54 protein-coding genes (2 of these 54 only partly in view) are annotated in these 55,693 nt (G+C 67.8%); 33 read left to right on the top strand and 21 right to left on the bottom strand.

Going from position 1 to position 55,693, the window contains the following annotated elements:
• The 16 genes from ACLF6J_RS10540 to ACLF6J_RS10465 all read left to right on the top strand — a co-directional run.
• On the top strand, positions 1-667 hold the end of the coding sequence (locus tag ACLF6J_RS10540) for a putative toxin (protein ID WP_134352633.1). 3,188 nt of this gene lie to the left of the window's left edge; only the last 667 of its 3,855 coding nucleotides appear in the window; its start codon lies beyond the left edge, outside the window; its stop codon occupies positions 665-667.
• A gap of 13 nt (positions 668-680) precedes the next feature.
• Complete coding sequence (locus ACLF6J_RS10535; RefSeq protein ID WP_134352634.1) at positions 681-1,853, top strand: hypothetical protein; 1,173 nt, start codon at positions 681-683, stop codon at positions 1,851-1,853.
• 144 nt (positions 1,854-1,997) lie between these two features.
• On the top strand, positions 1,998-4,433 hold the full coding sequence (locus ACLF6J_RS10530) for an FG-GAP-like repeat-containing protein (protein ID WP_166804677.1): 2,436 nt from the start codon (positions 1,998-2,000) through the stop codon (positions 4,431-4,433).
• 293 nt (positions 4,434-4,726) lie between these two features.
• Positions 4,727-6,013 (top strand): adenylosuccinate synthase, encoded by a 1,287-nt coding sequence (locus ACLF6J_RS10525; protein ID WP_047521732.1) that lies wholly within the window; start codon positions 4,727-4,729, stop codon positions 6,011-6,013.
• Between the two features lie 11 nt (positions 6,014-6,024).
• Positions 6,025-7,194, top strand: coding sequence for a lactonase family protein (locus ACLF6J_RS10520; protein WP_134352636.1), 1,170 nt, complete (start codon positions 6,025-6,027; stop codon positions 7,192-7,194).
• A gap of 180 nt (positions 7,195-7,374) precedes the next feature.
• Positions 7,375-8,775, top strand: a complete 1,401-nt coding sequence (locus tag ACLF6J_RS10515) for an MFS transporter (protein WP_134352637.1) — start codon at positions 7,375-7,377, stop codon at positions 8,773-8,775.
• 179 nt (positions 8,776-8,954) lie between these two features.
• Positions 8,955-9,536, top strand: coding sequence for a biotin transporter BioY (locus ACLF6J_RS10510; protein ID WP_134352638.1), 582 nt, complete (start codon positions 8,955-8,957; stop codon positions 9,534-9,536).
• Positions 9,537-10,003: 467 nt separating this feature from the next.
• A complete protein-coding gene (locus tag ACLF6J_RS10505; RefSeq protein WP_134352639.1) occupies positions 10,004-10,549 on the top strand; it encodes a hypothetical protein in 546 nt (181 codons plus the stop codon).
• Positions 10,550-11,285: 736 nt separating this feature from the next.
• Positions 11,286-11,732: a hypothetical protein gene (locus ACLF6J_RS10500; RefSeq protein WP_134352641.1), complete on the top strand. Its 447-nt coding sequence runs from the start codon at positions 11,286-11,288 to the stop codon at positions 11,730-11,732.
• A 28-nt stretch (positions 11,733-11,760) separates the two neighbouring features.
• Positions 11,761-12,456 carry a hypothetical protein gene (locus ACLF6J_RS10495; protein WP_134352642.1) on the top strand — a complete coding sequence of 232 codons (696 nt, stop codon included), beginning with the start codon at positions 11,761-11,763 and terminating at the stop codon, positions 12,454-12,456.
• Positions 12,457-12,591: 135 nt separating this feature from the next.
• The gene (locus ACLF6J_RS10490; RefSeq protein WP_134352643.1) at positions 12,592-14,028 is read left to right on the top strand and encodes a dihydrolipoyl dehydrogenase family protein; all 1,437 of its coding nucleotides are present in this window, start codon (positions 12,592-12,594) and stop codon (positions 14,026-14,028) included.
• Positions 14,029-14,176: 148 nt separating this feature from the next.
• Positions 14,177-14,479, top strand: coding sequence for a DUF427 domain-containing protein (locus tag ACLF6J_RS10485; protein WP_046748074.1), 303 nt, complete (start codon positions 14,177-14,179; stop codon positions 14,477-14,479).
• A 60-nt stretch (positions 14,480-14,539) separates the two neighbouring features.
• On the top strand, positions 14,540-15,412 hold the full coding sequence (locus tag ACLF6J_RS10480) for an ABC transporter ATP-binding protein (RefSeq protein ID WP_047521744.1): 873 nt from the start codon (positions 14,540-14,542) through the stop codon (positions 15,410-15,412).
• On the top strand, positions 15,409-16,092 hold the full coding sequence (locus ACLF6J_RS10475; RefSeq protein WP_134352644.1) for an ABC transporter permease: 684 nt from the start codon (positions 15,409-15,411) through the stop codon (positions 16,090-16,092). The genes ACLF6J_RS10480 and ACLF6J_RS10475 overlap by 4 nt, the downstream gene beginning before the upstream one ends.
• The gene (locus ACLF6J_RS10470) at positions 16,089-16,814 is read left to right on the top strand and encodes an ABC transporter permease (RefSeq protein ID WP_134352645.1); all 726 of its coding nucleotides are present in this window, start codon (positions 16,089-16,091) and stop codon (positions 16,812-16,814) included. The genes ACLF6J_RS10475 and ACLF6J_RS10470 overlap by 4 nt, the downstream gene beginning before the upstream one ends.
• A gap of 65 nt (positions 16,815-16,879) precedes the next feature.
• Positions 16,880-17,794, top strand: coding sequence for an ABC transporter substrate-binding protein (locus ACLF6J_RS10465; RefSeq protein WP_134352646.1), 915 nt, complete (start codon positions 16,880-16,882; stop codon positions 17,792-17,794).
• Between the two features lie 60 nt (positions 17,795-17,854).
• Here ACLF6J_RS10465 and ACLF6J_RS10460 read toward each other — a convergent pair whose 3' ends face one another.
• Positions 17,855-19,075: an AI-2E family transporter gene (locus ACLF6J_RS10460; protein ID WP_134352647.1), complete on the bottom strand. Its 1,221-nt coding sequence runs from the start codon at positions 19,073-19,075 to the stop codon at positions 17,855-17,857.
• A 62-nt stretch (positions 19,076-19,137) separates the two neighbouring features.
• On the opposite strand from ACLF6J_RS10460, the gene ACLF6J_RS10455 reads away from it, so the two are divergent.
• A complete protein-coding gene (locus tag ACLF6J_RS10455) occupies positions 19,138-19,437 on the top strand; it encodes a chorismate mutase (protein WP_047521753.1) in 300 nt (99 codons plus the stop codon).
• Positions 19,438-19,600: 163 nt separating this feature from the next.
• A complete protein-coding gene (locus ACLF6J_RS10450) occupies positions 19,601-20,767 on the top strand; it encodes an ROK family protein (RefSeq protein WP_134352648.1) in 1,167 nt (388 codons plus the stop codon).
• Positions 20,768-20,780: 13 nt separating this feature from the next.
• On the opposite strand, the gene ACLF6J_RS10445 is transcribed toward ACLF6J_RS10450, so the two are convergent.
• From ACLF6J_RS10445 to ACLF6J_RS10425, 5 genes are all read right to left on the bottom strand, one after another.
• A complete protein-coding gene (locus ACLF6J_RS10445; RefSeq protein WP_134352649.1) occupies positions 20,781-21,215 on the bottom strand; it encodes a DUF3995 domain-containing protein in 435 nt (144 codons plus the stop codon).
• 34 nt (positions 21,216-21,249) lie between these two features.
• Complete coding sequence (locus ACLF6J_RS10440; protein ID WP_134352650.1) at positions 21,250-22,008, bottom strand: hypothetical protein; 759 nt, start codon at positions 22,006-22,008, stop codon at positions 21,250-21,252.
• A 265-nt stretch (positions 22,009-22,273) separates the two neighbouring features.
• Positions 22,274-23,194: a carbohydrate ABC transporter permease gene (locus tag ACLF6J_RS10435; protein WP_194239318.1), complete on the bottom strand. Its 921-nt coding sequence runs from the start codon at positions 23,192-23,194 to the stop codon at positions 22,274-22,276.
• A gap of 2 nt (positions 23,195-23,196) precedes the next feature.
• Positions 23,197-24,168: a carbohydrate ABC transporter permease gene (locus ACLF6J_RS10430; RefSeq protein WP_134352651.1), complete on the bottom strand. Its 972-nt coding sequence runs from the start codon at positions 24,166-24,168 to the stop codon at positions 23,197-23,199.
• A 31-nt stretch (positions 24,169-24,199) separates the two neighbouring features.
• Positions 24,200-25,444, bottom strand: coding sequence for an extracellular solute-binding protein (locus ACLF6J_RS10425; protein ID WP_134352652.1), 1,245 nt, complete (start codon positions 25,442-25,444; stop codon positions 24,200-24,202).
• A gap of 322 nt (positions 25,445-25,766) precedes the next feature.
• Here ACLF6J_RS10425 and ACLF6J_RS10420 point away from each other — a divergent pair, with 322 nt between their 5' ends.
• From ACLF6J_RS10420 to ACLF6J_RS10400, 5 genes are read left to right on the top strand one after another with little or no spacing between them, the layout of a single operon-like run.
• On the top strand, positions 25,767-26,663 hold the full coding sequence (locus tag ACLF6J_RS10420) for an SIS domain-containing protein (RefSeq protein WP_134352653.1): 897 nt from the start codon (positions 25,767-25,769) through the stop codon (positions 26,661-26,663).
• A 21-nt stretch (positions 26,664-26,684) separates the two neighbouring features.
• Positions 26,685-27,677 carry an ROK family protein gene (locus tag ACLF6J_RS10415; RefSeq protein ID WP_134352654.1) on the top strand — a complete coding sequence of 331 codons (993 nt, stop codon included), beginning with the start codon at positions 26,685-26,687 and terminating at the stop codon, positions 27,675-27,677.
• Positions 27,674-28,618, top strand: coding sequence for a 1-phosphofructokinase family hexose kinase (locus ACLF6J_RS10410; RefSeq protein WP_134352655.1), 945 nt, complete (start codon positions 27,674-27,676; stop codon positions 28,616-28,618). The genes ACLF6J_RS10415 and ACLF6J_RS10410 overlap by 4 nt, the downstream gene beginning before the upstream one ends.
• Entirely contained in the window at positions 28,615-29,469 is an 855-nt protein-coding gene (locus ACLF6J_RS10405) for a class II fructose-bisphosphate aldolase (protein ID WP_134352656.1), read from the top strand. The genes ACLF6J_RS10410 and ACLF6J_RS10405 overlap by 4 nt, the downstream gene beginning before the upstream one ends.
• Positions 29,469-30,245, top strand: coding sequence for a DeoR/GlpR family DNA-binding transcription regulator (locus ACLF6J_RS10400; RefSeq protein ID WP_047521766.1), 777 nt, complete (start codon positions 29,469-29,471; stop codon positions 30,243-30,245). Before ACLF6J_RS10405 ends, ACLF6J_RS10400 begins: the two co-directional genes overlap by 1 nt.
• Before the next feature lie 247 nt (positions 30,246-30,492).
• Here the strand turns inward: ACLF6J_RS10400 and ACLF6J_RS10395 are convergent, their stop codons facing one another.
• The 4 genes from ACLF6J_RS10395 to ACLF6J_RS10380 form a co-directional block, all read right to left on the bottom strand.
• Positions 30,493-32,943 (bottom strand): CHAT domain-containing protein, encoded by a 2,451-nt coding sequence (locus ACLF6J_RS10395; RefSeq protein ID WP_134352657.1) that lies wholly within the window; start codon positions 32,941-32,943, stop codon positions 30,493-30,495.
• A 194-nt stretch (positions 32,944-33,137) separates the two neighbouring features.
• Positions 33,138-34,706, bottom strand: coding sequence for a S8 family peptidase (locus ACLF6J_RS10390; protein WP_134352658.1), 1,569 nt, complete (start codon positions 34,704-34,706; stop codon positions 33,138-33,140).
• Between the two features lie 56 nt (positions 34,707-34,762).
• Positions 34,763-35,218: a hypothetical protein gene (locus ACLF6J_RS10385; RefSeq protein ID WP_134352659.1), complete on the bottom strand. Its 456-nt coding sequence runs from the start codon at positions 35,216-35,218 to the stop codon at positions 34,763-34,765.
• Entirely contained in the window at positions 35,215-35,841 is a 627-nt protein-coding gene (locus ACLF6J_RS10380; RefSeq protein WP_231555072.1) for an RNA polymerase sigma factor, read from the bottom strand. The genes ACLF6J_RS10385 and ACLF6J_RS10380 overlap by 4 nt, the downstream gene beginning before the upstream one ends.
• A 112-nt stretch (positions 35,842-35,953) precedes the next feature.
• Between ACLF6J_RS10380 and ACLF6J_RS10375 the strand changes: the two genes are divergently transcribed.
• The gene (locus ACLF6J_RS10375; protein ID WP_134352660.1) at positions 35,954-36,172 is read left to right on the top strand and encodes an SCO4848 family membrane protein; all 219 of its coding nucleotides are present in this window, start codon (positions 35,954-35,956) and stop codon (positions 36,170-36,172) included.
• A 58-nt stretch (positions 36,173-36,230) separates the two neighbouring features.
• On the opposite strand, the gene ACLF6J_RS10370 is transcribed toward ACLF6J_RS10375, so the two are convergent.
• The 4 genes from ACLF6J_RS10370 to ACLF6J_RS10355 form a co-directional block, all read right to left on the bottom strand.
• Positions 36,231-37,340 (bottom strand): FUSC family protein, encoded by a 1,110-nt coding sequence (locus ACLF6J_RS10370; protein WP_134352661.1) that lies wholly within the window; start codon positions 37,338-37,340, stop codon positions 36,231-36,233.
• Positions 37,341-37,488: 148 nt separating this feature from the next.
• Positions 37,489-38,175 (bottom strand): hypothetical protein, encoded by a 687-nt coding sequence (locus ACLF6J_RS10365; RefSeq protein ID WP_134352662.1) that lies wholly within the window; start codon positions 38,173-38,175, stop codon positions 37,489-37,491.
• Positions 38,175-39,089 (bottom strand): ABC transporter ATP-binding protein, encoded by a 915-nt coding sequence (locus ACLF6J_RS10360; RefSeq protein WP_134352663.1) that lies wholly within the window; start codon positions 39,087-39,089, stop codon positions 38,175-38,177. The genes ACLF6J_RS10365 and ACLF6J_RS10360 overlap by 1 nt, the downstream gene beginning before the upstream one ends.
• Positions 39,086-39,475 carry a GntR family transcriptional regulator gene (locus ACLF6J_RS10355; RefSeq protein ID WP_134352664.1) on the bottom strand — a complete coding sequence of 130 codons (390 nt, stop codon included), beginning with the start codon at positions 39,473-39,475 and terminating at the stop codon, positions 39,086-39,088. Before ACLF6J_RS10355 ends, ACLF6J_RS10360 begins: the two co-directional genes overlap by 4 nt.
• 104 nt (positions 39,476-39,579) lie before the next feature.
• On the opposite strand from ACLF6J_RS10355, the gene ACLF6J_RS10350 reads away from it, so the two are divergent.
• The 4 genes from ACLF6J_RS10350 to ACLF6J_RS10335 all read left to right on the top strand — a co-directional run bounded on the left by ACLF6J_RS10350 (position 39,580) and on the right by ACLF6J_RS10335 (position 44,402).
• Complete coding sequence (locus ACLF6J_RS10350; RefSeq protein WP_208526496.1) at positions 39,580-40,779, top strand: class I SAM-dependent methyltransferase; 1,200 nt, start codon at positions 39,580-39,582, stop codon at positions 40,777-40,779.
• Positions 40,780-41,132: 353 nt separating this feature from the next.
• Positions 41,133-42,434 carry a quaternary amine ABC transporter ATP-binding protein gene (locus ACLF6J_RS10345; protein ID WP_047523880.1) on the top strand — a complete coding sequence of 434 codons (1,302 nt, stop codon included), beginning with the start codon at positions 41,133-41,135 and terminating at the stop codon, positions 42,432-42,434.
• On the top strand, positions 42,434-43,438 hold the full coding sequence (locus ACLF6J_RS10340) for an ABC transporter permease (protein WP_047523881.1): 1,005 nt from the start codon (positions 42,434-42,436) through the stop codon (positions 43,436-43,438). Before ACLF6J_RS10345 ends, ACLF6J_RS10340 begins: the two co-directional genes overlap by 1 nt.
• A gap of 58 nt (positions 43,439-43,496) precedes the next feature.
• Positions 43,497-44,402: a glycine betaine ABC transporter substrate-binding protein gene (locus ACLF6J_RS10335; RefSeq protein WP_134352665.1), complete on the top strand. Its 906-nt coding sequence runs from the start codon at positions 43,497-43,499 to the stop codon at positions 44,400-44,402.
• 276 nt (positions 44,403-44,678) lie between these two features.
• On the opposite strand, the gene ACLF6J_RS10330 is transcribed toward ACLF6J_RS10335, so the two are convergent.
• The gene (locus tag ACLF6J_RS10330; RefSeq protein ID WP_166804678.1) at positions 44,679-45,920 is read right to left on the bottom strand and encodes a sensor histidine kinase; all 1,242 of its coding nucleotides are present in this window, start codon (positions 45,918-45,920) and stop codon (positions 44,679-44,681) included.
• Positions 45,921-45,925: 5 nt separating this feature from the next.
• Positions 45,926-46,591: a response regulator transcription factor gene (locus tag ACLF6J_RS10325; RefSeq protein WP_134352667.1), complete on the bottom strand. Its 666-nt coding sequence runs from the start codon at positions 46,589-46,591 to the stop codon at positions 45,926-45,928.
• A gap of 136 nt (positions 46,592-46,727) precedes the next feature.
• On the opposite strand from ACLF6J_RS10325, the gene ACLF6J_RS10320 reads away from it, so the two are divergent.
• Genes ACLF6J_RS10320 through ACLF6J_RS10305 form a run of 4 tightly spaced genes read left to right on the top strand, consistent with a single transcriptional unit; the run spans position 46,728 to position 50,456 of the window.
• Entirely contained in the window at positions 46,728-47,492 is a 765-nt protein-coding gene (locus ACLF6J_RS10320; RefSeq protein WP_134352668.1) for a hypothetical protein, read from the top strand.
• Entirely contained in the window at positions 47,489-48,544 is a 1,056-nt protein-coding gene (locus ACLF6J_RS10315; RefSeq protein WP_134352669.1) for a peptidoglycan-binding protein, read from the top strand. Before ACLF6J_RS10320 ends, ACLF6J_RS10315 begins: the two co-directional genes overlap by 4 nt.
• Positions 48,541-49,251, top strand: coding sequence for an ABC transporter ATP-binding protein (locus ACLF6J_RS10310; RefSeq protein ID WP_134352670.1), 711 nt, complete (start codon positions 48,541-48,543; stop codon positions 49,249-49,251). The genes ACLF6J_RS10315 and ACLF6J_RS10310 overlap by 4 nt, the downstream gene beginning before the upstream one ends.
• Complete coding sequence (locus tag ACLF6J_RS10305) at positions 49,248-50,456, top strand: ABC transporter permease (protein WP_134352671.1); 1,209 nt, start codon at positions 49,248-49,250, stop codon at positions 50,454-50,456. The genes ACLF6J_RS10310 and ACLF6J_RS10305 overlap by 4 nt, the downstream gene beginning before the upstream one ends.
• A 136-nt stretch (positions 50,457-50,592) precedes the next feature.
• On the opposite strand, the gene ACLF6J_RS10300 is transcribed toward ACLF6J_RS10305, so the two are convergent.
• From ACLF6J_RS10300 to ACLF6J_RS10280, 5 genes are all read right to left on the bottom strand, one after another.
• Positions 50,593-51,360, bottom strand: coding sequence for an ABC transporter permease (locus ACLF6J_RS10300; protein WP_134352672.1), 768 nt, complete (start codon positions 51,358-51,360; stop codon positions 50,593-50,595).
• Complete coding sequence (locus ACLF6J_RS10295; RefSeq protein ID WP_134352673.1) at positions 51,357-52,133, bottom strand: ABC transporter ATP-binding protein; 777 nt, start codon at positions 52,131-52,133, stop codon at positions 51,357-51,359. The genes ACLF6J_RS10300 and ACLF6J_RS10295 overlap by 4 nt, the downstream gene beginning before the upstream one ends.
• Positions 52,130-52,501 (bottom strand): DUF1048 domain-containing protein, encoded by a 372-nt coding sequence (locus tag ACLF6J_RS10290; protein ID WP_134352674.1) that lies wholly within the window; start codon positions 52,499-52,501, stop codon positions 52,130-52,132. Before ACLF6J_RS10290 ends, ACLF6J_RS10295 begins: the two co-directional genes overlap by 4 nt.
• A gap of 2 nt (positions 52,502-52,503) precedes the next feature.
• Positions 52,504-52,839, bottom strand: coding sequence for a PadR family transcriptional regulator (locus ACLF6J_RS10285; RefSeq protein WP_131492835.1), 336 nt, complete (start codon positions 52,837-52,839; stop codon positions 52,504-52,506).
• 171 nt (positions 52,840-53,010) lie between these two features.
• Positions 53,011-53,772 (bottom strand): LysM peptidoglycan-binding domain-containing protein, encoded by a 762-nt coding sequence (locus ACLF6J_RS10280; protein WP_134352675.1) that lies wholly within the window; start codon positions 53,770-53,772, stop codon positions 53,011-53,013.
• Between the two features lie 247 nt (positions 53,773-54,019).
• On the opposite strand from ACLF6J_RS10280, the gene ACLF6J_RS10275 reads away from it, so the two are divergent.
• Positions 54,020-55,693: the start of a beta strand repeat-containing protein gene (locus tag ACLF6J_RS10275; protein WP_421076877.1), read on the top strand. It continues 3,525 nt past the right edge of the window; only the first 1,674 of its 5,199 coding nucleotides appear in the window; the start codon lies at positions 54,020-54,022; its stop codon lies beyond the right edge, outside the window.

The raw sequence follows: 55,693 nt of genomic DNA, 5'->3' as shown, positions 1-55,693 counted from the left end.
GCCCTGGGGCAAGCTCGCCAAGCTGGTGGAGTCGATTCCGCTGATCATGAAGCTCGCCGACAAGGTCGTCGGCTTCGTCAACAAGGTCGGCGACGCGGTCAGTCTTCTCAAGAAGAACAAGACCAAGGCTGACGAGCTTGCGGGACAGGCCTGCGGCGTCGGCGGCAACATTGTCCCGTCAGGAGCTTCTCCCTACTCTGGCGTGCGACCCATGGGTGCGGTTGGGCCATGCGGTTGGTATCCGCCCGACGCACCAGTCGTGCAACCGTCGGCTCCGCCGCACGTGAAGGGAAAGCTCGGGGAACAAGCTGCCGGAAATCGGCCAGGCGAGAGCAAAGTCTTGTTCAAGCAGGATCAATTCCCGGGGTACGAACTCACAGGCAATCGAATCCCGGACAGGACGGGTGCCGACTTCCTCAGGGAGACCAAGAACACCAATAGACTTGGATATACTGCCCAAATCAGAGATGATCTACTGATTGCCGAAGCGACAGGCAGATCAACGCTTTTTATTACCACTCGCTCAAGCACGAACTTGAGTCCGCGCCTGAAGACCGCGATATGCGACTCGACTGATGACGACGCCGCGGTTAAGATCATTGTGCAGCATTTTGGTGAAACGGTCAGCTCGCCCCTGGTAGATATTCCAAGCAAGAGTTTCTGCTGAGAAGGGCAAAAGATTGTCTTACGACCTCAACGTATACGCCTACGAGGCGTTGAGTGCCTCAGAACTAATCGATGCGGTGCGCAGCGTCGACGGACTTGAGGCGGCCATCGGCTCAGACGGTGAGATTGCCGCCGCGGTCAACCGAAAGACTGGCGCGCACGTGTTCTCGATCGACGGGCCATTCGCTGTCGAGCCGGACGACTTCGAGAGTGAAGAGCCGCGAGGGATGGGTGCGATGGTGCTGTACTCGCTGATCGTGGCGCGCGCCGATGAACAGGACATAGCCCTCGCAACGGTCTTGGCCATACGTCTGGCTGAGAGGCTCGGGGGCTGGGTCAGTGATCCGCAAGTCGATGAGGCGCGAGCTCCGCAGCTGCCGGTGGCGCGAGGGTTGACGCTCGAATTGGCGTGGTACCGACTGCGAGACGGGAGTGCGGATTTCGCGAACACGTACCTGAGCGCGGCTCGGGCGCATCTTCCGGTTGCGGTGCCGACGAGGTTCGGGATATTTGAGCCTCTGAAAGGGAAGTTTCCGCGTGACCCAGATATCGAGTTCGACCGGATCTATCGGGAAAAGTGTGCCGTGAGCAGCCTCATGTTTGATGGAAACGGGATCAGGCGCGGGCGAATCACTGGGTGGACCAATGATCTCCGCTCACGTTTTCAAGTGATACGAATCGCGTTGGACTTTGACGTGCTGCGGGATTCCGGGGAGACGGGAGGCGTCTTCGAGTTCTTTTCGGACGTCGCGCGGAAGTCAACAAGCTTCTTTGCGTCGTCGGAATTGAGTGCAGATGCCTCTTCCATCTCGAGGCCGTCATCTTTCGAGGGTGGGTGGGGAGGATTACCGCCGGAACCAAAATGGATGACGTGGTTTTCGACCGAGTACGCAGAACTTGTGCGACCATACCTCGATCCGGGGGTGGTGACGGCAACGCCGGAAGGTGTCGTCCATCGATTGACAGAATCTCCTGCTGAACGGAGGGTTCTTCAGTCGAAGGTCAGGCGGGCTCCTTGGGTGGACGTGAGCCTCCTCGCGACCCTTAACTCGAGCGGCGATAGCGAGGCTATCGCGCCGGCCAAGGTGATGCCGCCATCCTTGCGACGCCCTGATCCGGGATCATCCGAGGCGATGCGCATCGAAGCGAACATCGCCCGAAATCGTGGCAAGGAAGTCCGCGAGTAGCGCTTCGTCCGTTTGATTGCGGCTTCGCGCGAGAGCGAGAGGCAGACTCAGCGTTTCCGTTGCTGGGGAGGAGCATCGCTCGGCCGCGAGAACGCGTCAATTCATGAACCCATTGCCCATCTTGAAAGGTATTGCATGTTTTCGTTGAAATCTCCCCGTCGAGGCCGCGCTGCGGCTGGCGTGATGGCGGCGGCGTTGGTGTCGGCATTGCTCGTCTCGGCCCCGGTGGCCTCGGCAGTCGCTGATGATGCTCCGGGGTATCTCGTGGAGTCGGGCGCGTATCCGGACGGAGCGTCCGTTGGCACCGCAGCTGGCATCGTTCTGAAGGATGGCAACGGCGGGTTGCGGGTGGCGACCTGCGCGCGGGGCACCGGGCAGGTCGAGGTCGAGTTCGAGAAGTCGGGCAAGACGGCGAAGGTGTGCTTCGAGGTCGCCTTCCGACCGGCCGTTCTGAATCTCGAGATCGCGGCGTCGTTCGGTGTCAAGGCCGGCGCGCAACCGATGGACGTGACGTACTCGGTCGCAGGTGAACCGGAGGAGGTGGCCGAGGTTCCGGCGGGTGGGCGAGCGACTGTCGACGAGAACTTCACCGGTCAGTCGACGATCGTGGTGATCGAGGTGAAGGCTGACCCGGCGGTGGATGAGCCGGCGACGACGGCCACGCATCCGCGAACCGCGATCGCGAAGATCCGCACAGACCTGGGCTCCTGCACGGGGACGCTGGTGGATCGGTCGTGGGTGTTGACGGCGGCGAGCTGTTTCGCCACTGACCCGGCCACGGTCGCCGCAGATGCGCCGCCCGCTCCGGCGCGGGCGCTGTTCGGTCCGGACGTCGCGAACGACAAGGTCGCGAGCGGTAGCGGTGAGCTGGGTGTGAAGATCACCCGCTTCGAGCCGGCCGGCAACGGCCAGGACGCGGTGCTGGCGAAGCTGGAGAGCCCGGTCGACGACATCACCCCCATGCCGGTCGCCACAACCGCTCCGGCGGCCGGGCAGGACGTCGCTTTCACCGGCTTCGGTCGCACCGAGTCCGTCTGGGTCCCGCTTGCGTCCCGCACGAACACGTACCCGGTGACGACAATCGAAGCGACGACTCTGACCACCGCGGCAACCGGCGCTTCGCTCTGCCTCGGTGACGGTGGCGCTCCCGGGGTCCGCAACATCGACGGAACCGACACGCTTGTCGCGGTCGCGTCCCAGTCCACTCAGACCGGCTGCTACGGCTCGGGTGTTCCCGCGGGTACGGCCTCGACGGTCGCGACCCGTTCTGATGTCATCGCCGGCTGGGTGGCGCGCACGATCCAGAAGGGGCTCGACACGACTCCGGTCGCCGCTGCAGATCAGGCATTGGCGCAACAGATCGTGGACTCCGGACGCGTGAGCGGAACCGAAGCGCTCGCTCAGATCCAGGCCTATGCCGACGGATTCAAGCGCGGACACCTGATCAGCGGACAGGTTCGCGACTGCACGATCGATCCCGTGATCCTCGCTGCGCTGAAGAAGGTCGTGGTCGATCAGAACTTCTCGATCACGATCTCGTCGCTCAACGAGTACTGCACCATGGCGACGCCGTCGGCCACGAGCTATCACGCGAAGAACAGCGGCGGCCACGCCGTCGACATCAGTGTCGTCAACGGTGTCACGGCCACCGGCGACACGGACGAGGATCGGGCACTGATCGCGGCGATGTTCGACGCGCTCCCTGCTCCGGCAGGCATCGGTCAGGTTGCGTGCCGTCCGGCGCTCACGGTGCCGAACGGCTGGGCGCAGACCGAAGAGGACTGCACACACAACCACTTCGAGTACCACGGTGAGCCGCTGACTCCCGCCAAGCCCTCGTTCGATCTGAACAGCGATGGCAAGGCCGATGTGATCGGGATCATCAGGTCGTCGAATGCGCTGTACATCTACCACGGCAACGGTGGCGGTGGATGGACGACTCAGACGTCCGTCAGCACGGGATGGGCGTCTGCCGCGACCATCATCCACGGTGACTACAACGGCGACGGCAAGGGCGACATGATGGTCGTCAACACCGATGGCACGCTCTGGTACCACCAGGGTGACGGAGCGCTGGGCTTCCCGACCAAAGCGTTGGCAGCTCGCGGTTGGGACACGAAGAGTCTGATCACAGGCGGAATCGACTTCAACGGCGACAAGAGAGCCGACCTCGTCGCTCGTGAGTCCGACGGTCACCTGTACGCCTACCCGGGCAACGGGAACGGCACGTTCGGCACCAAGATGAAGATCGGACACGATTGGAGTGGGGTGTCTCGAGTCCTCGCCGGCGACTGGACCGGAGACGGCAAGGGTGACATCCTCGCCACCACCACGACCGGAGCGCTTCGCATCTACCCCGGCAACAACGTGAATCTGACAGGTGGCCCGGTGGTCGGCAGCGGATGGAACAGCATCACGGGGATCACCGGCGGTGTCGACTTTGGTGCGGACGGCAAGGCCGATCTGTTCGGTCGGAGCAGCGACGGCGGGCTGTACGTGTATCCCGGGCGCGGCCTCTCCGGGTTCGGTGCCTCCACCCGTGTAGGCAACGGATGGACGTCGGTCCGGCTGTTCAGCTGACCTCACGCTCGCGCGCTCTTCCGTTCAGACCCACAGTCTGACGGCCGGCGCCGCGGTGCAGGAGGGCCCCGCTCATGGCGGACCCTCCTGCTCCGGTCGCGATATGACAGCTCTAAACGCCAACGGCGCTGTCATATCGCGACCGGAACCCCGGGAAGCGAACCCCGGAGACCGGGAATGCGGAGGCGACTCGGGGCGAAGGGGCGGGGGAGAGGCTCCCGATAGGATGGGACCGCCCGAAGAGGGCCAGCTCATCGGCCGGTGCAAACCCGGCGAAAGCCAGGGGGTTACCCATGCCAGGAATCGTTATCGTCGGCGTGCAGTGGGGCGACGAAGGAAAGGGCAAGGCCACCGATCTGCTCGGTGAGCGCACCGACTGGGTGGTGAAGTTCAACGGCGGTAACAACGCCGGGCACACCGTCGTCGTGGGGGACGAGAAGTACGCGCTGCACCTGCTGCCCTCCGGCATCCTCTCTCCGGGCGTGACTCCCGTGATCGGCAACGGCGTCGTCGTCGACCTCGAGGTCCTGTTCTTCGAGCTGGAGGCGCTCGCTGCCCGTGGCATCGATGTCTCGCGTCTCAAGGTCAGCGCCAACGCGCACATCATCACGCAGTACCACCGCACGCTCGACAAGGTCACCGAGCGTTTCCTCGGCAAGCGGATGATCGGCACCACCGGTCGGGGCATCGGTCCGGCCTACGCCGACAAGATCAACCGCGTCGGCATCCGTGTGCAGGACATCTTCGACGAGAACATCCTGCGCCAGAAGGTCGAAGGCGCTCTGGATCAGAAGAACCACCTGCTGGTGAAGATCTTCAACCGTCGCGCGATCACCGCCGACGAGGTCGTCGACGATCTGCTGTCGTACGCCGACCGCCTGCGCCCCCTTGTCGCCGACACGGGCTACCTGATCGCGGAGGCCCTCGATCGTGGCGAAGTCGTCGTGTTCGAAGGCGGTCAGGCGACGATGCTCGACATCGACCACGGCACCTATCCGTTCGTGACCTCGTCGTCGGCGACCGCCGGCGGAGCCGCGACGGGTGCGGGCGTCGGCCCCGGTGCGCTCGACCGCATCGTCGGTATCGTCAAGGCGTACACGACCCGCGTCGGATCGGGCCCCTTCCCGACAGAACTCTTCGACGAGCAGGGCGACTGGCTGCGCAAGCAGGGCTTCGAGTTCGGCACCACCACCGGGCGTCCGCGTCGGGTCGGCTGGTACGACGCGCCCATCACCCGGTACGCGACGCGAATCAACGGCATCACCGACCTCGTGCTCACCAAGCTCGACATCCTGACCGGACTCGACGAGATCCCGGTGTGCGTCGCCTACGACGTCGATGGCGAGCGTTTCGATGAGGTGCCCGTCAACCAGACCGACTTCCACCACGCGAAGCCGATCCTGGAGTACTTCCCGGGTTGGAACGAGGACATCTCCGTCGCCCGCACCTTCGAGGACCTGCCGCAGAACGCACAGGACTACGTGCTGGCGCTCGAGAAGATGAGCAACACCCGCATCTCGGTGATCGGTGTCGGCCCCGAGCGCGACCAGGTCATCGTCCGCCACGACCTGCTCGACTGATCCGGTCCGTCGTGACGCGATTCTGGCTCGGCGGCTACGGCCCCGGCATGGACGGTTCTGCCGACGGCATCGGTCTGCTCGCGGGGGATGCAGGCCGGGAGGCCACCACGCTCGCGTACCGGGGTGTGGTCGCAGAGGTCCCTTCGCCGTCGTGGCTTGCGCAGCATCCGACGCTCGACGTCGTCTACGCGGCGCTCGAGGGCGACTCCGCCGTGCAGGCGTTCGTGCGTACGGGGGACGGCGCCCTCTCCCCGATGGGTGCACCGGCGACGGTGGGCCAGTACGTGTGTCACGTCGCGGTCGCTGCGGACGGCTCCGCCCTGGTCGCCAGTTGCTACGGCGACGGCCGCGTGGTGCGGCTCGGCCTCGATGCGGACGGTCGGATCGTCCCCGCACGGCCGGATGCGGCGGCGGAACTCCGCGCGGCACTGTTCGGCGACGACACGGACCCCGCCGACACGCCAGATGTCGGACGCCCTAGCGCCTTCCGTCCGACATCTGGCGTGTCGGCCCCCGGGGCGCCGCCGACGCCTCTCGGCGACGGCGTCGCCGCGGTCGACCCGTACGGGGTGGGCGGTGACCGTGTCTCGCACGCGCATGCCGCCGTGTTTCTTCCCGACGGGCGCATCGCCACGACCGACCTCGGGTTCGACCTCGTGCGGTTCTGGCGGCAGGTCGGCAGCGGGCTCGTACTCGACCACGAGGTCGTGCTGCCACTCGGCACCGGGCCGCGGCACATGGTGCTGCACCCCAGCGGGCACCTGCACGTGGTGACCGAGTACTCGTGCGAGGTGTTCACGCTCGCCGAGGCGTCCGACCGCACGTGGAGCATCGTGTCGTCGACGCTGTCGAGTCCGATCGCCCAGGTGGGCACAGACTTCCCCGCCGAACTCGCCCGCAGCCGCGACGGACACTTCCTCTACACGGCCCTGCGCGGAAGCAACACGATCGCGGTCCTGCGCGTGCGCGGCGGGGGTGAGGCCCTGGAGTCCGTGGCGCTCGCCGACGCGGGGGTCGACTGGCCGCGCCACCACCTGGTGCATGAGGGCAAGTTGCTGGTCGCGGGGCAGCGCTCCGATACCATCACCCTGCTCGACCTCGATGAGCGCACGGGCGCGCCCCTCGGTATCCGCCACGAGGCGCAGGTGCCGACGCCGACGCATTTCCTTCCGGTGCGCTGAGACGATGCCGAGCGCCGTCGACCTCCTCTTCCCGGATCTGACGTCACCGCGTTGACCGTCATGGAGCCGAACGATGAGGGCGTGGGGCATGCCCTCCACGAGGTCCTGCTCGGCGGCTGAACCCTCGTCGGCGAACCGGCGCTTGACCTCAACCTTACTTGAGGTTCTACGGTCATCATCATGACCTCGAAGACCGAGCAGGTGTCGACGCCGGGCGCGGCCGCACCTCGCATCTTGAGCCGTGACTACGTCTGGATCACGATCGGCGCCTGTGCGCTCGTGTTCCTCGGCGCGTTCGAATCCTTGGCGGTCACCACGGTGATGCCGACCGTGAGCGCCGATCTCGGCGGAGAACGGCTGTACGCGCTCGCTTTCGCCGGACCTCTCGCCACCGGGGTCATCGGCATGGTGCTCGCCGGGAATTGGGCGGATCGTCGCGGACCGGTCGCTCCGTTGTACACCGCGGTCGCCCTGTTCATCGTCGGACTGCTGATCGCCGGCCTCGCTCCGAGCATGGAGATCCTCGTCGCGGGGAGGTTCGCCCAGGGCCTCGGCAGCGGAGGGTTGATGGTGGCCCTGTACGTGGTGGTCGCCCGCGTCTACCCGAACGAGCTCCATCCGGCGATCTTCGCCGGCTTCGCCGCGGCCTGGGTCATCCCCTCACTGATCGGCCCGACGGTCGCGGGTGCCGTGACCGAACTCTGGAGCTGGCACTGGGTCTTCCTCGGCGTGGTCATCCTGGTGCTGGTGGCGCTGTTGATGGTCGTGCCCGCACTTCGTGGGCTCGTGAACCACGGCGATGCGACGACTCCCTGGGCGTTCGGGCGACTCGGATGGTCGGTGCTCGCGGCCGTTGCTGTGCTCGCGCTGAATCTGGTCGGCGACATCCCCGGGTTCGGCTCTGCTCTCGCTGTCCTTGCTATCGTGGTCGCCCTCATCGCCGTGCGGCCGCTGGTCCCGCGCGGGACGTTTCGGGCGCGCCGAGGGCTGCCGTCCGTCATCCTCGTCCGCGGGGTCGCGGCCGCCGCGTTCTTCGGTGCGCAGGTCTACCTGCCCTACCTGCTCACCGATCGATACGAACTGTCGCCGACTCTGGCAGGACTCGCGCTGACCGGCGGTGCGCTCGCGTGGTCCCTCGCCGCGACCGTCCAGGGGCGGCTGGGCGCGCGCCTCTCGAGCGTGACGGCCGTGCGGCTCGGGACGGGCCTCGTGTTCGCCGGCATCGTGCTGACCGTCGTGACTGCGGGCTTCCGAGGAGACGCTCTGCTGATTGCGCTCGCCTGGGTCATCGCGGGTATGGGAATGGGGTTGATGAGTCCGCGCACCAGTGCCCTCACGCTCGCGATGTCCACGCCGGAGAATCAGGGCTTCAACAGCGGGGCGATGACGGTCGCCGACTCGTTCGGCAGCGCCCTGGCCCTGGCCGTCACGGGCACACTGTTCACCGCGCTCACGGGCACCGACCCGTTCCTTGGCGTGTTCGTCCTGGCTGCGGTCGTGGCCTTCGCAGCGGCGGTCCTCTCCCCGAGGGTCCGTGTCGAATCCGCCAAAGACGAATCGCGGGAGCAGGGGGAGTCATGAGCCGGGACGTGACGAGTACCCGCTGGAGGATGCTGCGGGCCCACATGACGCCATCGCGTAACGGCGTCAGTGCGGGAAGGTCGTGTTGGTGACTCCGGGGTGGTGATTTGCGCGGGGGTAGCTACATCCGTACTCTGATGAACGGTGTTCAGGTGAACACTGTTCAGGAAGGATGAGCGATGACCGCATCGACCCGTGACTCCAGTGCGACCCTCGGTCGGGTGGCCGTGTTCGCCGCCCTCATCATCGTGCTGGGAACGGTTGTCGTGCCGCTCCCCGGCGGCGTGCCCATCACCGGGCAGACGCTCGGCGTCATGATCGCGGGCCTTGTGCTCGGTCCCCGCGTCGCGCCCTGGTCGATCGCCCTCGTGCTGGCGCTCGCCGCGGTCGGACTCCCCGTGCTCGCAGGCGGACGCGGGGGCCTGGGTGTCTTCGTCGGACCGACCGTGGGCTACCTGATCGGCTGGATCGCCGGCGTCGTGGTGATCGGGCTGCTCATGCGCACCGGACGGTTCACCTGGTGGCGGTGCGCGGTGGCTGCTCTGGTCGGCGGCGTGCTCGTCGTCTACGCGTTCGGCGTCCCGGTCCAGGCGCTCGTGACCGGAGTTCCGCTCGACCTCACCGCTCTGTCGAGCCTGGCCTTCCTCCCGGGCGACCTCATCAAGGTGACCGCGGCCACGCTGATCGTCGTCACCCTGCGCCGGGCGTATCCCCGCGCGTTCGCCGACTCCCGCCGGGGCCGGGAGCTCGTGACCGCCTGAGCTGCCCGTGGACGTCCCCAGCCGATAGCCTTCGGTGATGAAACGGTTTCGTCGTGAGTTCCACGGCGCGTGCATCCGTGAGCAAGAGGATCGGTGTCGGGTGGACTTTCGCTTGAGGCCTCCACAAGTGGTGTGCGCTGGGGCCAAGAGCGACAGAGGTGCGTGATGGTTCTGGATTTGATTCTGGGGTCCCTGGTCGCGGCTCTGGGAACTACCGCGATGGTTGCTCGTCGGTGGTTTGCGCGGACCATACACCTCGGGCTCAAAGTCTTCTTCGGAGAACCTGTTGCCGATGATGCAGTGAGACCGTCCACACCGATCCACATTGCGATAGCCGGAGCCGTCATTGCAGTCTTGGGAGGAAGTTTCATCGTTCAGGGGCTTCTGTCGAGTTGATATCTCTGATCGGTGACCCGTTTGGTGCGCCTCTGGGTTCGTCGGGTGTGTGGTGAAGCGGTACCGGATACATGAACAAGCCCGCCCGTGTCGACCGTCGACACGACGTTCACCGGGACCGAGGAGTTGACGTGGTGATCAAGTTCCGTCGAATCGGGGTCGCCGTTGCTGTGCTTCTCGCTGTTGGCGCGATCGCAGGCTGTTCGACTGTCCCGGGGCACTATGACGAGGGCTTCCGTGCGACCGATGCGGTGGGTCAGTGGACCTCTGAGGGCCGTGATCAGGTGGTGGTTCTAGACATTCAGAGCGACGGCACGTTCTCTGCCGAGGGGTGGCCGCGGGGGTTGTACTGTGACGGCGCGGTCCCCGAGCGGGATGATGATCCTGATGACCTCTGGGATAACACTGTCGATTTCTCAGGTACCTGGAGGGGAACGGCATCGGACGACCACTACACGGTCCGATTCGTGTCACTGGGGCCGGAGTGCAGAACCAACTTCCCGGTGGTCGCGTGGAGGCTGCAAGATGGCCCAGCGGTTCTTCGGGTTGATCTCAGTCCGCTGACGCCGGTGGAGGAGCTCACGGAGAACGAGATTCTGTACCTGAAGAAGAGCTAGACACTTGAGCCTGGGCGATCAACGAGACTCGTCCGGATTTCTTGGAGGACTTTGATGAGGGTTGTCGCTGGCATCGCGATGCTGTTGTTGCTGTTTGTCCGTGGGTTTGTCCTTTGGCTCCTCCTTCCCTTTTCGGTTGTCGCATGGTTGCTGGTCCATTCGTGGGCTCAGAAAGCCCGACTCAGGCAGGCGATCTGTTGGTACGATTTGAATCTTTTTGCCTTCCTCATGCTCGTGCCGTTGCGGCCCGCTCTGCGCTACGTCGAGGGTGGAAAGATGCGATTCGTGCCTGTCTCCGAGATGCGCGTGCTGGAGACATACGGAATCGGGTTGACGCAACTGAGTTAGAGCCGCCGCGCGGGCGATCACGACGCTCACCTGGACCCAGGAAGCGAGTTGGTGATGAGGTCAGTCAGATGCAGCGCTGTCGCTACGGGCACGTGGGAGGGAGATGCGCCGGGGGAAGAGTACGCAATCAGGCTCTTGTTACCGGGGCCAGAAGGCAGGAGCAGCTTTTCGGTGGTTGCGTGGACGGACCCTGGCGGTCCCACGCGTCTTCGTGTCGAACTCAGTCCACTGACACCGTTGGAAGAGCTGACCGACGACATGGTGCTCTACCTTGTCGACTTCGCCGTACCGTGGGGAGCGACCCCGTGCTGACTACTGGCACACGTGCAGCGGCTTTCACCGATGCCGCGCTCATCGGGAAGACGGCCCCCGTGACCCGGAGAAGCCTATGAAACTCAAAGAGATGATGACATGGGCCGTAGCGGGCACTGTGCTGGGGAGCGTGATCCTCGTCGTCGATCTACTCGTTTCCGGTGGCCTTGACTGGGCGAAGATCCCGGACGTGAGGCTCGCTCTCCTGGGGTTCTCCGTCGTCGTCGCGGCTGTCGGGTGCATCGTCACCTTCGTCTTGGTGTTCCTCCTCTCGAGGTGGAGTCCGAGGGTTTCCCCGCGGCCGATTCGGCTCACGCTGTTCTGCGGAGGGATGGCGAGCGTTGCCTTGGTTTCGGCATGGCTGAATGGGGCGTTTGGCACCTATGGTTACGCTCACGTTCAGGGAGATCGAGTGACCCTCCTCCTGGCTCTGCTTGTTCCTCTGGTGGCGGCCTTGTCCTTTGTCTACCTGATCCTGAACGCGCTCATCCTGAGACGCGGAAGCCGCGAACACAGCCGCTAGCCGACCCATGATTCTCCAAAGGATGAGGATGGCCGAACAGGATCACGACCTGAGTTGTACCTTGTTCGGCTACTCGCGTGCCGACACGGGGCCGTCGAGCGTCATGTCGCGGATGGATCTTGGCTGGAGCCGAGCACCGAGAGATGACTATTCGGGTTTCACAGTCGACATTCCCGTCGATGATCGTCGCGCGGATCTGGGGGAGGCCCTCGATCGCGCCACGCACGATGGTCAGACGATCCTTGAGGCCCTGGCTACGGAAGCGGACGTCGATGTTGACGTCGTGCTGTGGTTCGCCCCCAGAGTGGCCCCGACCTCGGCGATCTTCTCCGGACAGTGGTTGGAAGACTGCGGCCGGTCGTTCGAGATCTGGGCGGAAGTCAATCTCGCAGAGGAAGAGGCGGATGATCCCACGCCGCCCGCGGTGGATCGGGTCGCTGTCACCTGGGTCTCGGACGCGCAGAGTCGCACGGTCGAGATCATCGAATCGGAAGCATCTCGGCGCCAACCGCGCCTGAACCGAGCTCTGCGTGAGGCCGTCGACGAACGCGCGAGCAGCGTTCGAATCGACCTGGAAGCGAGCGCGGGCATCGCCGGGATCGTCATTCCTGCTCCTCTGGTCCAGCGCTTGCGTGAGGGCGGCGTTCAGCTCGAGATCCGTGGGTGGAGGCCCGCGACCGACGTGCGCCAAAGCCGCCGCGGTGATCTGAACCCTCAGCGATGACGGAAGCCCGAGAGGCGCAGATGAGCAAGGGTTCACCACTCCCACGCCACGCCGGAGGGAACAACTCACCCGTGACTCGGCGTTGGTCTTGAGCGAGACTGGGCGACGGAACCGGCCGACGGAGAGGTGCCAGGCATGAACGCAGCGCAGAAGACCGACGAATACGACCTGATCGTGCTGGGCGGAGGTCCGGTGGGCGAGAACGTCGCCGACCGCGCCGTGCAGGGCGGGCTCACCGCGATCATCGTCGAGAGCGAGCTCGTCGGAGGTGAGTGCTCCTACTGGGCGTGCATGCCGTCGAAGGCGCTGCTGCGGTCGGCGCAGGCGTTGCGGGCAGCGCAGCACGTGGCGGGCGCCTCTCAGGCGGTGACCGGGAAGCTCGATGTGCGGGCGGTCTTCGAACGGCGCGACTCCTTCACGAGCAACTGGTCCGATGACGGGCAGGTGAAGTGGCTCGACTCCGCCGGGATCGATCTGGCGCGCGGGCACGGCCGGCTGACGGGTGAGCGGGAGGTGACCGTGACGGATGCCGACGGCGCGACGCGCGTGCTCCACGCCCGGCATGCGGTGGCGATCAGCACCGGATCGGACGCCGTCATCCCGCCCATCGACGGGCTCCGTGAGTCCGCACCCTGGACGAGTCGAGAGGCGACCAGTGCCGAGGAGCTGCCGGAGAGCATGGCCGTGATCGGCGGAGGCGTGGTCGCGGTCGAGATGGCCACGGCATACGCGGCACTCGGCTCGAAGGTCACCGTCGTCGCCCGCAGCGGTCTGCTCGGGGGGATGGAGCCCTTCGCCGGGGAGCGGGTCGCGGCCGGCCTCAAGGAACTCGGCGTCGACGTGCGCACCGACACGGGCACGGCATCCGTGCACCGTGGCGCCGACGGCGTGACCGTGACGCTCGACGGCGGTGAGGAGATCATCGCGACCGAGGTTCTCGCCGCGACGGGTCGTTCGCCGCGCAGTGGAGACATCGGCCTCGACGTCGTGGGCCTGGAGCCCGGCCGCTGGATCGAGACGGACGACACCCTCCGGGTCCCCGGATCCGACTGGCTGTATGCGGTCGGTGACGTGAACGGGCGCGTGCTCCTCACCCACCAGGGCAAGTACCAGGCGAGGGCGGCAGGCGACGTCATCGTCGCGCGTGCCCAGGGCGACGATGTGGATGACAGCCCCTGGGGTCGTCACGTCGCGACCGCCGACCAGGCCGCCGTCCCGCAGGTCACGTTCTCGATCCCCGAGGTCGGCTCCGTCGGTCTGACCGAGGCGCAGGCGGTCGAGGCAGGAATCACCGTGAAGGCGATCGACTACGACCTCGGGTGGATCGCGGGGGCGAGCCTCTACGAAGACGGTTTCGAGGGGCAGGCGCGGCTCGTGATCGACACCGACCGCGATGTCGTGATCGGTGCGACCTTCGTCGGCCCCGAAGTGGCGGAGCTCGTGCACGCCGCCACCGTGGCGATCGTCGGCGAGGTGCCGATCGCCCGTCTCTGGCATGCGGTGCCGTCGTACCCGACCGTCAGCGAGATCTGGTTGCGACTCCTGGAGGGCTACGGGCGCGATTCCGCCTGAGTCCGACCATCGTGGCGGGCAATCCGTTTTCGCGGGCAGGCCGAACAGATTCGGGATTGTTTCTCACATTGACGGCCCGCGCGCAACCCTCGAGCCCGATGTCCCCACCGTCTTATACGCTCGAACACACATCCGAGGAGGCAGGACCATGAAGGCTGTACTCGCAGGAACCGTCATCGCCGAGGCCGACGAGAGCGATCTCGCCCGCATCGAAGGGAACTGGTACTTCCCGCCCGCATCCATCACACCCGGGGTGCTCGTCGAGAGCCCCACGCCCTACACCTGTCCCTGGAAGGGCGCGGCTCAGTACTACTCCGTGCAGACCGACGGCGAGCTGCACACCGACTACGCCTGGTCGTATCCGACTCCTTACCCGTCGGCCTTCGATCGCGTCGGCAAAGACTTCTCCGGATTCGTGGCGTTCGATCCGCGCGTCGAGGTCGGCCCGTAGCCACCAGAAGAGCCAAGACTCGTCCGCTCGCACATCGATCGACCGACTGGAGACCAGCCCATGATCGAGTTCCGCAACGTCACCAAACGGTTCCCCGGCGGTGCACTCGCCGTCGATGACTTCAGCCTCGTGCTGCCGTCACGCAAGACCACCGTGTTCGTCGGCTCGTCCGGCTGTGGCAAGACCACCCTGCTCCGCATGATCAACCGCATGGTCGAGCCCACCTCCGGCGACGTCGAGATCGACGGGGAGAGCGTGCTCGAAGGCGACCCGGTGGCTCTGCGCCGACGCATCGGCTACGTCATGCAGAACTCCGGGCTCATGCCGCACTTCACGGTCATCGACAACGTGGCCACGGTGCTCCGGCTGACCGGGGTGAAGCGGGCTGCGGCCCACCAGCGGGCGCGCGACCTGCTCGACACGGTCGGCCTCGACCAGGCGCTCGCCGAGCGCTACCCGAGTCAGCTCTCCGGCGGCCAGCAGCAGCGTGTGGGTGTCGCCCGCGGACTCGCCGCCGATCCGAACATCCTGCTCATGGACGAGCCCTTCGGCGCAGTCGACCCCATCGTGCGGGCCGACCTGCAACAGGAGACCCTGCGCCTGCAGAGCGAGCTCGACAAGACCGTCGTCTTCGTCACGCACGACATCGACGAGGCGTTCCTGCTCGGCGACCAGGTCGTCATCCTCGACAAGGGCGCGCGCATCGTGCAGGTCGGCAGTCCGAGCGAGATCATCGAGAACCCGGCGGACGACTTCGTCTCCGCGTTCATCGGAGCCGATCGCGGTCGCCGCGCCCTGCACCTCAAGCAGACGCCGCGGGGCACCGTGGTGGTCGACTCGGAGGGGCGCACCCAGGGCTCGATCGTCGACGTGCCCGATGCTGTCAGCGACGCGCTCCTGAGCGAGGAGAGCGTGACGAAGGGCGCTCCGTGAACTGGATCGTCGACAACGTCGGTCTCATCCTCGAGCTGACCGCCATCCACCTGCAGCAGAGCGCGATCGCGATCGTGCTCGGCTTCCTGCTGTCGGTGCCGCTCGGGTGGGTCGCCTGGCGCTATCAACTGGTCAAAGGGCCGGTCATCGTTCTCACCGGTCTGCTCTACACGATCCCGTCACTCGCGCTGCTGATCCTGCTGCCGTCCGTCGCCGGGTATCCGGCCCGCAGCCCGATCAACCTCATCATCGGTCTCACCATCTACGCGGTCGCGATCCTGGTCCGTGCGGTCTCCGACGGCCTCGACTCGGTCGATCCCGCCATCCGGCAGTCGGCCACCGCGATGGGCTACGGCGGGTTCCGCCGGTTCTGGACCGTCGACTTCCCGCTCGCCGGACCCGTCGTGCTCGCCGGGCTGCGTGTGGCGGCCGTCAGCACGATCTCCCTCGCCACCGTCGGCATCCTGGTGGGTGTGACGAACCTCGGCTACCTCTTCGAGAACGGTCTGCAGCGCCGCATCCTCGCGGAGGTGTTCGCGGGCGTCATCGCGGTCGTGGTGATCGCCCTGGTGATCGATCTGCTGCTCCTGCTCCTCGGCCGCGCGCTGATGCCGTGGACGCGCGCCGCCAAGACACCGTCAGCCGCACGACAGGCGGCCACGCTGAGGACCGCCGCATGAACGTGTTCACCGACGCCATCGCCTGGCTCTTCTCCCCCGACCGGTGGGAGGGGCCGTACTCGCTGCCGATCCTGTTCGGCCAGCACATGTACTACACGCTGATCTCGGTGCTGATCGCTGCCATCATCGCGGTGCCGATCGGATGGCTCATCGGCCACACCGGCCGCGGCCGCGAGATCGCCGTCGCTGTTTCCGGCGCGGCTCGCGCGATCCCGTCCTTCGGACTCCTCGTGCTGCTCGTGCTGCTGCTCGGTGTGCTCCGCATCCCCGAAGCCGCGATCATCACGTTCGTGCTGCTGGCCATTCCCTCGCTCCTCGCGGGCGCCTACACCGGCCTCGAGGCCATCGACCGCCGTGTGCTCGACTCGGCGCGCGCGATGGGGATGACCGAGTGGCAGGTGTTCTGGAAGGTCGAGGTGCGCCTCGGGCTCCCCCTCCTGGTCGGCGGCATCCGCGCGGCCCTCCTGCAGGTGATCGCCACGGTCACGATCGCCGCCTACGTGAACCTCGGTGGTCTCGGCTGGCCGATCATCCAGGGCATCCCCCTGCGCAAGTTCGACCAGGTGCTCGGCGGTGCGATCCTCGTGGCCATCCTCGCGCTGGCGGTCGACCTGATCTTCGCCCTCCTCCAGCACGCCGCCGTCCCCGCCGGGGTGCGAGCGCCGACCACGACCCGCCGGTCGCGTACCGCTGCAGCCTCACCCGCGCCGGCCACCGCCTGACACGTTCACAGCCCCTCACCGTCCCACAGCACCCATCCCGTTGTCCCAGAGAAGAGGAACTCCCCATGTTCACAGCACGTAAGTCACGACTCGCCCTCGCCGGTGGCGCCGCGCTCGCCGCGGTGCTCGTCCTCGGCGGGTGCGCCAGCAGCAACCCGCTCGACGCTCCGACCGATGACGCGGGCTCCGGCGGCGACACGATCGTCGTCGGCTCCCAGGCCTACTACTCGAACGAGATCATCGCCGAGATCTACGCGCAGGCCCTCGAAGGCGCGGGGTTCGACGTCAAGCGCGAGTTCAACATCGGACAGCGCGACGCTTACATGCCCGACGTCGAGTCCGGCGCGATCGACGTGTTCCCGGAGTACACGGGCAACCTGCTCGAGTACCTCGACGACAGCGCGACCGCCACCAGCCCGGAAGACGTCTATGCCGCGCTGCAGGACGCGCTGCCCGACAGCCTGACCGCTCTCGACTACGCCGAGGCCTCGGACCAGGACACCTACACGGTGCTCAAGAGCTTCGCCGAGGAGAACGGCCTCACCTCGATCGGTGACCTCTCGAAGGTGACCACCCCGGTCACGATCGGTGCGGCACCGGAGTTCGAGCAGCGCCCGTACGGGCCCGCGGCCGCCAAGGAGGTCTACGGCGTCGACCTGGCGTTCTCGGCGACCGGCCCGACCACGCTGGAGTCGCTGCTGGCCGGCGAGATCCAGGTCGCGGACATCTACTCGGCCGACCCCGCGTTCCAGACCGAAGACATCGTCGCGCTCGAAGACCCGGAGAACATCATCCTTGCCTCGAACGTCGTGCCGATCGTCTCGAGCGACGTCGCCGACGAGGTCGCCGACGTGATCAACGCCATCAGCGCCAAGCTCACCGCCGAAGAGCTCGTCGGTCTGAACGTGCAGAGCACGGTCGACCAGAAGTCGGCGAGCGACATCGCCGAGGCCTGGCTGACCGACAACGACCTCATCTGAGTCGGATCACAGGAGCGCCCGGACCTTCAGGGGTCCGGGCGCTTCGTCGTCGGGCGAGGGTCAGATGCGGGCATCCTGTTTCGGCACCAGCACCTGCTTGATGATGATGAGGATCGAAGCGGTGACGGGCACGGCCACGAGCGCCCCGAGGAGGCCGAGCAGCGTGCCACCGGCGAGGGCGCCGATCACGACCAGCGACCCCGGGACCGCGACCGCCCGGTTCATCACTCGCGGCGTCAGCACGTAGGCCTCGATCTGCATGTAGATGAGGTAGATCGCTGCGAAGATCAGCGCCGCGATCGGGTTGGTGAAGAGTGCGAGCCCGGTGCCGATGATCCAGAACAGCACCGATCCGACCAGCGGGATCAGAGTGACGCAGAACGCGATCGTCGCCATCAGTGGGGGGAAGGGCAGACCCAGGATGGAGTAGAGGGTCAGGGCGAGGATCGCGTTGCAGAAGGCCAGCACCACCATCCCCATCACGTAGCCGCCCACCGAGTCCGTGATCTGTTCGGTGATGTCGCTCGCACGAGCGCGGTCGCGGGCCGGTGCCAGACGCAGCAGACCCTGCTTCATGCCGGGCAGGGTCGCGAGGAAGTAGAGCGTGAGCACGAGCACGACGATGGCGCCCGAGATGCCGGTCGCGATCGACGCGCCGACCGCGAGAGCGCCGCCGCCGATCGTCGCGAGATTGCCGAAGTCGGTCAGGAACTTCTGGACCTCGGCGACCAGATCCTGGAACTGATCGCCGAACTGCGCGTCGAGCGTGGCGTAGATGTCGCTGCGGGTGAAGTCCTGGATCATCCCGGGGACGGAGCGGACGAAGCTCGCGATCTGCTCGACGACGATCGGGATGATCATCCACAGCACGACGGCGAACACGAGGATGAGCGCGAGGATCGTGATGACGACGGAGATCGAGCGGGAGAGGCCGCGACGCTCGAGGAACCGTACGGCCGGGTCGAGTCCGAGCGCGCCGAAGAGGGCGAGCGCGATGTAGATGAGCACGGTGGACAGGCTCGTCAGGGCGAGGCCGATCACCAGCGCGCCGAGTCCGCCGAGCGTCACGAGGAAGCCGAAGACGAACGGACGGTCGATGCGCGTCCAGAACGAGCGACTCGGCGTCATCGGCTCGATGACCACGGGGCGCGCTGCGCCGGTCGCGGCGGGCTCTGCGGTGGGAGAGTCGGCGCTCGCGACTGCGGCGTCGGTGCGCGGTGCTTTCCGGGCGGGCGCGGTGTCATCGAGGGGAGTGGGCGCCGGCGACTCTTCGTTGCTCATGTGCTCACGATAGCGGTGCCGCGGGTCGGAATCCGGGTGTTCGACGGCTCTAGAGTAGGGGCATGACCGCCGCCGAGGACCCGAAGGCCGAACTGCTCCGACTTCGCGCCACCATCGACAACATCGACGCCGCACTCATCTTCATGCTGGCCGAACGCTTCCGTGCGACCCAGCAGGTGGGGCAGCTGAAAGCGGAGCACGAGATGCCGGCGTCCGACCCGAATCGGGAGGAGCAGCAGGTCGCCCGTCTGCGCGCTCTCGCAGAGGAGGCGCATCTCGACCCCGAGTTCGCGGAGAAGTGGTTCAACTTCGTGGTGGCGGAGGTCATCCGCCACCACACGGAAGCGGCGGAGAGCCGCTGAGAGAGGTGCCGGACGGGCGACGGTGTGTGCAGCACTCGCCCGTCCGGAGCTTTTGTGGGATTCATCGACCAACTAAGTTCAATGAATAAACTTACGGAGAGACTACGGATCACGCCACGATCTGTCAACCGCTCGCCACGGGCGAGCTCCGGAACGGACGCACATGCTGAGCACGGATGAGGGCCTGGACACCCAAGCGTCGGTGCGGCGCGCGAACCTCCGGCGCGCGCTGCAACTCGTCTTCCGCAACCCGGGCACCCAGACGCGCGCGGGGATCGCGAGAGCGACGGGTCTGACCGCAGCCACGGCGTCATCCCTCGTCGCCGAGCTCATCGAGAACCGACTGATCGTCGAAGGGGAGCAGGCCGCGAGCACCGGTGGCAAGCGGGCGACCACGCTGAGCGTCGATGCGAGTCACCACCTGATCCTCGTCCTGGTGATCCAACCCCTGCACGCATACATCGCCCTCGTGGCGCTCGACGGTACCGAGGTCGACGTCCGTCGCGCGGACTACACCCCCGAGACCCGTGACCGCGCACTCGACGACGCCGTGGCCGCGGTGGCCGCCGAGTTCGGACCGCGGGTGCTCGCTGCGGGGATCCAGCTCCCCGGCACGACGGACGGGCGCTCGGTGCTCGAGAGCGTGCAGCTCAAGTGGGAGGACGTGCCTCTCGCCGAGAGGTTCGAACGTGTGCTGGGGGCGCCCGTGCTGCTCGTCAACGACGTCGACGCCGAGGCCGTCGCCGAAGCCGGGATGGAGGAATCCCCGTCCGGATACCGGCTCTTCATCCACCTCGGCGGCGGCGTGGGCGCCGCGGTGACCCTGAACGGCGAACTCGCGCCCGGTCCACGCGATCGCGCCGGCGAGATCGGGCACGTGCAAGTCGTCTTCGGTGAGGCGGCGCGTGTCTGCCGGTGCGGACAGCGCGGCTGTCTCGAGTCCGCGGCAGCCTTGGGCGCGATGATCGGGGACGAGTTCACCGATGCGATGGACGCATCCGAGATCCGTGCTCTCGCCGCCCGCGCGGACGAGCGCCATCTCGACGAGGGGGCCCGCGCGCTCGCGAGGGCCGTCAAGCTCATCAGCGCACTGCTCGACCCGACCGAGGTCGTGATCGGCGGACCGGCGACCGAGCTCGGGCCGCGCTTCCTCGACCGGGTTCGCCGCGAGACGGAGTACCCCTCCCGCGGCACGGCGCAGGTCCCGGTCCGCTACGCGGATCCTCGGGTGTCGCTCGCGGCCGGCGCCGCTCAGGCCGCGCTCACGTCGGCGCTCGGCGTGCGCTGGAACCCGGAGCAGCTGCGCGCCGCATCCGCATCGAGCCTCTGAACGCCCCTCGATGTCAGCGTCGTCGGTCTCCCCGCACCGCGAGGGCGATCGCGGCGCCGGTGATGAGGCACAGCGGACGGTAGATGCGCCGATCGAGCTCGACGAATCGGCGATCGGGACCCGGCCGCCCGAGAAGTGCGGTCACTCGAGCCCCGTCCATCGTGCCGCGGAGGAGGAACGCCAGGGCCGCCGCCACGCGGGCGGCTTTGGCGAGCGTGTGAGTTCCCCCTGCGCCGGCGATGATCGCGCTCCCGGTGAGCATTCCTCCACCGACCACGAGGCATGCGCCGGCTGAAGGCATCTCGTCGCTGCCGATGACCTGTCGCGCCAGCCGCTTCCGGCTCGACGCCGGCCAGGACGCGCCGGAGGCCCACAGCAGATGGATGGCTCCGATGGTGCCGAGTGATGTGGTCGCGACGACCTGACCGATCCGTCCGAGAGGAGTCATGTCCCCATTCTCCTCTTCCGCGGGTGAGCAGCCGTCAGCCGCCGAACTCCGCGCGCAGGATCATCTGACTGTGGTTCCTGTTGCAGGTGTCGGTGATCGGGTCGAGCAGGTTGGTCTCGGACAGCCAGGCGCCGGGAGCCGACTTCTCACCCTGCATCGCGGCCAGAACCTCGGCGAACGAGTCGGCCATCCCCGTATCGGATGCCTTCACGAGCGACTCGAGTTCCACCGCGGCCGCTTCGACGCGGGTCTTCCACTCCGTCTCGTCGAACGCCTGGTAGGTCGTGTATCCGGCGTCGGCGTTCCACAGCGCGCTGTAGACGTTCCCGAACGCCTCGCACTCGGCTGTGATCTTCTCATCACGGACGAACTCCGCCGTGGAGAAGTGCGGTGTCGCAGTCCACTCGACACCCTCGGGGACCCAGATCGTGAAGGTCGGTCCCGTGGCCTCGGTGATCGGCCAGACCAGGGAGGTGGTGCCGTCACACGTGCCGCGGAGGGGAGCCTGTCCGAGCGCCATCGAGTCACCGAGCTCGGCGTGGAAGAGTCCGCCGCCGGCGCACTCGATGTCGATCGTCACCGAGCGCATGCCTTCCTGCAGGGGGAAGTCGATGCCGGGGTACGGGGCGGTCGGCCCGGTGCCGGTGACCGCGGGGCCGTTCATGATCAGCTCGACGGTGGTCGAACCCGAGGGTGTCGGTGTCGCTGCGGGCGCGGGCTCGATCGCGGTGCATCCGACCAGCACGATCGCGAGGGCTGCGAAGACGGAAACTCCGCTTGTCGCTTTCTTCATCCCCGATGCCCCTCTCGCCGTGAAGGATGCCCCTCTCGCCGCGACCGATGTCCCCCTCGCCGCGACCGATGTCCCTCTCGTTGTGACCGATGTCCCTCACGCCGTGACCGATGTCCCTCACGCCGTGAAGGAGTTCTCACGGAATGAAGGAGCGGAATCCACATGCACTCCTTCATACCGTGAGAATTCCTTCATTCCGGGAGGCCCCGTCCGGGAGGCCCCGTCCGGGAGGACCGCTTCGGACGGGACCGCTTCGCGGGGGCTCCTACTTCACGCTGCCGGCGGTGAGGCCTCCGACGAGGCGCTTCTCGATGAGCATGAACAGGATGACCACGGGCAGGATCGCGACGATCGAGACTCCGAACACGTACTGCCAGCTGGTCTCGTACTGACCGACGAACTTGGTGAGCGCGACGGAGAGCGGCTGGTTCTTGTCGGTCGAGAGGATCACGAGCGAGGCCGCGAATTCGTTCCAGCAGGCGACGAACGTGAACACGATCGCCGTGACGATGCCCGGCCACACGAGCGGCAGGTTGATCTTGAAGAGCACGGTGAAGCGTCCGGCGCCGTCGATCTGGGCGGCTTCGTCGACCTCCTTGGGGATGCCGGCGAAGAAGGAGTGCATGATCCACACCGCGAACGACAGGTTGAACGCGGCGTTGATGAAGATCATGGCGGCCCAGGTGTCGCCGAGCCCGAGGGTCGTGAACTGCCGGAACAGGCCCGAGGTGAGCACCGCGGGCTGCAGCATCTGCGTGATGATGACCAGGAACAGGAACACCATGCGGCCGGGGAACTTGAACCGGGCGGTGTAGTACGCGGCAGGCAGGGCGACCAGCAGCACGAGCAGCGTCGCGAACACGGCGATGATGATCGTCGAGATCAGGTTGTACGGCAGCGGCGTCTCGGGGGTGGACCACATGGTGATGTAGTTCTCCCAGTGCCACTCCGTCGGCAGATACGTGGGGTCGACGGAGCGGATCTGCGGCTTCGTCTTCACCGAGCCGAAGAACATGATCAGGTACGGCAGCACGAAGATCGCGAGAACGAGGAACCCGGCCACGGTGCGGAGGATGACACGGGGCAGCGTGACCTGGTCTTCGGTGTAGCGGCGCTTGCGGCCGGGGATGCGCGGTGCGGGCGAGGAGCCGGCGGTGGTCACGAGGGCGGTCTCGGTCACGGTCATGATCAGACCTCCTTCATGGGCTTGACGATCTTCACGTACGCCGCGACGATCACGATGACGATGAGGAAGGCGACGACGGAGAGCGCGCTGGCGACATCCACCTTCTTCTGCAGTTCGATGTACTTGAAGATCAGCGTCATGATCGTGTCGGCGCCGTAACCGGGGATCGAGCCGGTCATCACCTTCAGGATCGGCAGCGAGTTGAACACGTTGATGATGTTGATCAGGACGGCGACCGCCAGCGCGCTGCGCAGCTGCGGCAGGACGATCGACCAGTAGGTGCGGGCGGGGCCGGCTCCGTCCATCTTCGCCGCCTCGATCGCGTCGGCCGGGACGGACTGCAGGCCCGCGAGGATGGTGTAGGTCGTGAAGGGCAGCGACACGAAGATCGCGATCACGATCGACCAGGCGAACGCCGTCGCGGGGTTCTTCGTCCACCCGTATCCGACGGCATCGTCCGAGAGCCCGATGTCGTAGAGGAACTTGTTGAAGATGCCGAAGTACGGCTCGAGGCTGTAGTAGAACACCATCGTCGTCATGACGACCGACGCCGCCCACGGGACGATGACGGCCATGCGCACGAGCTGGCGTCCGGGGAAGGCCTTGTTCAGGATCTGCGCGAGTCCGAGCGAGATGACGACCGTGAACAGCACGACCGAGACGACCCAGACGATCGTGCGGAAGAAGATCGGCCAGAACTCGGCGAACGTGAAGACGGTGACGAAGTTGTCGAAGCCGACGGATCCCTTGTCGAGGCCGGACAGGGAGATGTCGCGCGTCGAGTTGAAGAACATCACCCCGGCGGGGAAGAAGACCACGCCGATGATGAGCAGCAGTGCGGGGGCGATCCAGGGCAGCGCCTGGAGGAGATCCTTTCCACCCGGCCTGCCGCGAAGGGCATCCGGGGTCTTCCGGGTGCGGGGGCGGCCGGTGGCCGCCCCCGCGAGGTTCGAGGACTCTGTCTTCTGGCTCATTCGGGTACCCGAACCTCTCCTGTCAGCGGGCTCAGCCCGCGTCGACCTGCGCCTGGATCTCGGTCAGCACGTCCTGTGCCGGCTTCGTCTGAAGCTGGCCGAACAGCGACTTGAACGCACCGTCGGCGGCGGACCACTTCGGGTTGGTCGACGGGTAGAACTGGGCGTCGGGCAGCACGTCGAGGAACGGCTTGAGAGCCTCCTCGCCGGAGAGCTGCTCGGCACCGGACTTGGTGACGGGGAGGAAGCCCTCGGCCTGCACCCACGGCACGTAGACGTCTGCCGAGTAGTAGTAGTCGAAGAACTTGGTGATCGCTTCCTTCTTGTCATCGTCGTTCTGGAACGCCATCAGCTGGTCCATGACGCCGAGCGTGAACGGCGAGCCGTCCTTCGTCGGGATCGGGACGATGGAGTAGTCCAGGTCCGGGTTGCCCTCGGCGATCTGGCCGACCGTCGGCGGGAGGCCGACCTGCATGCCGATCTTGCCCTGGATGAAGATGTCCATCAGCGGAGAACGCTGCGTCGAGCCGGGGTCGGCCTGCGTCGCGCCGGCGTCGATCATCTTCTTGATCTGCTCGGCACCCACGAGGTTCTCCGGGGTGTCGATCGTGATCTCGGACGCATCGCCGAACGATCCGCCGCCACCCCACAGCCACACGGCCGCCTCGGCCTGTGCCTCTTCGGACCCGAGCGGCATCCCGTAACCGGCGACGCCGCCGCCGAGCGCGGACACCTTGGTCGCGGCATCCAGCAGCGAGTCCCAGTCGGTCGGAGCCTCGACACTGGCCTGGTCGAGCAGGGCGTTGTTGACGAACAGGGCGCGGGCGGATGCGATCAGCGGCAGAGCGTACGCGGTGCCGTCGACCTCGGCGTTCTTCAGGAACGAGTCCTGGAAGTCGGAGTAGGTCTCCTCCGAGACGACGTCCTTCACGGGGTAGAGCAGCTCGTCGCCGACGAACCCGGCGAACGGACCGCCGTTGTAGATGTCCGGTGCCTCGCCGGCCTGGATCTTGGTGGAGACGACCTTCTCGAGGTTGTCCCACGACTGCACCTCGAGCTTGACCTTGATGTCGGGGTTGGCCTTCTCGAACCCGTCGATCACCGTCTCCCAGTTCGCCTTGGTGCCGTCGGAGTAGCTCGGGACGAGGAGGTCGAGAGTGGTCGAACCGTCTCCGCCTCCGCTGTCTCCGGACGATCCGCCGAACCCGCACGAAGCGAGCGAGAGCGTGGCGACGGCCGCAATGGCGGCGGCGCCGAACCGCAGTGACTTCTTCATGTGTATTGCATTCCTCACTGTGAGAGTCCCTCCCTGGCGGCGGGCCGCTTCGGGAGGGGGTGTGGTGCACAGTCGCAAGCACATCACGCGACAGTGCGTGGTGACCGCTTCGCCGGATGGCATCGCGATCGTTCAAGCCGGGGCTCGGGGTTCTCGGCATCGATGGGATCGACGTCGAGGCGTTGGAACTTTTCCGATTATTTGTCAAGGGAACAAACAAATCAAGCAGAACCTGGAGTTGATGTTCCTTTGCGCCATACTATGATCGGATCAAGCCTCAAACAATCACAAGTACGCAACTTCTCGCCAGAAAGGCACCCCGATGACTGCATCACTGCCCGGCGCGCACATGCGCGAAGAGCTCCACTCCCAGCCGCAGACCTGGGCCACGGCCGCAGACCTGAAGGCCGAGCAGGGCCTGCTTCCCGCCGCCGGTGCGCGCGTCGCGGTCGTCGGCTGCGGCACGTCGTGGTTCATGGCGCAGTCGTACGCCGCTCTCCGCGAGACCGCCGGGCAGGGCGAGACCGATGCGTTCGCCGCCTCGGAGGCCTTCATCGACCGCGGCTACGACGCGGTCGTCGCCCTCACCCGCTCCGGCACGACCACCGAGGTGCTCGAGCTCGTCGAGCGCGTCAAGGGGCGCATCCCGACGATCGGCGTGATCGGCGACCCGACCTCCCCTCTCGTCTCCCTCGTCGACGAGGCGGTCCTGCTCCCGTTCGCGGACGAGCAGTCGGTGGTGCAGACGCGCTTCGCGACGACGGCGCTCGCGCTGTTCCGCGCCTCGCTCGGTGAAGACCTCACCGGAGCGATCGCCGACGCGACCGCCGTGCTGGCCGAGCCCGGCGACGACGAGCTGCGCGACGCGGAGCAGTACACGTTCCTCGGGCGGGGATGGACGATCGGTCTCGCGCATGAGGCCGCCCTCAAGCTGCGCGAGTCGTCGCAGTCGTGGACCGAGGCGTACCCGTCGATGGACTACCGGCACGGCCCGATCGCGATCGCGGCGCCCGGACGCGTGACGTGGCAGTTCGGCACGGCCCCGGAGGGACTCTCCGCTCAGGTGGAGGCCACCGGCGCCCGGTTCGAGCAGCGGGGGATCGACCCGCTCGCCGACCTCGTGCGCCTGCACCGCACGGCTCTCGACCGTGCCGTCGTGCGGGGGCTCGACCCCGATCAGCCCCGCAACCTCACGCGATCCGTCATCCTGGATGCATGACGCACGCCGCCGGAGCCGACCATGACCCGAGCTGACGGGGCCGACGCCGTTCCCGACGTCGTGCGCGACGCCACCGGCGAGGCGCTCGCGGCCGTGCGGACGCTCGGCGCGGGGGCGCCGGTGCTGGCGTTCGACGTCGGCGGCACCGACATCAAGTCGGCGCTGTTCGATGCGAATGGCTCCGCCCTCGGACTCCGTCGTACGCCCACGCCGATCGCGGACGGCGACCGCACCCAGGTGCTGCTCGAACGTCTCGAGGTGCTCGCGGAGGAGCTGCGTGCCGCGCATCCCGACGTGGTGCCCCAGGCGGTGGGGCTCGTCGTTCCGGGAATCGTCGATGCGGAAGCGGGGCTCGGGGTGTTCGCGAGCAACCTCGGCTGGCACGACTCCCCCTTGCGTGACCTCGCTGCCGAACGCCTCGGTCTGCCGGTGGGGTTCGACCATGACGTCCGCGCGGCGAGCTGGGCGGAGCGTCGCCTCGGCGGTGCCCGCGACTACGCCGACGCGGTCGTGCTCGTGATCGGCACGGGGATCGCCGGGGCGCTGCTGATCGGCGGGATCCCCCACACGGCCGGCGGGTACGCGGGGGAGATCGGTCACTCGCCGATCGCCGACGGCCCGATCTGCGCCTGCGGAGCGCGGGGATGTCTGGAAGCCGTCGCCTCCGCCGGGGCGATCGCCCGACGCTACCGTGAGGCGACCGGCGTCACCCCCGACGGCGCGAAGGATGTGATCGCCCGAGCTGCGGCCGGAGACGAGGTCGCCGCGGAGATCTGGGATTCCGCCCTCGATGCGCTGACGATGTCGCTCGCACAGCTCACCGCCGTGGTCGCTCCCGAGGCCGTGGTCATCGGCGGCGGGCTCTCGCGCGCCGGCGGTGCCCTCTTCGACGAGCTGCGCACACGCCTGGCTGCACGCCTCAGCTTCCACCGCCTTCCCGTCCTCGTGCCCGCCGAGCTCTCCGGGAACGCCGGTCTGCTCGGCGCCGGCCTGCGTGCCAGGGAGCTCACGTGATCCTGACCGTCACCCCGAACCCCGCTCTCGACCTCACCTGGCGGGTCGACCGCCTCATCGAAGGCGGCACGCACCGTGCAGACGCGGGTGCGGCCCGAGCGGGAGGCAAGGGGCTCAACGTGGCACGCGTGGCCCACGCCGAGGGGGCGGATGTCCTCGCCGTCACCACGACGGGCGGAAGGGTCGGTCAGGAGTTCGCGGCCGAACTCCGCGGCAGCGGCGTTCCGCACGCCCTGGTGCCCGTCGTCGCAGAGACCCGACGCAGCATCGCCGTGGTCGACGAGTCGCTCGGCGACACCACGATCATCAACGAGCGCGGCAGCAACCCGACCGACCCCGAGTGGGCCGCCCTGCTCGCCGAAGTCGTCGAGCGGCTCCCCGGAACACGGGTGCTGGTCGTCTCCGGGAGCGTGCCACCCGGCGCCCCGGATTCCCTGCTCCCCATGCTCATCGCGGTGGGGAGGGACGCCGGTGTGCCGGTCATCGTCGACACGTCCGGTCCCGCGCTCCTCCGGGCGGCGGACGCCGGTGCCACCGTGCTCAAGCCCAACGCGGCAGAACTCGTCGAGGCCACCGGCATCACGGATCCGGTGGCGGGTGCGCGGTCGCTGATCGCCCGCGGCACCGAGCTCGTGCTGCTCTCGCTCGGCGCGGAGGGGATGCTCGCCGTCACGGCATCCGCGCTCGTGCACGCGCGCCTCGACGAACCCCTCGCCGGCAACCCGACCGGGGCCGGTGACGCGGGTGTCGCCGCCTGCGCCGTGCTGTACGCCGAAGGCGTGCGCGATCCCGAGCAGATCCTGCGCCGGGCGACCGCGTGGTCCGCCGCCGCGGTGCTGACACCCCTCGCCGGGGACATCTCGCCCCGCTGGACTGAGCTCGAACGGCAGCTCCTCCTCTCGTATCCCGACTCCGCTTCGTTCCGGAAGGACCCTTCGTGACCCTCGTCTCCGCTCGCGACCTCGTCTCTGCGGCTGCTGCCGCCGGGACCGGCATCGGCGCCTTCAACGTGATCCACCTCGAGACGGCCGAGGGGTTGGTGCGCGCCGCCGCGCTCGCTCAGCTGCCCGTCATCCTTCAGATCTCGCAGAACTGCGCCGACTACCACGGCGGGCTCGAGCCCATCGCACTGGCCACGCTCGCCGTGGCCCGGCGCGCCGAGACCCCCGTGGCGGTGCACCTCGACCATGCCGAGCGGCCGGAACTGGTCGACGAAGCCATCGCGCTCGGCTTCGGGTCGGTCATGTTCGACGGCGGTGCGCTGCCCTACGACGACAACGTGGCACTCACCGCCGCCGTCGCCGCTCGTGCTCATGCGGCCGGTGTGTACGTCGAAGGCGAGCTCGGCGAGGTGGGCGGCAAGGACGGTGCCCATGCGCCGGGTGTGCGCACGGACCCCGACGAGGCGCGGGCCTTCGTCGCCGCGACCGGGGTGGATGCGCTCGCGGTGGCGGTCGGATCCTCGCACGCGATGACCGATCGCACGGCCTCGCTGGACCTCGAACTGATCGGTCGCCTGCATGAGGCGCTGTCCGTTCCCCTGGTCCTGCACGGATCGTCCGGAGTCGCGGATGCCGTGATCGCCGAAGCCGTGCGTACGGGGATGACCAAGATCAACGTCTCGACGCACCTGAACGGGTTCTTCACCCGCGCGGTGCGCGAGAAGCTCGGGGCGGATGAGCGGCTGGTCGACTCGCGCAAGTACCTCGCCCCCGCCCGCGACGCACTCGCGGAGGAGGCTGCGCGGATGCTCCGGCTGTTCGCGCTGCAACCCGTCGGCGCGGTGTCCTGATGAAACGCGCTGCCCGGCTGAACGCGATCCTCGATCTCCTCGCCGCGAGCGGAGAGGTCACGGTCGACGAGCTCGTGGAACGGTTCGGCGCGTCGTCGGCCACGACCCGGCGCGACCTCGACACGCTCGCCGAGCAGCGTCTGCTCACTCGTACGCACGGTGGTGCCGTGGCGCAGACCGTCGCCTACGAGCTGCCCATCCGGTACAAGAGCCATCTGCGCACGCACGAGAAGGCCAGCATCGCTCAGGTCGCGGCCGGTCTCGTCGCGCCCGGCATGGTGGTCGGCCTCTCGGGCGGCACGACCACGACGGCCATCGCCGCCGCGCTCGCCGCCCGCGACGACCTGTCGGGGAACGGCGGCATCACGGTCGTGACGAACGCCGTGAACATCGCCGCCCAGCTCGCCACGCGGCCCGACATCAAGGTGGTCGTGACCGGCGGGGTCATCCATTCGCGCAGCTACGAACTCGTCGGGCCGTTCGTCGAGCAGCTCCTCCGGGGGGTGCGCCTCGACATCGCGTTCATCGGCGTGAACGGGATGGACGCGGTCGCCGGTGCGACCACGCAGGACGAGCGCGAGGCCGCGGTGAACCGGATGATGGCCGAGCGTGCCCGCCGCGCGGTCGTGGTGACCGACGCCAGCAAGCTCGGCGTGGAGGCCTTCTCGAGCGTCGGCGGCGTCGACCTCTTCCCGACCGTCATCACAGACGCGGGGGCCGATGCCGAAGCGCTCGCCGGCCTGCGTGCCGCCGGGTACGCGGTGCTGGTCGCCTGAACCCCGGACACCCTGAGGGCCCCGACGTCCCCAGATCGTCGAGGCCCCTTGAGGGTGTCGCGGCGGTGTGCCGCGTCATCCTCGAGCAGATGGTGTCCGTGTCGTGTTTCACGCTCCCCAGCGCGCATGATTCCCCAGATCCGACTGCGCCTCCCTCGCGCCTCTCCCTTCGAGGCCCTTCGCATGGCACCTTCCGAAGAACAGGAGCACGCGGCGTCCGTTCTGATACACCGATTGGAGAAAAAGGTCAGAATCCATCGCCGTGGCACTGGAACGGCGCGGTGTGGCCGGTGTCGAGGGCGGCCCGCGTGAGCGCATCGGCGGGAGCCGCGCCGGCGGAGAGACCGGTGTGCACGGCGCTCAGCAGTTCTCCGGCGACGTCATCCGGGACCGCCACGGGCGCGGCGATGACGCAGTCGGCACCCGCGTGGAGCCAGACGCGGGTCATGCCCAACGCCTCCTCGCCCCAGCGCACCGAGGAGCGGCCGAGTTCGCACGCCGACAGGATCACCGTCGCGGGGACGCGTGGGATCAGGTCGACGTCGTAGCCGAAGAGGGTGCCGTCGACGAGCTCGAACCCCGAGAACAGGGGGTTGTCCACCGCGTGCCGACCGTGCGCGGCGATGTGCAGCACGTCGGTGCGCGCCGCGAGTTCGGTCACGGCCGCGACGGTCGCCTCCGCTCCTTCCAGGATGTCCGGCGTCCGGTCTGCGCTGCGCCAGGCTGCCGCTGCCCGCGACACCTCATCTCCTGCCCGAGCGACCCGGGGCCCGGCGGCGAAACCGATCGACCGCGGAGGAGAATCGCCACGTGCGGGTCCGGCCAGCAGGCGCGACACCGACGTCGCGAGCGTGAACGGTACGCCGATCATGCCGGGCAGCATCGCCCACGGCACCCCGGCGAGGGCACCCGGCACGGTGATCGCCAGCCGATCCGCGGGAGGCGCCGCCCGAAGCAGGGGAGCGAGCACCTCCGCATCGAGGAGTGCCAGGCGGGAGGCGAGCGCCCGCTCCGTCACCGCCCCCATCAGCCCGCCCCGAGTGAGCGCGGCCATGTCGAGGTCGGCGCGGAGACCGTCGAGCGCCGCCTCCACGCGTGTCCAGGCCAGGTCGACGACCGTGGCTCCCGAAGACGCCACGACGATGCCGTGCAGGGTGGAACCCGTGAACACATAGGAGAGCACCGTGGTGCCGGGGGCGAGTCGCGCTGTCGCCTCCGCGAGGTCGAGTCGTTCGCGGGTGCCGCCGGACCCGGTCATGGTCCACTGGCGTTCTCGCACCCGGTCGCGCAGGGCCCGCACCCTGGCATCCCTGGTCCAGTCGACGCCGGCGAGCTCGGCGCGCAGCATCCGCAGTTCCGCCAGATCGACGGCGAGGGATTCGTCATGCGGAGGCCGGACCGGTGCGACCTGCTGGCTGAGGTGTCGTGCGCGTTCCGACCACTCGAACAGAGTCTCCGGTTCTTTCAGTCTCGCCGCGGCGGAGAGCCCCGCGAACATCAGGTCGCTGCCGTGCATGCCCACCGACGCCTGCAGGTCGAGCGCACCGAAAGACTGCTGCCAGGTGGTGAGGAGGTCGAGTCCGGCCGCGGCAGCACGCAGAGCCTCCCGGTCGCGTCCGGCCGAGGTGGCTCGCGCTGCGCGCACTTCCTGGGCGCGCAGGCGGAGCGGGGTCGGAGCGTTCTCGTCGAGCCGGGGCAGGCGCCCGCGGCCGTCTCGGCGGGCACTCAGCCGCAGACCGGTCGCCTCGGTGCGGAATCCTGCACGGTCGAGAGCCTTCGCGACGCGGTCGAACTCGTCCGCATCGATCGCGCGATGCGGGTGGGCGCGCTGCCCTGCTTCCAGCCGTACGGCGTCGGCGCGGGCCGCCCATCCGTGGTTCGCGAGCGCGGTGAAGCGCCGCGCCGCGGTCCGGGCCGCCCGTTCCGCGGCGGCGGGGTCGTGGCGCAGCAGCGAGCGGGCGAGATGGAACTCGGCCTCGCCTCTGGCCTGCCTCATCCGCTGCGCCCCGAACTCGGCGGCGACCTGGGCGAGCAGCGCCTCCGCCTCGGTGGTGAGCCCCGCATCGCGGAGCACCTCGGCACGATCCAGGTCACTGATCGCCGCGGCGAGGTCGCTGATCGCCGCGAGTTTCGGACGTGAACGGGTCATCTGCGTGAGGGCGGTGACGAGGTCGCCTCCGAGGAGTGCCGCGTAGCCGAGGTTGTGCCGGGCCTCGGCGAGCGGCCCCTCGTCGTCGTTCGCCTCGTACACCGCGACGGCGCGACGCAGGTCCTCGACGCACGTCTCCAGCTCGCGCTGCTGCATCCGCACGACGGAGCGGTTCAGCAGGCAGTTCGCGAGCTCGGTCGTCTCGTCGCCGATCGCCGTCAACGTGTCGATCGCGCGGGTGAGCATGGCCTCCGCCTCCGCGAGTCGGCCGCCGTGCATGAGGAGCGTGCCGAGTTGACCGCTGAGCACCGCGATCGTCTCGGGGCGGAGCCCGGAGCGCCCCAGGGCGTTCCGGCACAGCTGCTCGGCCGCCGCGGGCTGTCCCTTCTGGGCGAGGACGTACGCCACCGTGCCGTCGATCCGTGCGCGCAGGTCGGGGTCGTCGGTGCGCGCCGAGGCGGTTTCGAGCGCGCGCCGCGCCTGTGTGAACCTCCTCGCGTTCGCCGCCTCGACGCCACGTCGGTGCAGCTCGATCGCGGACAGGGGCATCGCTCCAGAATGCCCTGCCCGGGGGCCGTCTCGCTACGGATGTCGGGAGAGCCGGCCGCACATCAGTGACGGATGTCGGGAGAACGGACGGATGTCGGACGTGCGACGGCGTGTCGTCCTGCCATCCGTGAATCGCCCCGACATCCGTACCGCGAGGCGGTGCGGGCGGCGCGGGCGGTGCGGCCCGGGGCGCGTCAGTGCGGGTCGACGGGAGTCGGGAGGGACTTCAGGACGGCGGCGACGGCCTTCGCGGCGACGCCCGGCGTGACGCCCCCGATCGGTACGCTGCCCAGCTGTGCGGCGATGCGCCCCGCGACGTACGGCGCCGAGAACGACGTTCCGCTCCACACCGCGAACCCGCCCCGGTAGTCGTCGGGGTCGATCGTCTCCCGGCGAAGGCCGTCGACATCCGCGCGGGAGGCCGCCTGGGTGCCGCCGACGAACGCGGGTGAGGTGCTGACCACGGCGGCACCGGGCGCATAGGCCTGCACCCACGGCCCGATGTTCGAGAACAACGCCACCGATTGTGCGGAAGGATTCAGCGCCCCGACCGACACGAGCGGTGCATTCTGGTCCGAGGGGATGCCGTTGTCCGCGCCCGGCCAGGGCCAGAGCGATGCGGGGAAGGAGGGGCGGTCGATCGCGTCGTTGCCCGCGGAGCAGACGACCACGCAGCCGAGTTCCCGGGCTTTGGCGAGCAGCTGGAACAGGGTGAGGCTGAACAGGCCGTCGGTCGGTGTCTCGTGGTAGTAGCTGAGCGAGAGGTTGAGGACGTCGATCGGGAAGCCGGTCTTCGGGTCGGCGCGATGGCGGCTGAGGAGCGTGACGACCTGCGCGATCGTCTCCAGCAGGGTGCTCTCGTCGATCACGCCGAGAGCACCGGCCACGCGGATCGACAGGATGTCGGCGTCCGGCGCGGTCTGTCGCACGAGTCCCGCGATGAAGGTGCCGTGCCCTGCGACCGCGTCGATCTCGCCGTCGAGCTGCCCGTAGAGGTCGGGGTAGCGTTCCGGGTCGGCATCGTCCGTGAGTCCCACCGGCACACCGTCGAGGTCGATCGTGCGGGTGACGATGTCGGCGGGAAGCCAGGCATGCTCTCCGCATCCGGTGTCGAGCACCGCGACCACGGGTCGGCGCCCGCGTTTCGGGGAGGCACCGCGCACGGGCGCCGGGCCCAGCCAGGTCACCGGCTGTCGTGCCCCTCGCCCCGGCTCGAGGTAGTCATCGCTGCCTCCGGCCGCGCCCGCGCCCCGGATCGGGTTGGTGCGGGTGAACGGGTTCGTCCGCGTGAAGGGGTTGGTGCGGGTGAACGGATTGAGCCCGACCGGGTCGATCGACAGCACATGATCGAGGCTGGTGCGCGGCATCGTCGAGCGGGACATGCGGCGGGCGCGCTGGAGCACCCGCCAGGCGTCGGGTGCCACGGGTGATTCGCCGCGGACCGGTTCGTCGGGAGTCCGCAGTCGTGCGCGCAGGAAGCCGGGAACGCCCGGAACCAGTTCGCCGTCGATCGCCGAGCGGCTGCCGTCCTCGATCTCGAGTTGCCAGCCGAAGGTGTCCGCCGCGTCACGCAGCGTGCGCACCTCGCGGTCGTAGGCCTCATCGTCTCCGAGCGCGCGGGTGATCAGCAGTCGCTCGGGCAGGTAGGCCGTCGGATAGGCGCGGATCCCGTCCACCGGCTCCGTGCTCGGATCGAGTGCCGTGCCCCGGCGGATCGATCCCTCTGCGCGGTCCTGCCAGGTCCATCCCTTGGGCTGCTCCATCGTCATCCTCTCGGTGCGGGTCTCCCCGCGGCATCATCGACGGGCGGTGCCCGCGGTCACAGTTCGAACTGCGGGGTCGCGAGCGTACGCGTCTCGTCCCCGATCTGGGTCGTCAGCCGCACGCGCGTGAGCCCGGGCGGCACCTCGTCGAACACGAAGCGCCCCGTCTCCTCGGGCGCGGTCGATCGGGTCCGTTCACCCTGGGTCAGCACGATCTCCGCTGCCGCGGTGTCGACCCACCCGTCGACGCGGCGCCGACCGGAAGCCGTCCGTGTGACGTGCAGCAGGATGCTCGTCGAGCCGTCGCTGAACTGCAGGGTCAGCGCATCGGCCCCGCCGCGCACCGCGCTGAGCTCCCCTTCGACCAGGGTGAGCAGCGCGTATTCGCGGTTCAGGCCGTCGGCGGCGACCGCGGCGACCATGCGGTCGATCAGTCCCGCCGGCATCGGATCGACCTCGCTCCACAGTGTGCGGAGTCGGGCGAACATCTGGGCGTCCTCGTGCTCGGTCATGCGAGTCCCCCTGTCTGCGCCGCCGGTGGCGCGTCCAGCAGGGCGCGCAGCTTGGCCAGGCACCGGTTCCGTGTGGGGCCGATGCTGCCGATGGGCATGGCGAGGTCGCCGGCGATCCGGGCGTAGTCGGGTCGGTCTTCGAAGGCGATCACGCGCAGCAGCTTCTGACAGCGCTCGTTGAGTCGGCGCACGGCCGACCAGAGCCGACGGTTCTCATCGCCGCGCGCCGCGTGCTCTTCGGCAGACGCCTGCTCGGGAAGAAGGGTGTCGAGGTCGTCGGTGTCGGTGGTGTCGACGCGTCCGTGCGCTTTCGCGACCTTCCAGGCTTCGCGCCGGGCGGTGGTGGTCAGCCAGGCGGAGACGGCGCGGGGGTCGCTGATCGATTCATGCCCGCGCACCAGCTGCAGCCAGGTCGTCTGCACGACATCTTCCGCGAGCGTGCGTTCGAGCCCGTACGCCCGCACCACGTGCCACAGCACGGGTGTCATGAGATGTACGAGCTCGTCCATGGCGCGACTGCTGCCCTCGCGCCATGCATCGAACAGGTTCGCGGCGCGCTCCCATCGGGAGAGCCCGTCGTCCGAGGCAGGATCGAGCGCAGCGCCGGGTGCACCGTCGATCATGAAGCCCATTGTGATCACACCTACCAGGAGCACGGCAAGGGCTTTCTGATACATGTCCGAGTCCAAAAACCCTCGCTTCGCCCCGGTCGGCGGAGGCGGATAGCGTTGAGAGGTGACCCTCCTCGCCGTTCTGCTCTTCCTCAACGCCGCCTTCAACGCCGTCGTCTGGCCGCAGTTCTACAAGCGGGTCGCCAAGGATCCGCGGGCGCGGGACGAGAACGGCAAGGCCACGCCGTTCCTCACGGTGCACGTCGTCCTCATCGCGATCGCCCTCGCGCTCGCTCTCGCGTCGGTGATCGCCGGCATCGCGGCTCTCGGCGGCGCGCTCTAGACGCTCCGGGCCCCGGCACTCCGATCCGCGTCGCCGCCGACGACTCCATCTGACGCGGCTACGCCGGCTCCGTGCGGGGAGTGCCGCTCAGGATCAGGATGCGACGCAGGTGCATCGTGGTGAGCACCCCCGGCCCCATCGTGCGACGCACATCGACCGTGCGTTCGTCGATGACCTCCAGGAGGATACGGATCGCCCGTGCCGCGTCCTCACGTGCGCGGTGATCCTCACTCGATGACGCATCGCCCCGCGCGATCACGTCCGCCACCGCATGGCAGGCGGCGGAGAGAGGCTCGGGCAGTGCGGAGTCGAGGCTGATGCCCGCGGGTCGGTCCCAGATGGTGTCGGCGATCCCGTCGGCGATGTCGCGGATCAGGTGGGCGATGCGATCGAGCGCGGCGAGCTCCGCATAGCTCGCCTGAACGCGGGTGCGATGCCCGCGCGCGCGGGGGTTGCCCCGCCTGCTCTCCTCGGCCTCCGCCAGCGCTGCCCGGAGCTCGGCCGAGGTGTCGGCGAGCGACTCCGCGTCCTCCGCCCACTGCTCGTTCTCGGGCGGCCACGACGTGGAGACCGCCGAGCCGATGTCGTGCAGGTGCGTCGCCAACTGCTCCCGGAACGCGGCCAGCTGCCCCGCCGCGGCCACGGTGAGAGGCGCCGGGGCGATCGCCACGTTCACGACCAGCCCGATCACCACTCCGACCGCGGTCTGCGTCAGGTACCCGAGCGAGTAGTCGTCGGCGTTCTGCCCGCCGATGATCAGCACGAAGAGCGCTGCCATCGGCACGTACTCGCGTCCGGCCCCGAACCAGCCCGTTCCCGAGAGCAGCACCCCAATGGCGACGACGAGGGGGATCGTCCACCAGTTGGGTCCGACGGTCAGCACGACCACGGTGGCGAGTCCGATCCCGGTGGCGAGTCCCAGGAGCGTCTGCAGGCTCGACCTCGCGGATCCCATCAGGGTGGGGTACATGCTCACGAGCGCGCCGAGGGGGGCGTAGTACGGATACTCCTGCGTGACTCCGGGCATGTGTGGAGCGATCAGCCACGCGAGTGCCACCGCGAGGGCGGTCTTGGCCACCAGCAGCAGCCGCGCCGGACGGACCGCATCGTGCAGGGCGCGGGCGATTCCGACGCGTCGCGCGGGGAGTCGGGGTCGGCTCAAGGTCACGGCATCTTCTCCTCGGACGGCGGACACCGCGACAGTATGCGGTCGACGTCGTGCCCGCGACAGGCTTGCGTCGACGGGCACGTGCCGGTAGCGCGCGAAGACGCCGACCGCCCGAGGAGGGCGATCGGCGTCGACGGCGGGTGGTTCGCTAGGGGATCGCCCTCCGGAAGGCGAGGAACGAGACGCCCATCAGAACCACGGTGGCCACGAGGCCCCAGAGTGCGAGGCCGACGGCTCCGAGGTCGCCGAACCCTGCCCAGACCTGACCCCACAGCTCGAGCCGGGTCACGAGGTAGACCAGGCCGACGAGTACGAGCGCCAGCGTGATCCACACGATCGTCAGCACCATCAGGCCCCAGCTCTTGTAGATCGTGGCTCCCGTGAACCCGACCACGAAGAAGAACAGTGCGAGGGCGAAGTAGACGACGAACGCGCCGAGCGGGCCGGCCTCCCACAGCCACGGGAGGTAGAACAGCCAACCGTTCACGCCGTAGCCGTTCGTGGCGACCTCGATGCCCCCGCCGATCAGGAACAGGACGCCCATGAACGTGCTGGCGAGGACCGCCGTCAGCATCGTGCCGAAGAAGAACTCACGACGCGTGATGCTCATCGCCTGGGAGAACGGGAAGGTGAGCGTCATGGCCGAGAGGCCGATGGCGAAGAAGTACCAGAGGGGTGCCTGACCGCCGCCGCCGTACTTGGGGGAGTCGCCCGGGATCATCGCATAGATCAGCACCGAGATCAGGGTCGCTCCGGCGAGGATGATCAGCGGGACCCAGATGAAGGTCTGTCGATTGATCATCTGCAGGCGGATGACGTTGAGCGTGCGTCGCATCAGCGCACCTCCTCGTTCGTGGTGGCCGATCTCGGGGAGCCGGCCTCGGCCTTCTGGGTGAGACGCACGATCAGCTGCTGCAGCGAGACCGGGGCGAGGTCGAGTCCGGAGGCCGTGATCTCCGCGCGCTCCTCCGCCGACACGGTGCCGAGGACGGTGACGGAGGCCACGCGGCCCAGCGCCTCGCGGTGCAGCACTTCGCGGTCGCCGACCCAGGCGTCGACCTTCGCGGCATCGCCCACGACGGTCACGGCGCGGTCGCGCACGGCATCCGTGTCTTCGTGGAGGAGAATCTGTCCGTTGTCGATCACGATCACCTTCTCGATCAGGTTGGACACCTCATCGATCAAGTGGGACGAGAGGATGACGGTGCGCGGGTGCTCGGCGTAGTCCTCGACCAGACGGTCGTAGAAGATCTGCCGGGCGACGGCGTCGAGGCCGAGGTAGGGCTCGTCGAAGAAGGTGATCTCGGCGCGCGAGGCGAGTCCGATGATGACCCCGACGGCCGAGAGCTGACCGCGGGAGAGCTTCTTGATCGTCTGCTTCATCGGGAGTTGGAACTCTTGGATGAGCTCATCGGCGAGCGCCTGGTCCCAGTTCGGGAAGAACAGGCTCGCGGCCTTGAAAGCGTGCTTCGGATAGGCGTCGTCCGGGTACTTCTGGCTCTCGCGCACGAAGCAGATGCGGCTGAGCACGTGCGCGTTCTCGTAGGGGTGCTCGCCGAACACCGTGACGGTGCCGGAGGACTCGAAGTTCTGCGCCGTGAGGATCGACATGAGGGTCGTCTTGCCGGCGCCGTTGCGGCCGAGCAGACCGTAGATCGCGCCTCCCTCGATCGCGAGCGACACATTGTCGAGTGCTCGCTTCTCCTTGTAGCGCTTGCTGAGGTTCTGCACCTCGATGACGGTGGTCATGCGGGGGTCTTCCCTTCTGCGTCGGTGGTGTGTGCGGCGCGCTGCCGGAGCAGGTCCGCGAGGTCTTCCGCGCCGAGCCCGAGTGTGCGGGCTTCGGCGAGGAGCGGGTCGATGTAGCGGTCGGCGAAGGCGGCGCGGCGCTCGCCGAGGAGCAGCTCCCTGGCTCCTTCGGCGACGAACATGCCGATGCCTCGGCGCTTGTAGAGCACTCCCTTGTCGGTGAGCATGGCGACTCCCTTGGCTGCGGTGGCGGGGTTGATCCGGTAGAACGCGGCCAGTTCGTTCGTGGAAGGGGCCTGCGCCTCTTCGGCGAGCGAGCCGTCGACGATCGAGTCCTCGATCTGCTCGGCGATCTGGAGGAAGAGCGGCTTGCCTTCTTCGATCACGAGTCCTCCGCGTGGTTAGTGGGTTACTTACTCGACTAAGTAACCATAGAACCTCGATCGGTGTCAACCCCTTCGCCGACCGTGTCCGCGCGTACAGTGGGCTGGTGCCGGAGTTCCCTTACAGCCGCCTGCGCCGCTGGCCCGATGTCGAGGCGGACAACCTCCAGGCGCACGATGCCACGGATGAGCTGCTCGTCGACCGGGCGCGCGCCTTCGGTGCTCCGGGGTCCGAGACCGTGGTCATCGGTGACGGCTTCGGTGCGATCACCCTGGCACTGACGGACGCCGGGCTCGACGGTGTCCGGGTCCACCAGGACCTCGCGACGGGGCGCCGCGCACTGCAGCGGAACGCCGACGAGCTCGGGATCACGGGGTTCGTCTCGCACGAACTCGAACCCGCGCTGCTCGAAGGCGCGCGTCTCGTGGTGCTGCAGCTCCCGAAATCACTGGCGGAGCTCGAGGAGATCGCGGATGCCGTCGCACGCTGGGCCGCGCCCGACGTGGTCCTCGTGGCCGGCGGCCGGGTGAAGCACATGACACTCACCCAGAACGAGGTGCTGGGGCGGAGTTTCGCGCACGTGCAGGCGCAGCGCGCCGAGCGGAAGTCCCGGTTGATCGACGCGTCAGGACCCCTTCCCGTCCCCGCGGATCCGCCGTTCCCCGTGACGGCCCAGCACGACGGGCTGACCCTGGTCGCCCACGGTGGCGCGTTCGCGGGTGCTCGTCTCGACATCGGCACGCGGGTGCTGTGCGAAGTGCTCGGTCTGGGTGGTTCACAACTCAGGAAGAATGACGGGAATCAGACCCGAAACGGCCCGATAGGGGTGGGCGGCGAGGATTCTTCCGGAGTTGTGAACGCGACGGAGGGGCCACGCGTGCTCGATCTTGGTTGCGGTACCGGCGCGCTCGGCGTCGCGTTCGCCCTCGCACATCCGGAGGCACGGGTGACCGCGACCGACCGCTCGGCCGCAGCCGTGGCATCTGCGCGGGCGACGGCGTCCGCGAACGGGGTGGCCGACCGCGTCACGGTCATGCACGACGACGCAGGGTCCGAGCTGCCGGACGGCTCGTTCGACATCGTCCTGCTGAACCCGCCCTTCCACCTCGGCACGAGCATCCACACGGGCGCCGCCACCCGCCTCTTCGACGCCGCGGCCCGCGTGCTCCGGCCGGGTGGCGAGCTCTTCACGGTCTACAACTCTTCCCTCGGGTACCGCGCCGAACTGACGCGTCTGATCGGCGCCACCGAACAGCTCCGACGCACCCCGAAGTTCACCGTGACCCGCAGCGTCCGGGGCCGCTGAGCGCGCGTTTCGACCCTCGGCGAATGCCCGTTATGCGATCGTTGGATACCTGTGCAATCCCCCGGTCAGCGGAAGAAAAAGAACGTGGTCGCGCCGCCGGGATTTGCCCCTGATCGGCCATTTCGTTACGTTGGAACGTGGGCCTGACGGCCCGAAGACCAGTCCGCGATCACGTCCTTCTTTCGATGAGCTGTGCTGCGAAGAGGCGTGGGCGTACGGTCGATGCTCTATCGCGGTGGATCCGAAATCCACCGTCTGTGCCGCCACAGCAGACATGTCGAACGGCCTCGAGAGCATCACCCGGACGTAACCGAAGCAGGCTCAGCCACCCGAAGGCGAGCCGCAGGGGAAACGTGTCCGAAATCGCTCTCGAAGCGCGCAATCTATACAAGGTTTTCGGTAAGAATCCGAACACCGCCGTCCGTCGCCTGAAGGCTGGTGAGAGCCGAGCCGCCGTGACCGACGCCGGCACTGCAGCGGTCATCGACGCCAGCTTCACCGTCAACCGCGGGGAGATCTTCGTCATCATGGGCCTGTCCGGATCGGGCAAGTCCACCATCATCCGCATGCTCAACGGCCTGCATGATGTGACCGACGGCTCCGTCACGGTGAACGGTGACCCGATCACCGGAATCCCGGCCTCGAAGCTTCGCGAGATCCGTCGCGACCGCATCTCGATGGTCTTCCAGCACTTCGCCCTGCTGCCGCACCGCACGGTCGCGGCGAACGTCGCCTACCCTCTCGAGCTCAAGGGCACGCCCAAGGCCGAGCGCTTGGCCAAGGCGGAGGAGATCCTCGCCCTGGTCGGTCTCGAGGGCCAGGGCGACAAGCTTCCCTCCGAGCTGTCCGGGGGCATGCAGCAGCGCGTCGGCATCGCCCGCGCGCTCTCCGCCGACAGCGACATCCTGTTGATGGATGAGGCGTTCAGCGCGCTCGACCCGCTGATCCGCCGCGAGATGCAGGAGCAGCTGCTCGAACTGCAGCAGAAGCTCCAGAAGACGATCGTGTTCATCACGCACGACCTGAACGAGGCCATGTTCCTCGGGGACCGGATCGCCGTGATGCGCGACGGTCGCATCGTGCAGATCGGTACGCCCGAGGACATCCTGATGGACCCGGCGAACGACTACGTCGAGCAGTTCGTGCAGGACGTGGACCGTGCCCGCGTTCTCACCGCGGCCAACGTGATGGAGCGTCCGCGCCCCGTCGTGCCGCACACCGCAGGCCCCCGCACGGCCCTGCGCCAGATGCGTGATGCCTACATGTCGGCGACCTACGTGGTGGGTCGCGACCGGCAGCTGGTCGGCGTCGTGACCGACCGTGACGCGGTCAAGCTCGTCCGCCAGGGCGCGACCACCCTCGACTCCGTCGTCAAGCCGGTGCCGCAGAGCGTGCGCGAAGACGACGTGCTGATGAACCTGTTCGTGCCCGCCGTCGAGTCGCCGTTGCCGCTCGCGGTGACGGATACCGAAGGTCGACTGGTCGGCGTGATCCCCCGCGTGACCCTGCTCGCGGCGCTGGGCCCCGGTCCGGGCGCGACCGAGGAGATCACCCTCCCGATGATGCCCATGCCGCAGGCCGAGATCGATGCGGTGCTCGATGACGGGTGGACCGCTGAACCGGCGGATGCCCCGACGACGGAGGAGGTGCGCTGATGGACGGATTCCGCATTCCCATCGGGACCTGGATCGAATCGGTCGTCGACTGGATCAAGGACAACCTCGACGGACTGCTCGACGCGATCTCGTTCGTGATGAGGTTCCTCGTCGACGGGTTGACGACCATCCTCCTCACGCCGAGCTTCCCGGTCATCATCGTGATCGCCGCGCTCATCGCGTGGATCGTGCGGTCCTGGCAGCTCGCGCTCGGCACGATCGTGTCGTTCGGACTGATCGTCGGGATGGACCTCTGGGTTCCCGCGATGCAGACGCTCGCGCTCGTGCTCGTCGCGGCCGTGATCGCCGTGCTGATCGCCGTGCCGCTGGGCATCTGGTCGGCGCGCAACGCCACCGTGCGTGCGGTGCTCAAGCCCGTGCTCGACTTCATGCAGACCATGCCGGCGTTCGTTTACCTGATCCCCGCGATCGTGTTCTTCGGCATCGGCGTGGTGCCCGGCCTCGTGGCCACCGTGATCTTCGCACTGCCCCCGGGCGTGCGTCTGACCGAGCTCGGCATCCGCGGAGTCGACTCCGAGACCGTCGAGGCCGGACAGGCGTTCGGTGCGAAGCCGGGGCAGATCCTGCGCGGTATCCAGCTCCCGCTCGCGATGCCGACCATCATGGCCGGCGTCAACCAGGTCATCATGCTCGCCCTGTCGATGGCGGTCATCGCCGGAATGGCGGGCGCGGACGGACTCGGGAAGATGGTGGTCGAGGCGATCTCGACGATCAACATCCCGAAGGGCGTCGAGGCCGGTCTCGGCGTCGTGCTGATCGCGGTCTTCCTCGATCGCGTCACGGCGGCGCTGGGGGCACCCGGCGAGAACCGCTCCTCGCTGCTCAGCATGATCGAGCGACTCCGCACGCCGAACGGCGGAGGGAGCGGAACAGCATCCGCTCCCGCCTCCGAGAAGGACGCCGACCGGAAGGATGCAGCGGATCAGGCGGAGCGTGAGACGGTCGCTCCTCGACGCAGCGCTGTCGGCGGCGGCCCCCTCTGAGCACTATCCATAACTCCTACGGAACAACACCCATACGGAACTGAGAGAGAGAAATCACATGAAGAAGAAGATCCTTGCACTCACCGCAGTCGGCATCGCCGCATCGCTCACCCTCGCGGGGTGCAGCGGTGACGGTGCAGGCGGCACGGGCGGCGACAGCAACGCCGACGACAAGGGCACCATCACGCTGGGCTTCCTGCCCTCGTGGACCGATGGCCTCAGCACCGCGTACCTGCTGCAGGACCAGCTCGAGAAGATCGGCTACACGGTCGAGATGAAGACGCTGACCGAGGCGGGGCCGCTCTACACCGGCCTTGCGCAGGGTGACGTCGACATGTACCCCTCGGCCTGGCCCGAGCTGACGCACGCCTCTTACATGGAGGAGTACGGCGACGACATCGAGGACATCGGCACGTACTACGACAACGCCAAGCTCACGATCGCGGTGCCGGAGTACTCCGAGCTGAACTCGATCGAGGACCTCAAGGGCAAGGGTGCGGAGTTCGACGGCAAGATCATCGGCATCGAGCCGGGTGCGGGTCTCACCGCCCAGACCGAGAAGATGATCCCCGAGTACGGCCTCGACGGCGAGTACCAGCTCGTCACCTCGTCGACCGCGGCGATGCTCACCGAGCTGAAGACCGCGACCGACAAGCAGGAGGACCTCGTCGTCACGCTGTGGCGTCCGTTCTGGGCCAACGACGCCTTCGCCATGAAGGACCTCGAAGACCCGATGGGTGCCATGGGCGAGGCCGAGGGCCTGCACTTCCTGGGAACCAAGGGCTTCGCCGAGGAGTTCCCCGAGGCTGCGGAGCTGATCGGGAAGATCAAGCTCGACGACGCCCAGTACGGCGCGCTCGAAGACCTCGTGGTCAACGAGTACGGCGAGGGCAAGGAAGCCGACGCGGTCGACGCGTGGCTGAAGGAGTACGGCGACGAGTTCGATTGGACCGTCACCAGCTGACCTGATCCAGGTCGCACTTCCCCGTCAAGGGTTCGCTCCCGTCGCACTCTCTGTCGTCCCGGTCCGCCGGGCGGCAGGAGTGCGACGGGAGCTTTTGCGTTCGGGTGGGCCAGCAACGCTCACCCGCAGATGGATGCCACCCGCAGATGAACACTCACCCGCAGATGAACACTCACCCGCAGATGAAGGAGATCTCTTGATCTGAAGGACTCAGGGGTTCTGAGGGGCCTTCAAATCAAGAGATCTCCTTCATCTGGTGCGGGACCAGAGGGTCCGTCAGAGCGGGAGTACGATCGACGCGATCAAGCCACCGCCGGTACGCGCACGCAGACGTACGTCGCCCGAGTGGGTCTTCGCGATGCTCTGCACGATCGCGAGGCCCAAGCCGGTACCGTCGGGGCCGGCGGATGTGCGACTCGCGTCACCCCGGTAGAAGGGTTCGGTGAGCACGGCCAGCGTGGCCGGCGCGATCGGAGCGCCGGTGCTCTCGACGTCGATGACCGCACGCCCGCGCTCACGTCGGCAGCGCACCCACAGCTCGCCTCCGGGGACGTTGTGGCGGATGCCGTTCTCGAGGAGGTTGCGCACGGCGCGGGCGAGCAGCGTCGGATCACCCTCGACCGTGAGCGCGCGGAGGTTCGTGTGCATGACGATCCCCTCGGCGTCCAACTCCTCGACTTGATCCTCGATGAGTTCGCTGAGTTCGACCGGCTCGACCTCATCCAGGCCGGTGCGCGACCGGGCGAGTGCCAGCAGCGCGGTGATGAGTCGTTCGCTCTGCTCGGTGGCTCGCAGGGCGCGCTGCACGTTGGCTTGCAGTTCCGCCGGCACGGCACCCTGCTCGAGGGGGATCTCCAGGGCAGTCCTGGTCGTGGTCAGCGGAGTGCGCAGTTCGTGGGAGGCGTTCGCCACGAACCGGTCCTGCGCGGTGAACGCCGATTGCAGCCGATCGAGCATCCCGTCGATCGTGTCGCCCAGCTCCTTGATCTCATCGTCGGGTCCAGGGAGGTCGAGCCGTCGTCCGAGGTCGCGCTCGGAGATGTCGCGGGCCGCGGCCGTGACCTCGCCGATACGGTCCAGCGAGCGACGAGCGAGCCAGAACGCGATCGCGGCCGCGACCCCGGTGAAGCCGACGAGTACCACGACGGACCACAGCAGCAGCCCGCCGCCGACCTCGTCCGCGAGGAACGTCGACTGCTGCAGCACAGCACCCTCGACCGAATCGAGTGACGCCGGCTCCATCGGGGTGGTCATCGGGAACGCCGTGACGTCGACGGTCGCCGCGAAATACGTGCACCCGGTGCTGGTGGCCCCATAGATGGGTGTGCTTCCGTCGGTCGCGCTCGTCCCTTGCGAGAGTTGCGTGATCGACAGCGCCGGCACGCAGCTCGCCGCGGTGGTGTCGATGGCGGAGGCGAAAAGCTGTTGCACCACCAGATACTGCACGGCGAGCAGGGCGGCGCCCGCCGCGACGAAGACACCGGCGATGATGATCACCAGCCGGGTCCGGAAGCTCATGCGTCTCATATGGTCCCCACTCGGTAGCCGTGTCCTGCTGCGGACTGGATGAGCGCCGGCGATCCGAGTTTGCGGCGCAGCGTGTGCACCACGATCTTGACCACGCCGCGCGTGCGTTCGAGCGGCTCGTCCCATACCTCGTTGAGCAGATCGTCGGCGCTGACGTATCCCCCTTCCGCGGCGAGCAGCGTCTCGAGCACTCCGAATTCCTTGAGCGTGAGGCGGATCGGTGTCCCGTCGCGTTCCACGACGCGCCGCACGACGTCGAGGCGGACGCCGGCGAACTCCCACACCGCGTTCGACCGGGTGGGCTGCGCACGGCGGCCGAGCGCGCGGAGTCTGGCCAGCAGCTCGACATAGGCGAAGGGCTTGGCGAGGTAGTCGTCGGCGCCGAGGTCGAGACCCTCGACGCGGTCGTTGAGGGTTCCCGCAGCGGTGAGCATGAGGATGCGGGCGGGATACTCCTGCGCCACGAGTGTGCGGCACACGGCATCGCCGCTCAGCACGGGAAGGTCGCGGTCGAGGACGATCACGTCGACGTCGCTCCCCGCAGCGGCGGTCAGGGCGCTCGCACCGTCGCGTGCGACATCGACCAGGTATCCCTCACGGCGCAGACCGTCGGCGAGCGTGTCGGCCAGATCGACCTCGTCTTCCACCAGCAGCAATCGCATGGCGCCTCCCTCCTCCGAGGGTGCGCTCTCCGCGGTTAGTTTCCGGTTAGGTGCCGTCATACCCACAGCAAACCATCGCCTCCGTAGAACGGACTGCACGTCGTGGATGAGCTGCGACCGCGAGAAAGGAAATGTCATGTTCGATTCGAAAGCACACCGCTCCCTGGTGGTGATGCCCGCTGTCATCGCGCTCTTCGTGCTCTCCGCATGCAGTGCCCCCTCGGGAGACGACAAGGCGAAGGACGGCGCGAACGATGCGGCGGCTGCACGGTTCGTGACCTGCCTCACCGATGAGGGGCAGACGGCGAAGATCGTCGACGGCGGCCAGGTCGGCCTGCTGATGCCGGACGCGTCAGGAGAGGGCGGGCTGGGCGCGTTGAGCGACAGCACGACTTCGGTCGCTCCGGGGGAGGGCGAGGAGATGTCCATGACCATGATCGTCTCGGATGACGACGGCACGTGGCTCGCTGCGACGGCCGCGTCCGGCTACCCGGAGCAGGGCGGGCAACGCGCCGCATGGGAGAAGTGCACGGAGGAGGTGCCCGAGTTCGAGCAGCCGGAACCTGACCTGTCGGGAGAGGACGGCGCGCAGACGTACAGGATCTCTCCGGAACAGATCATCGAGGCGGGCCTCGCGTTCGCGGCCTGCGCCAGGGACAACGGCTTCACCGCCTTCGCGGACCCCGACGCCGACGGCATGCTCGAGCTTCCCGTCGGGATCACCGAGGACGAGGCGCGCACTCTCTTCGAGGCGTGCGCCGACTCTGTCGGAGATATGCCGCCGATGTTCACGCCGGAGAGCATCGAGTCCGTCGATTTCGACTTCTACGCCCTGGTCGGCGAGTTCTTCGACGGCGGTTTCTCGGCAGCGACCGTCCTGCCCTCCGGAGGGGACGAATGAGCCGCATGCTGACCAAGGTGTTCGTGCCGGTCGGGGTGCTGCTGGTCGCAGCCGCCGTGACAGTGGCGGTGATGCAACCCTGGAGCTCGGTGGCCGAGACCCCGGAGGGCGGCAAGAAGCCGATCACGGCCGAGGCCGAACTCACCACTCTCACCTCTGACCTCAGGCTCAACGGCAGCCTGAGCTACGGTGCATCCATCGCGCTACCCGGTCGAGGGGGCACCATCACCCGCCTCCCGGCCGCAGGCGACGTCGTCGGCGTCGGTCAGGCCGTTTACGAGGTCGACGGCAAGCCGGTGATCGCGATGCGCGGTGACCGTCCCTTCTGGCGTGATCTCGGCCCTGGTGTGGAGAACGGGCCCGACGTGCGTCAGCTCGAGCAGGCGCTCGCCGACCTCGGCTTCGGCAAGGACATGACAGTGGACGACGAGTTCACCAGGATCACCGCGGCAAACGTGAAGGCGTGGCAGAAGTCGCTCGGCGTGGCCCAGGACGGTGTCGTGAAGCTGGGCGATGTCGTCGCGATCACCGCCGCGTCGGTGCGTGTCGAGTCGATCACAGGGAAGCTCGGTGATCCTGCGGCGGCCAGCCCGCTCACGTATACGAGCACGAGCCTGCGCGTGGTGGCCACACTCACCGAGGCCCAGGCGCGCGAGATCCTGCCGGCGACGCCGGTGACCGTGATCCTTCCCGACGGCACCGAGGTCCCCGCGACGGTGGCCGCCGTCGATCCCGGCGGCCAACCGACCGGCAAAGAGGGCGAGACCACCCCGGCCATCGCGAACATCGAGCTCGAGGACCCCGCCGTCGCCGAGGGCATCGGCCTGCGTGCCGTCAAGGTCGTGTTCGCGACCTCCGAGGTGAAGGACGCACTCGTCGTTCCTGTCACCGCGCTCGTGGCGACGACCGACGGCGGCTACGCGGTCGACGTGCTGCGTAAGGGCGGCAAGGTCGAACGTGTCTCGGTGGAGGTCGGACTGATCGCCGACACCCGAGTGCAGGTGGTCGGTGGAGACCTTGTCGCCGGTGACGCCGTGGTGGTGGCGCAATGACGCCCGATACCGTCGTCGAACTTGTCGAGGTGATCAAGGAATACCCCGGCAACCCGCCGCTGCGCGTTCTGCACGGCATGAGTCTCGCGATCGAGAGCGGCGAGCTGGTGGCCGTCGTCGGCGCATCAGGATCGGGGAAGAGCACGATGCTCTCGATCATGGGGACGCTCGACGACCCCACCAGCGGTACCGTGCTGATCGACGGGACGGATGCTGCCCGGCTCGCCGAACACGAGCGTGCAGCTCTGCGCGCTCGCCGCATCGGCTTCGTGTTCCAGCAGTTCTTCCTTCTGCCGGCGCTCAGTGCGGTCGACAACGTGGCGCTCGGACTCTTGTACTCAGGGGTTCCCTCGGCGGAGCGCATGGTGCGGGCCGCGGCTGCGTTGGAGCGGGTCGGCCTCGGTTCGCGCATGAGGCACCGACCCGGTCAGCTGTCCGGAGGAGAGCAGCAGCGCGTCGCCATCGCGAGGGCGATCGTCGGGAACCCGTCAGTGCTGTTCGCCGACGAGCCGACCGGCGCGCTCGACTCGAACACGGGCGAGCACATCCTCGAGCTGCTCACATCGATCGCCGACTCCGGCACGGCGGTCGTGATCATCACGCACGACCCGAACATCGCCGAGCGCACGCAACGACAGGTCAGAATCAACGACGGACGCATCGTGGGCGACACGGGCTCGCCGGAGAGGGAAGAGGTCGCAGCATGAGGCGCACCCGCGAGAGGATGCCGCGGCTCAGCGCTGCGGACAGCATCCGCACGGCACTCATCGGACCCCGCAGCCGCAAGATGCGCACGGCCCTGTCGGCGCTCGGCGTTGCCGTGGGCATCGCGGCACTCACCGCCATCACCGGCATCGCCGCTTCCAACCAGGCCGAGCTGCTGGCCAAGCTCGACGCGCTGGGGGCCAACATGATCGTGGTGCAGCCGGGGTACGGACCGGACAACAAGCCGGTCGCTCTGCCCGAGACGGCCGCCGGGATGATCGAGCGGGTGACGGGCGTCGAACAGGTGGGCGTGCTCGAGAAGGTGCCGGACGGTACCGGCGTGTACCGCAACGACCTCGTGCCGAAGAGCCAGGGCAATGGGCTGACCGCGTATGCGGCGAGTCCCGACTTCCTGTCGTCAGTGGAAGGCTCGGTCGCGAAGGGATCGTGGTTCGACGAGACCGACCGCTCGCTGCCGGTGACAGTGCTCGGGTCTGCGGCAGCCGCACGCATGGGCATCACGGAACCGGGTGTGCGGGTGTGGATCGGGGAGCAGTGGTACACGGTGATCGGGATACTCGATTCGGCCGGCCTCGCCGAGTCGATCGATGCGAGCGCGTTCCTCGGCGACCATTGGGCGGCCGAGCATGTGTCGGCGGACGGGGACGACACCATTGCGTCGATCTATGTGCGCATGGCCGACGGCGGCACGGGCGAGAAGGTTCGCGAGGCGATCGGTCGCGCCGCGAATCCGTCCTCCCCGTATGTGCAGGTGACCGGACTCGGCGAGCTGGCCGGGGCGCGGGACACCGCGGATGACTCTCTGTCCGGCCTCGCGGTCGGTCTCGCGGCGATCGCTCTGTTGGTCGGAGGGATCGGCATCGCGAACACCATGGTGGTGGCGGTGCTGGAGCGGCGCGGCGAGATCGGACTCCGACGGGCGCTCGGCGCTCGTTCGGGGCAGATCGCGGGTCAGTTCGTGGCGGAGGCGATCGTGCTGGGCGGCCTGGGAGGCATCGCCGGGGCGCTGTGCGGGGCCCTCGGCGTCTTCGCCTACGCCACGATCCAAGGCCAGGCGGTGACGATCCCCGTGGTCGTGCTGGTCGGTGGGCCGGTGGTGGCGCTCGTGGTCGGCGTGATCGCGGGGCTGTACCCCGCGATCAGTGCCGCGCGGCTCTCGCCCACCTCGGCGTTGCGCACGGTCTGAGCGCACCGAGGCCGCTCCGGCCGACGCCCACACGCAGATGAAGGAGATCTCTTGATCTGAAGGACTCAGGGGTTCTGAGGGTCCTTCGAATCAAGAGATCTCCTTCATCTGGTGTGGGGCCAGATCGGGGAGAAGATCAGCTGACCTTCTTCCGGTAGGAGATGATCGCGAACACGTAGGCGACCACGAGGATGCCGACGCACCAGGCGAGGGCGATCCAGATGTCGTTGCCGACGGGCTGCTCGGCGAAGAGCGCCTGGATGGTGTTGACGATCGAGGTGACCGGCTGGTTCTCGGCGAACCACTGCACCGGCGCCGGCATGGTGTCGGTCGGCACGAAGGCCGAGCTGATGAACGGGAGGAAGATCAGCGGGTACGAGAAGGCACTCGCGCCGTCGACCGTCTTGGCGTTCAGACCCGCGATGATCGCCAGCCACGTGAGCGCCAGGGTGAACAGCATCAGGATGCCGATGACGGCGAGCCAGGCCCAGAAGCTCGCCCCGGTGCGGAAGCCCATCACGAATCCGACACCGAAGATGATCGCCAGGGTGATCGCGTTCGCGGTCAGCGACGTGAGCACGTGCGCCCACAGCACACTCGATCGGGCGATCGGCATGGAGTGGAAGCGCTCGAAGATCCCGCTCTGCATGTCGGTGAAGAGCCGGAACGCCGTGTAGGCGATCCCCGAGGCGATCGCGATGAGCAGGATGCCGGGGAGCAGGTAGTTCACATAGTTCTCGGCGCCGGTGCTGGCCTGGAGCGCGCCGCCGAAGACGTACACGAACAGCAGCATCAGGGCGATCGGGGTCACGGCCGTGGTGATGATGGTGTCGGGACTGCGGAAGATGTGCCGCATGGAGCGGCCGGTGAGCGTCGCCGTGTCGGCGGTGAAGTGCATGGTCATGCTGCGTCCTCCTTCTGCGTGGACGAGGGGCCGATGAGGGTGAGGAAGATCTCCTCGAGGGTGGGCTGCTTCTCGACGTACTCGACCTTCGCGGCCGGCAGCAGGCGCTTCAGCCCAGCGAGGGTGTCGTTCGCGATGATGCGGCCCTCGTGCAGGATCGCGATGCGGTCGGCCAGTTGCTCCGCCTCATCGAGGTACTGCGTGGTCAGGAGTACGGTGGTGCCGGTGTTCGCGAGCTCCTTGACCACGTCCCACACCTCGATGCGGGCTTCGGGGTCGAGTCCGGTGGTCGGTTCGTCGAGGTAGATGACCTCGGGGTGCCCGACCAGGCTCATCGCGATGTCGAGCCGACGACGCATGCCGCCCGAGTAGGTGGCGACCTTGCGGTTGCCGGCATCCGTCAGGCGGAAGGTCGCCAGCAGATCGTCGGCGACCTTCCCGGGGTCGGGCAGATGCCGCAGCTTCGCGACCAGCACCAGGTTCTCGCGTCCGGTGAGGATCTCGTCGACGGCGGCGAACTGTCCGGTGAGGCTGATGCGCTCCCGGACGCCGACCGGGTTCGCGGCCACGTCGATACCCTGCACGGTCGCCATTCCGGTATCCGCCTTCAGCAGGGTGGAGAGGACACGCACCATCGTGGTCTTGCCGGCGCCGTTCGAGCCGAGGAGGGCGAAGATGCTGCCCTTCTCGACCTCGAAGTCGACCCCGCGCAGGACATGCAGATCTTTGTAGGACTTCTCGATACCGCGTACCGAGATGGCGGCGTTCGTCATGACTCGTTCTCCTTCTTCCTCGCGTCGTCGAACGCCTTGATGAGGCGCGCGCGCTCCTTGTCGATCCACTGGGTGCCGCCGTAGGCGCGGGCATACTCCTCGGCGTACTCGACGGGGTCGTCGCCCACGATCGCGCTGACGGGGGTGCTGTCGATGGCAGCGCGCTCCCACAGGTCCGCGAGGTCGAGGAACATGGTGACGATGGTGTCGCCGTCGGTGATGCCGCCGTAGTAGAGGTAGTACCGGTACTGGGCGTTCGCCACCTCGCGGTACGGCGAGGGGAGGGCGTCGATGCGGGCCTTGGCCTGCTTGTACTGCTTCTTCTGCTCGAGCGATCCGGTGAGCGCTTCGATCCACTTCGCGGCCATGATCAGTTCTCCTCGTTCGTGTTGTTCAGTCGTTCGATGTGCGTACGGAGGAAGTCCCAGGTCTTCCAGAACTCCCCGAGCTCCTGGCGGCCCTGCGCGTTCAGGGTGTACACCTTGCGGGGCGGCCCCTTCTCGCTCGGGACCTTCTCGACGTCGACGAGCTTCTTCTGCTCGATGCGCACCAGGAGTGCGTAGATCGTGCCCTCGGCGATGTCGGTGAACCCGTGGTCCCGGATGCGGGTCGTGATCTCGTATCCGTAGGCCGGCTGCTCGGCGAGGAGCGCCAGAACGATGCCCTCCAGAGTGCCCTTGAGCATCTCGGTCATCTGCTTGCCCATCAGGTCCTCCCTTCCTCTGTCGGTACTCAGTGTTGCTGGGTACCGGTACAAAGTAACACTGAGTACCGGTACTTAGCAACACCGAATACCAGGATCTTCCGAGAAGTTTCCTGAGGGTTTCCGGGCGCGCGGAAACGAGGGCTCGCCGAACGGCGGCGCGGAATCCCGCTGCTACGGGAACAGGCGGCGGAGCAGCGGAAGATCGTCGTCGCTCAACGCCTGGGCGATCACGGCTGCGGTCTCCGGGTGCATGTCCTTCTCGAGGCGCTTCCAGAGCCACCGGGCGGCACCCAGATCTGCCGTGGCGACAGCGGTCGAGAACGCCGCCACGCCGTCGTAGTAGGGGATGGTGGAGGAGCCGGGCTCGGCGTTGTACGGCCCGTAGATGTCGACGAACGGAAGCGTCGGATCCGGGCGCAGGTAGAGGGTGTCGCCCGGGCTGATCGGCTCGTTGCCGCGCACGTGGTTGAAGCTGGAGACCGTGACGTAGTCGACGCAGAATCGCTCGCCGATCGCGATGAGGCTGTCGCCGGCCTGCACCTCGTAGGAGAAGATCTCGCCGGCCGCATCCAGCGTGACGGGTCCGCTCGCCAGCTCCGACGCGCCCATCTCGACGAGCTCGCCCAGGAGCTTGGCGTGCATCGGAGAGCCGTCGTCCCGGTAGATGTTGATGAGCGCGTTGGTGGTGCAGTCACCGGGACCACCGGCGGGAACGCTGATGCCGTCGCCCAGGTCGACGAGTCCGCCCTGCTCGGTCGTCTCCGCGCGACTCGTCGGGGCCGTGGAAGGCTCGGCGGCGAAGCGCTCCGACACCCACGAGCCCGCGTCGACGACAGCCGGCGCGGCGCCGATCACGGCGGGAGCCGCTACGGCGACCAACCCCGCGATGGCGACGACGACGACCGCGGTCGTGATCTTGGTGGTGCGCTGCATCCCGACAGCATGGCATCCCTCCCCGCCGGGACGCGAGAGCCCGTGCGGGGGGAGCATGCCGTGCGCGGGGTGAAAAGGCGGGGTGAATTCTCCGGGATCGGCCGGAGCGGTCGTCGGGGGGCGGGCAGTCTGGCGGATGGCCCGAGCCGAGTTCGCCATGTCTGGATGGTGCTCGGCGGTCGCCTGAGGGGGCGGGGGTTTCCGTGTGCGAACGCGCACCGGGGAAGCGATGAATGGGGAGTCTGTCATGGGGTTTCGTGTTGCCCGCAAGGACCACACAGCCGATGGCCTTCCGTCCGAGCGGCACAGCCGCTGGCGGGGCCGCGCGAAGAAGCTGATCGGAGGCGCCCTGAGCACGGCGCTGGTCGCCTCGTCGATGGTGTTCATCGGAGGCACGCTCACGGCGGCTCCCGCGATCGCGGCTGACCCGTTCCTCTGCACGCCGGGCGCCGTGTACGTGCAGAGCGCGACCGAGGTGCGCGAGTTCATCGTGGACGAGCAGGGCGGCACCCCGGGAAACGGCGGCACGCTCGGCTCCACCACCCTCGGCGTCGACCACTCCAACAATGCCCTCGGCATCTCCTCCAGCGGCCGCTACGCCTACACGGTCACCAATGCGGCCGGATCCAAGGTGCTGGCCAAGCATGACCGCGTGACCGACTCCACGAGCCGCACCACGTTCACGCTCAACTCCTCCGTGCTCCGAGGTGCCGTCCACCCGGTGACCGGCGTCTACTACTTCGCCAGCGGTACCGTCAGCGGTGCCATCAACCTCTACGCCTGGAACGAGAGCGTCACTCCGCAGGCCTACGTGCAGGTCGGCACGCTCCGCCCCACCGCCGGCAGCAGCGCGTTCGGCGCCAACGGCGACATGGCCTTCAGCGCCTCGGGCCAGCTCGTGCTCGTGGCCGACAATGTCATCTACTCGTCCGACCTTCCCACCTCGCTCGCGCCGAGCACCGCGACCATCGAGGCCAAGCAGGTCCACAACATGGGCGACGGGGTGCAGGGCAACGGCATCGCGTTCGGAAACCTCGGCCACATCTTCGTGTCGGTCTCCGGAGGCGGAAGCCGCATCATCGAGGTCGACCTCCCCCGCGGCGTGACCGTCAACACCACCTCGATCGGAACCTTCGGGCCGACCGACATGGCCAGCTGCACCTTCCCGAACACCCTCACGCTGAAGAAGGACCTCCCCGAGGGGCGTCACGCCGCCACCGACCAGTTCGCCCTGCGTGTGCAGTCGCCGGCCGGCTATCAGGTCGCGCAGACGGACTCGACCACCCGCGGTGAGGCCACGGGGCTGCAGCCGGACTACGCCGGACCGGTGTTCACCAACCAGGGCGACACCTTCCGCCTCTCCGAGTCCGCATCCGGAACCACGGACAGCACCCGGTACGCCGAATCGCTCGACTGCGTGCAGGTCGAATCCGACGGCTCCACGTCTCCGGTCGCCGTGACCGCAGACGGCCGCGTCGTCCAGCCCGCCGGTGCGCTCGGCACCGACGTCACGTGCACGTTCACGAACGTACGTCTCGCACCCGACCTGGCGCTGCGCAAGACCTCCGACCCGGCCGACGGTGTCGCCGTGCAGGCGGGTCAGCGCATCACGTACACCGTCGAGGCGGAGAACACGGGCAACACGCTCCTCGACCCCGTCCGCGTGAGCGACGACCTGTCCGGCGTGCTCGCGTTCGCCGAGTACCAGGGAGACGTCGCCACGGAGCTCGACGGCTCCCCCGTCGCATCCGGCGCCGCAACCATCACCGGTGACGACCTCGCCTGGACCGGCGCGCTCGAGCCCGGTCAGGTGCTCACCATCACGTATTCGGTGATCGTTGACGCCGATGTCGAAGGAGAGCGGATCGCCAACAGCGTCACCGCCTCCGGCACCCCTCCCGGCGGCTTGCCCCCGGTCGAT

The organism is Microbacterium sp. IO18, from assembly GCF_049099505.1.
In the GTDB taxonomy this organism is placed as follows: Bacteria; Actinomycetota; Actinomycetes; order Actinomycetales; family Microbacteriaceae; genus Microbacterium; species Microbacterium aurugineum.
The sequence above is the reverse complement of the archived record's forward strand: the minus strand, read 5'-3'. Positions and strand labels throughout refer to the sequence as shown.

What these genes read in the sequence shown, in the direction of transcription:
- ACLF6J_RS10315 (WP_134352669.1), top strand. Translation starts at nt 47,489, where the DNA reads ATGAGCCGCATGCTGACCAAGGTGTTCGTGCCGGTCGGGGTGCTGCTG.
- ACLF6J_RS10325 (WP_134352667.1), bottom strand. Translation starts at nt 46,591, where the DNA reads ATGCGATTGCTGCTGGTGGAAGACGAGGTCGATCTGGCCGACACGCTC.
- ACLF6J_RS10335 (WP_134352665.1), top strand. Translation starts at nt 43,497, where the DNA reads ATGAAGAAGAAGATCCTTGCACTCACCGCAGTCGGCATCGCCGCATCG.
- ACLF6J_RS10440 (WP_134352650.1), bottom strand. Translation starts at nt 22,008, where the DNA reads ATGAAGAAAGCGACAAGCGGAGTTTCCGTCTTCGCAGCCCTCGCGATC.
- ACLF6J_RS10380 (WP_231555072.1), bottom strand. Translation starts at nt 35,841, where the DNA reads ATGATCGACGGTGCACCCGGCGCTGCGCTCGATCCTGCCTCGGACGAC.
- ACLF6J_RS10285 (WP_131492835.1), bottom strand. Translation starts at nt 52,839, where the DNA reads ATGGGCAAGCAGATGACCGAGATGCTCAAGGGCACTCTGGAGGGCATC.
- ACLF6J_RS10510 (WP_134352638.1), top strand. Translation starts at nt 8,955, where the DNA reads ATGACCGCATCGACCCGTGACTCCAGTGCGACCCTCGGTCGGGTGGCC.
- ACLF6J_RS10415 (WP_134352654.1), top strand. Translation starts at nt 26,685, where the DNA reads ATGACCCGAGCTGACGGGGCCGACGCCGTTCCCGACGTCGTGCGCGAC.
- ACLF6J_RS10400 (WP_047521766.1), top strand. Translation starts at nt 29,469, where the DNA reads ATGAAACGCGCTGCCCGGCTGAACGCGATCCTCGATCTCCTCGCCGCG.
- ACLF6J_RS10295 (WP_134352673.1), bottom strand. Translation starts at nt 52,133, where the DNA reads ATGACGAACGCCGCCATCTCGGTACGCGGTATCGAGAAGTCCTACAAA.
- ACLF6J_RS10515 (WP_134352637.1), top strand. Translation starts at nt 7,375, where the DNA reads ATGACCTCGAAGACCGAGCAGGTGTCGACGCCGGGCGCGGCCGCACCT.
- ACLF6J_RS10420 (WP_134352653.1), top strand. Translation starts at nt 25,767, where the DNA reads ATGACTGCATCACTGCCCGGCGCGCACATGCGCGAAGAGCTCCACTCC.
- ACLF6J_RS10280 (WP_134352675.1), bottom strand. Translation starts at nt 53,772, where the DNA reads ATGCAGCGCACCACCAAGATCACGACCGCGGTCGTCGTCGTCGCCATC.
- ACLF6J_RS10525 (WP_047521732.1), top strand. Translation starts at nt 4,727, where the DNA reads ATGCCAGGAATCGTTATCGTCGGCGTGCAGTGGGGCGACGAAGGAAAG.
- ACLF6J_RS10470 (WP_134352645.1), top strand. Translation starts at nt 16,089, where the DNA reads ATGAACGTGTTCACCGACGCCATCGCCTGGCTCTTCTCCCCCGACCGG.
- ACLF6J_RS10490 (WP_134352643.1), top strand. Translation starts at nt 12,592, where the DNA reads ATGAACGCAGCGCAGAAGACCGACGAATACGACCTGATCGTGCTGGGC.
- ACLF6J_RS10385 (WP_134352659.1), bottom strand. Translation starts at nt 35,218, where the DNA reads ATGACCGAGCACGAGGACGCCCAGATGTTCGCCCGACTCCGCACACTG.
- ACLF6J_RS10340 (WP_047523881.1), top strand. Translation starts at nt 42,434, where the DNA reads ATGGACGGATTCCGCATTCCCATCGGGACCTGGATCGAATCGGTCGTC.
- ACLF6J_RS10465 (WP_134352646.1), top strand. Translation starts at nt 16,880, where the DNA reads ATGTTCACAGCACGTAAGTCACGACTCGCCCTCGCCGGTGGCGCCGCG.
- ACLF6J_RS10430 (WP_134352651.1), bottom strand. Translation starts at nt 24,168, where the DNA reads ATGAGCCAGAAGACAGAGTCCTCGAACCTCGCGGGGGCGGCCACCGGC.
- ACLF6J_RS10445 (WP_134352649.1), bottom strand. Translation starts at nt 21,215, where the DNA reads ATGACTCCTCTCGGACGGATCGGTCAGGTCGTCGCGACCACATCACTC.
- ACLF6J_RS10425 (WP_134352652.1), bottom strand. Translation starts at nt 25,444, where the DNA reads ATGAAGAAGTCACTGCGGTTCGGCGCCGCCGCCATTGCGGCCGTCGCC.
- ACLF6J_RS10300 (WP_134352672.1), bottom strand. Translation starts at nt 51,360, where the DNA reads ATGACCATGCACTTCACCGCCGACACGGCGACGCTCACCGGCCGCTCC.
- ACLF6J_RS10495 (WP_134352642.1), top strand. Translation starts at nt 11,761, where the DNA reads ATGGCCGAACAGGATCACGACCTGAGTTGTACCTTGTTCGGCTACTCG.
- ACLF6J_RS10460 (WP_134352647.1), bottom strand. Translation starts at nt 19,075, where the DNA reads ATGAGCAACGAAGAGTCGCCGGCGCCCACTCCCCTCGATGACACCGCG.
- ACLF6J_RS10365 (WP_134352662.1), bottom strand. Translation starts at nt 38,175, where the DNA reads ATGCGACGCACGCTCAACGTCATCCGCCTGCAGATGATCAATCGACAG.
- ACLF6J_RS10310 (WP_134352670.1), top strand. Translation starts at nt 48,541, where the DNA reads ATGACGCCCGATACCGTCGTCGAACTTGTCGAGGTGATCAAGGAATAC.
- ACLF6J_RS10435 (WP_194239318.1), bottom strand. Translation starts at nt 23,194, where the DNA reads ATGACCGTGACCGAGACCGCCCTCGTGACCACCGCCGGCTCCTCGCCC.
- ACLF6J_RS10305 (WP_134352671.1), top strand. Translation starts at nt 49,248, where the DNA reads ATGAGGCGCACCCGCGAGAGGATGCCGCGGCTCAGCGCTGCGGACAGC.
- ACLF6J_RS10485 (WP_046748074.1), top strand. Translation starts at nt 14,177, where the DNA reads ATGAAGGCTGTACTCGCAGGAACCGTCATCGCCGAGGCCGACGAGAGC.
- ACLF6J_RS10500 (WP_134352641.1), top strand. Translation starts at nt 11,286, where the DNA reads ATGAAACTCAAAGAGATGATGACATGGGCCGTAGCGGGCACTGTGCTG.
- ACLF6J_RS10360 (WP_134352663.1), bottom strand. Translation starts at nt 39,089, where the DNA reads ATGACCACCGTCATCGAGGTGCAGAACCTCAGCAAGCGCTACAAGGAG.
- ACLF6J_RS10320 (WP_134352668.1), top strand. Translation starts at nt 46,728, where the DNA reads ATGTTCGATTCGAAAGCACACCGCTCCCTGGTGGTGATGCCCGCTGTC.
- ACLF6J_RS10395 (WP_134352657.1), bottom strand. Translation starts at nt 32,943, where the DNA reads ATGCCCCTGTCCGCGATCGAGCTGCACCGACGTGGCGTCGAGGCGGCG.
- ACLF6J_RS10390 (WP_134352658.1), bottom strand. Translation starts at nt 34,706, where the DNA reads ATGGAGCAGCCCAAGGGATGGACCTGGCAGGACCGCGCAGAGGGATCG.
- ACLF6J_RS10450 (WP_134352648.1), top strand. Translation starts at nt 19,601, where the DNA reads ATGCTGAGCACGGATGAGGGCCTGGACACCCAAGCGTCGGTGCGGCGC.
- ACLF6J_RS10505 (WP_134352639.1), top strand. Translation starts at nt 10,004, where the DNA reads ATGAACAAGCCCGCCCGTGTCGACCGTCGACACGACGTTCACCGGGAC.
- ACLF6J_RS10480 (WP_047521744.1), top strand. Translation starts at nt 14,540, where the DNA reads ATGATCGAGTTCCGCAACGTCACCAAACGGTTCCCCGGCGGTGCACTC.
- ACLF6J_RS10455 (WP_047521753.1), top strand. Translation starts at nt 19,138, where the DNA reads ATGACCGCCGCCGAGGACCCGAAGGCCGAACTGCTCCGACTTCGCGCC.
- ACLF6J_RS10290 (WP_134352674.1), bottom strand. Translation starts at nt 52,501, where the DNA reads ATGGCCGCGAAGTGGATCGAAGCGCTCACCGGATCGCTCGAGCAGAAG.
- ACLF6J_RS10330 (WP_166804678.1), bottom strand. Translation starts at nt 45,920, where the DNA reads ATGAGCTTCCGGACCCGGCTGGTGATCATCATCGCCGGTGTCTTCGTC.